General features: G+C 42.8%; 55 protein-coding genes, 6 pseudogenes and 1 riboswitch (1 of these 62 running past the window's edge). Of the genes and pseudogenes, 36 read left to right on the top strand and 25 right to left on the bottom strand.

Annotation, left to right across the window (positions count from 1 at the left end):
* Positions 1-794 carry the 3' portion of a WecB/TagA/CpsF family glycosyltransferase gene (locus ACM0OZ_RS25800; RefSeq protein WP_414585673.1) on the top strand. The gene continues 52 nt to the left of window position 1, outside the view, so only the last 794 of its 846 coding nucleotides appear in the window; its start codon lies off the left edge, out of view; the stop codon is at positions 792-794.
* Positions 795-854: 60 nt separating this feature from the next.
* On the top strand, positions 855-1,757 hold the full coding sequence (locus ACM0OZ_RS25795; protein ID WP_414585672.1) for a polysaccharide deacetylase family protein: 903 nt from the start codon (positions 855-857) through the stop codon (positions 1,755-1,757).
* A gap of 152 nt (positions 1,758-1,909) precedes the next feature.
* Here ACM0OZ_RS25795 and ACM0OZ_RS25790 read toward each other — a convergent pair whose 3' ends face one another.
* Positions 1,910-2,131, bottom strand: a complete 222-nt coding sequence (locus ACM0OZ_RS25790; protein ID WP_414585671.1) for a hypothetical protein — start codon at positions 2,129-2,131, stop codon at positions 1,910-1,912.
* 211 nt (positions 2,132-2,342) lie between these two features.
* Positions 2,343-3,620: a glycosyltransferase family 4 protein gene (locus tag ACM0OZ_RS25785; protein WP_414585670.1), complete on the bottom strand. Its 1,278-nt coding sequence runs from the start codon at positions 3,618-3,620 to the stop codon at positions 2,343-2,345.
* Positions 3,621-3,636: 16 nt separating this feature from the next.
* Here ACM0OZ_RS25785 and ACM0OZ_RS25780 point away from each other — a divergent pair, with 16 nt between their 5' ends.
* The 4 genes from ACM0OZ_RS25780 to ACM0OZ_RS25765 all read left to right on the top strand — a co-directional run bounded on the left by ACM0OZ_RS25780 (position 3,637) and on the right by ACM0OZ_RS25765 (position 5,782).
* Positions 3,637-3,813, top strand: coding sequence for a hypothetical protein (locus tag ACM0OZ_RS25780; RefSeq protein ID WP_332997462.1), 177 nt, complete (start codon positions 3,637-3,639; stop codon positions 3,811-3,813).
* Positions 3,780-4,027: riboswitch (cyclic di-AMP (ydaO/yuaA leader) on the bottom strand. (Overlaps the previous gene by 34 nt.)
* 919 nt (positions 4,028-4,946) lie before the next feature.
* Complete coding sequence (locus ACM0OZ_RS25775; RefSeq protein WP_096562395.1) at positions 4,947-5,216, top strand: GlsB/YeaQ/YmgE family stress response membrane protein; 270 nt, start codon at positions 4,947-4,949, stop codon at positions 5,214-5,216.
* A 91-nt stretch (positions 5,217-5,307) separates the two neighbouring features.
* Complete coding sequence (locus ACM0OZ_RS25770) at positions 5,308-5,586, top strand: RNA-guided endonuclease TnpB family protein (protein ID WP_414585694.1); 279 nt, start codon at positions 5,308-5,310, stop codon at positions 5,584-5,586.
* 19 nt (positions 5,587-5,605) lie between these two features.
* Positions 5,606-5,782, top strand: a complete 177-nt coding sequence (locus ACM0OZ_RS25765; RefSeq protein ID WP_414585669.1) for a zinc ribbon domain-containing protein — start codon at positions 5,606-5,608, stop codon at positions 5,780-5,782.
* A gap of 32 nt (positions 5,783-5,814) precedes the next feature.
* Here ACM0OZ_RS25765 and ACM0OZ_RS25760 read toward each other — a convergent pair whose 3' ends face one another.
* Together ACM0OZ_RS25760 and ACM0OZ_RS25755 are read right to left on the bottom strand one after the other, a co-directional pair.
* Positions 5,815-6,921 (bottom strand): TIM-barrel domain-containing protein, encoded by a 1,107-nt coding sequence (locus ACM0OZ_RS25760; protein WP_414585668.1) that lies wholly within the window; start codon positions 6,919-6,921, stop codon positions 5,815-5,817.
* Between the two features lie 107 nt (positions 6,922-7,028).
* Positions 7,029-8,315: pseudogene (locus ACM0OZ_RS25755) on the bottom strand (TIM-barrel domain-containing protein); the annotation flags it as partial.
* A 389-nt stretch (positions 8,316-8,704) separates the two neighbouring features.
* On the opposite strand from ACM0OZ_RS25755, the gene ACM0OZ_RS25750 reads away from it, so the two are divergent.
* Complete coding sequence (locus ACM0OZ_RS25750) at positions 8,705-8,923, top strand: hypothetical protein (RefSeq protein WP_414585667.1); 219 nt, start codon at positions 8,705-8,707, stop codon at positions 8,921-8,923.
* A 354-nt stretch (positions 8,924-9,277) separates the two neighbouring features.
* On the opposite strand, the gene ACM0OZ_RS25745 is transcribed toward ACM0OZ_RS25750, so the two are convergent.
* On the bottom strand, positions 9,278-9,532 hold the full coding sequence (locus ACM0OZ_RS25745) for an RNA recognition motif domain-containing protein (RefSeq protein WP_414585693.1): 255 nt from the start codon (positions 9,530-9,532) through the stop codon (positions 9,278-9,280).
* 532 nt (positions 9,533-10,064) lie between these two features.
* Here ACM0OZ_RS25745 and ACM0OZ_RS25740 point away from each other — a divergent pair.
* From ACM0OZ_RS25740 to ACM0OZ_RS25720, 5 genes and pseudogenes are all read left to right on the top strand, one after another.
* Positions 10,065-10,349, top strand: coding sequence for a pentapeptide repeat-containing protein (locus ACM0OZ_RS25740; protein WP_414585666.1), 285 nt, complete (start codon positions 10,065-10,067; stop codon positions 10,347-10,349).
* Positions 10,350-10,703: 354 nt separating this feature from the next.
* Positions 10,704-11,423: pseudogene (locus ACM0OZ_RS25735) on the top strand (IS1 family transposase).
* Positions 11,424-11,469: 46 nt separating this feature from the next.
* Positions 11,470-11,955: an allophycocyanin gene (locus ACM0OZ_RS25730; protein WP_073635691.1), complete on the top strand. Its 486-nt coding sequence runs from the start codon at positions 11,470-11,472 to the stop codon at positions 11,953-11,955.
* Positions 11,956-12,109: 154 nt separating this feature from the next.
* Complete coding sequence (locus ACM0OZ_RS25725; protein WP_414585665.1) at positions 12,110-12,382, top strand: hypothetical protein; 273 nt, start codon at positions 12,110-12,112, stop codon at positions 12,380-12,382.
* 545 nt (positions 12,383-12,927) lie between these two features.
* Entirely contained in the window at positions 12,928-13,191 is a 264-nt protein-coding gene (locus ACM0OZ_RS25720; RefSeq protein ID WP_414585664.1) for a hypothetical protein, read from the top strand.
* Positions 13,192-13,594: 403 nt separating this feature from the next.
* Here ACM0OZ_RS25720 and ACM0OZ_RS25715 read toward each other — a convergent pair whose 3' ends face one another.
* Entirely contained in the window at positions 13,595-15,907 is a 2,313-nt protein-coding gene (locus ACM0OZ_RS25715; protein WP_414585663.1) for an NACHT domain-containing protein, read from the bottom strand.
* 499 nt (positions 15,908-16,406) lie between these two features.
* Between ACM0OZ_RS25715 and ACM0OZ_RS25710 the strand changes: the two genes are divergently transcribed.
* From ACM0OZ_RS25710 to cruF, 3 genes are all read left to right on the top strand, one after another.
* Positions 16,407-17,288, top strand: a complete 882-nt coding sequence (locus ACM0OZ_RS25710) for an acyl-CoA desaturase (RefSeq protein ID WP_414585662.1) — start codon at positions 16,407-16,409, stop codon at positions 17,286-17,288.
* A 414-nt stretch (positions 17,289-17,702) separates the two neighbouring features.
* Positions 17,703-17,885 carry a plasmid mobilization protein gene (locus ACM0OZ_RS25705; protein ID WP_414585661.1) on the top strand — a complete coding sequence of 61 codons (183 nt, stop codon included), beginning with the start codon at positions 17,703-17,705 and terminating at the stop codon, positions 17,883-17,885.
* A gap of 181 nt (positions 17,886-18,066) precedes the next feature.
* Entirely contained in the window at positions 18,067-18,969 is a 903-nt protein-coding gene (gene cruF, locus ACM0OZ_RS25700; RefSeq protein ID WP_414585660.1) for a gamma-carotene 1'-hydroxylase CruF, read from the top strand.
* Positions 18,970-19,021: 52 nt separating this feature from the next.
* Here the strand turns inward: cruF and ACM0OZ_RS25695 are convergent, their stop codons facing one another.
* On the bottom strand, positions 19,022-19,783 hold the full coding sequence (locus ACM0OZ_RS25695; RefSeq protein ID WP_041032743.1) for a M48 family metallopeptidase: 762 nt from the start codon (positions 19,781-19,783) through the stop codon (positions 19,022-19,024).
* A 376-nt stretch (positions 19,784-20,159) separates the two neighbouring features.
* Between ACM0OZ_RS25695 and ACM0OZ_RS25690 the strand changes: the two genes are divergently transcribed.
* The 12 genes and pseudogenes from ACM0OZ_RS25690 (at position 20,160) to ACM0OZ_RS25635 (ending at position 33,207) form a co-directional block, all read left to right on the top strand.
* On the top strand, positions 20,160-20,885 hold the full coding sequence (locus ACM0OZ_RS25690; protein ID WP_414585659.1) for a TetR/AcrR family transcriptional regulator: 726 nt from the start codon (positions 20,160-20,162) through the stop codon (positions 20,883-20,885).
* 86 nt (positions 20,886-20,971) lie between these two features.
* Positions 20,972-22,288, top strand: a complete 1,317-nt coding sequence (locus ACM0OZ_RS25685; protein WP_414585658.1) for an HlyD family secretion protein — start codon at positions 20,972-20,974, stop codon at positions 22,286-22,288.
* 267 nt (positions 22,289-22,555) lie between these two features.
* Positions 22,556-24,532 (top strand): ATP-binding cassette domain-containing protein, encoded by a 1,977-nt coding sequence (locus tag ACM0OZ_RS25680; protein WP_414585657.1) that lies wholly within the window; start codon positions 22,556-22,558, stop codon positions 24,530-24,532.
* Between the two features lie 71 nt (positions 24,533-24,603).
* On the top strand, positions 24,604-25,716 hold the full coding sequence (locus tag ACM0OZ_RS25675) for an ABC transporter permease (protein ID WP_414585656.1): 1,113 nt from the start codon (positions 24,604-24,606) through the stop codon (positions 25,714-25,716).
* A 131-nt stretch (positions 25,717-25,847) separates the two neighbouring features.
* Positions 25,848-26,996 (top strand): ABC transporter permease, encoded by a 1,149-nt coding sequence (locus ACM0OZ_RS25670; protein WP_414585654.1) that lies wholly within the window; start codon positions 25,848-25,850, stop codon positions 26,994-26,996.
* 173 nt (positions 26,997-27,169) lie between these two features.
* Positions 27,170-28,171 carry an NADPH-dependent aldehyde reductase Ahr gene (gene ahr / locus ACM0OZ_RS25665; protein ID WP_414585653.1) on the top strand — a complete coding sequence of 334 codons (1,002 nt, stop codon included), beginning with the start codon at positions 27,170-27,172 and terminating at the stop codon, positions 28,169-28,171.
* Between the two features lie 326 nt (positions 28,172-28,497).
* Complete coding sequence (locus ACM0OZ_RS25660) at positions 28,498-29,004, top strand: DUF1622 domain-containing protein (protein ID WP_414585652.1); 507 nt, start codon at positions 28,498-28,500, stop codon at positions 29,002-29,004.
* A complete protein-coding gene (locus tag ACM0OZ_RS25655) occupies positions 29,001-29,348 on the top strand; it encodes a hypothetical protein (protein ID WP_414585651.1) in 348 nt (115 codons plus the stop codon). Before ACM0OZ_RS25660 ends, ACM0OZ_RS25655 begins: the two co-directional genes overlap by 4 nt.
* Positions 29,349-29,535: 187 nt before the next feature.
* The gene (locus tag ACM0OZ_RS25650) at positions 29,536-29,670 is read left to right on the top strand and encodes a PDZ domain-containing protein (RefSeq protein WP_414585692.1); all 135 of its coding nucleotides are present in this window, start codon (positions 29,536-29,538) and stop codon (positions 29,668-29,670) included.
* A gap of 263 nt (positions 29,671-29,933) precedes the next feature.
* Positions 29,934-30,506, top strand: a complete 573-nt coding sequence (locus tag ACM0OZ_RS25645) for a DUF3611 family protein (protein WP_414585650.1) — start codon at positions 29,934-29,936, stop codon at positions 30,504-30,506.
* 405 nt (positions 30,507-30,911) lie between these two features.
* Positions 30,912-32,075: pseudogene (locus ACM0OZ_RS25640) on the top strand (RNA-guided endonuclease InsQ/TnpB family protein).
* 625 nt (positions 32,076-32,700) lie between these two features.
* Entirely contained in the window at positions 32,701-33,207 is a 507-nt protein-coding gene (locus tag ACM0OZ_RS25635; protein WP_414585649.1) for a hypothetical protein, read from the top strand.
* Positions 33,208-33,626: 419 nt separating this feature from the next.
* Here ACM0OZ_RS25635 and ACM0OZ_RS25630 read toward each other — a convergent pair whose 3' ends face one another.
* The 8 genes from ACM0OZ_RS25630 to ACM0OZ_RS25595 form a co-directional block, all read right to left on the bottom strand.
* Entirely contained in the window at positions 33,627-34,715 is a 1,089-nt protein-coding gene (locus ACM0OZ_RS25630) for a glycosyltransferase family 4 protein (RefSeq protein WP_414585648.1), read from the bottom strand.
* 1,157 nt (positions 34,716-35,872) lie between these two features.
* On the bottom strand, positions 35,873-35,953 hold the full coding sequence (locus ACM0OZ_RS25625; RefSeq protein ID WP_414585691.1) for a hypothetical protein: 81 nt from the start codon (positions 35,951-35,953) through the stop codon (positions 35,873-35,875).
* A 540-nt stretch (positions 35,954-36,493) separates the two neighbouring features.
* Entirely contained in the window at positions 36,494-36,958 is a 465-nt protein-coding gene (locus ACM0OZ_RS25620; protein WP_414585647.1) for a YbhB/YbcL family Raf kinase inhibitor-like protein, read from the bottom strand.
* Positions 36,959-37,150: 192 nt separating this feature from the next.
* Positions 37,151-38,266 carry a Gfo/Idh/MocA family protein gene (locus ACM0OZ_RS25615; RefSeq protein ID WP_414585646.1) on the bottom strand — a complete coding sequence of 372 codons (1,116 nt, stop codon included), beginning with the start codon at positions 38,264-38,266 and terminating at the stop codon, positions 37,151-37,153.
* A gap of 636 nt (positions 38,267-38,902) precedes the next feature.
* Positions 38,903-39,556 carry a prolyl oligopeptidase family serine peptidase gene (locus ACM0OZ_RS25610; RefSeq protein WP_414585645.1) on the bottom strand — a complete coding sequence of 218 codons (654 nt, stop codon included), beginning with the start codon at positions 39,554-39,556 and terminating at the stop codon, positions 38,903-38,905.
* A gap of 7 nt (positions 39,557-39,563) precedes the next feature.
* Positions 39,564-40,049, bottom strand: a complete 486-nt coding sequence (locus ACM0OZ_RS25605; protein ID WP_414585644.1) for a hypothetical protein — start codon at positions 40,047-40,049, stop codon at positions 39,564-39,566.
* 400 nt (positions 40,050-40,449) lie between these two features.
* Complete coding sequence (locus ACM0OZ_RS25600) at positions 40,450-40,782, bottom strand: hypothetical protein (protein WP_414585643.1); 333 nt, start codon at positions 40,780-40,782, stop codon at positions 40,450-40,452.
* Between the two features lie 480 nt (positions 40,783-41,262).
* Complete coding sequence (locus ACM0OZ_RS25595) at positions 41,263-41,424, bottom strand: hypothetical protein (protein WP_414585641.1); 162 nt, start codon at positions 41,422-41,424, stop codon at positions 41,263-41,265.
* Positions 41,425-41,601: 177 nt separating this feature from the next.
* On the opposite strand from ACM0OZ_RS25595, the gene ACM0OZ_RS25590 reads away from it, so the two are divergent.
* Both ACM0OZ_RS25590 and ACM0OZ_RS25585 read left to right on the top strand, forming a co-directional pair.
* Positions 41,602-42,414, top strand: coding sequence for an ABC transporter permease (locus tag ACM0OZ_RS25590; protein ID WP_414585640.1), 813 nt, complete (start codon positions 41,602-41,604; stop codon positions 42,412-42,414).
* Positions 42,415-42,694: 280 nt separating this feature from the next.
* Positions 42,695-42,910 carry a hypothetical protein gene (locus ACM0OZ_RS25585; protein WP_414585639.1) on the top strand — a complete coding sequence of 72 codons (216 nt, stop codon included), beginning with the start codon at positions 42,695-42,697 and terminating at the stop codon, positions 42,908-42,910.
* Positions 42,911-43,253: 343 nt separating this feature from the next.
* Here the strand turns inward: ACM0OZ_RS25585 and ACM0OZ_RS25580 are convergent, their stop codons facing one another.
* Positions 43,254-43,778: a GNAT family N-acetyltransferase gene (locus ACM0OZ_RS25580; RefSeq protein WP_414585638.1), complete on the bottom strand. Its 525-nt coding sequence runs from the start codon at positions 43,776-43,778 to the stop codon at positions 43,254-43,256.
* A 454-nt stretch (positions 43,779-44,232) separates the two neighbouring features.
* Here ACM0OZ_RS25580 and ACM0OZ_RS25575 point away from each other — a divergent pair, with 454 nt between their 5' ends.
* From ACM0OZ_RS25575 to ACM0OZ_RS25560, 4 genes and pseudogenes are all read left to right on the top strand, one after another.
* Positions 44,233-44,391: a hypothetical protein gene (locus tag ACM0OZ_RS25575; RefSeq protein WP_198940852.1), complete on the top strand. Its 159-nt coding sequence runs from the start codon at positions 44,233-44,235 to the stop codon at positions 44,389-44,391.
* A 234-nt stretch (positions 44,392-44,625) separates the two neighbouring features.
* Positions 44,626-45,074, top strand: a pseudogene (locus ACM0OZ_RS25570) (tellurite resistance TerB family protein).
* Between the two features lie 363 nt (positions 45,075-45,437).
* On the top strand, positions 45,438-46,793 hold the full coding sequence (locus tag ACM0OZ_RS25565) for a UDP-N-acetylmuramoyl-tripeptide--D-alanyl-D-alanine ligase (RefSeq protein ID WP_414585637.1): 1,356 nt from the start codon (positions 45,438-45,440) through the stop codon (positions 46,791-46,793).
* Between the two features lie 989 nt (positions 46,794-47,782).
* A complete protein-coding gene (locus ACM0OZ_RS25560) occupies positions 47,783-48,352 on the top strand; it encodes a GNAT family N-acetyltransferase (protein WP_414585636.1) in 570 nt (189 codons plus the stop codon).
* Positions 48,353-48,590: 238 nt separating this feature from the next.
* Here the strand turns inward: ACM0OZ_RS25560 and ACM0OZ_RS25555 are convergent, their stop codons facing one another.
* The 4 genes and pseudogenes from ACM0OZ_RS25555 to ACM0OZ_RS25540 form a co-directional block, all read right to left on the bottom strand.
* Entirely contained in the window at positions 48,591-48,713 is a 123-nt protein-coding gene (locus ACM0OZ_RS25555; protein ID WP_414585635.1) for a hypothetical protein, read from the bottom strand.
* A gap of 31 nt (positions 48,714-48,744) precedes the next feature.
* Positions 48,745-48,897: pseudogene (locus tag ACM0OZ_RS25550) on the bottom strand (pyridine nucleotide-disulfide oxidoreductase); the annotation flags it as partial.
* Between the two features lie 42 nt (positions 48,898-48,939).
* Entirely contained in the window at positions 48,940-49,374 is a 435-nt protein-coding gene (locus ACM0OZ_RS25545) for a hypothetical protein (protein WP_198940851.1), read from the bottom strand.
* Positions 49,375-49,844: 470 nt separating this feature from the next.
* On the bottom strand, positions 49,845-50,177 hold the full coding sequence (locus tag ACM0OZ_RS25540; protein WP_414585634.1) for a hypothetical protein: 333 nt from the start codon (positions 50,175-50,177) through the stop codon (positions 49,845-49,847).
* Between the two features lie 349 nt (positions 50,178-50,526).
* Between ACM0OZ_RS25540 and ACM0OZ_RS25535 the strand changes: the two genes are divergently transcribed.
* Positions 50,527-51,468, top strand: coding sequence for a putative 2-dehydropantoate 2-reductase (locus ACM0OZ_RS25535; protein WP_414585633.1), 942 nt, complete (start codon positions 50,527-50,529; stop codon positions 51,466-51,468).
* 43 nt (positions 51,469-51,511) lie between these two features.
* Here ACM0OZ_RS25535 and ACM0OZ_RS25530 read toward each other — a convergent pair whose 3' ends face one another.
* Together ACM0OZ_RS25530 and ACM0OZ_RS25525 are read right to left on the bottom strand one after the other, a co-directional pair.
* On the bottom strand, positions 51,512-51,745 hold the full coding sequence (locus ACM0OZ_RS25530) for a hypothetical protein (RefSeq protein ID WP_414585632.1): 234 nt from the start codon (positions 51,743-51,745) through the stop codon (positions 51,512-51,514).
* Positions 51,746-51,803: 58 nt separating this feature from the next.
* A complete protein-coding gene (locus tag ACM0OZ_RS25525; protein ID WP_414585631.1) occupies positions 51,804-52,055 on the bottom strand; it encodes a hypothetical protein in 252 nt (83 codons plus the stop codon).
* Between the two features lie 185 nt (positions 52,056-52,240).
* Between ACM0OZ_RS25525 and ACM0OZ_RS25520 the strand changes: the two genes are divergently transcribed.
* Both ACM0OZ_RS25520 and ACM0OZ_RS25515 read left to right on the top strand, forming a co-directional pair.
* Positions 52,241-54,538, top strand: coding sequence for a tetratricopeptide repeat protein (locus tag ACM0OZ_RS25520; RefSeq protein WP_414585630.1), 2,298 nt, complete (start codon positions 52,241-52,243; stop codon positions 54,536-54,538).
* Between the two features lie 50 nt (positions 54,539-54,588).
* On the top strand, positions 54,589-55,131 hold the full coding sequence (locus ACM0OZ_RS25515) for a Uma2 family endonuclease (RefSeq protein ID WP_414585629.1): 543 nt from the start codon (positions 54,589-54,591) through the stop codon (positions 55,129-55,131).
* Positions 55,132-55,424: 293 nt separating this feature from the next.
* Here the strand turns inward: ACM0OZ_RS25515 and ACM0OZ_RS25510 are convergent, their stop codons facing one another.
* The 3 genes and pseudogenes from ACM0OZ_RS25510 to ACM0OZ_RS25500 all read right to left on the bottom strand — a co-directional run.
* Positions 55,425-55,829, bottom strand: coding sequence for a hypothetical protein (locus ACM0OZ_RS25510; RefSeq protein WP_414585627.1), 405 nt, complete (start codon positions 55,827-55,829; stop codon positions 55,425-55,427).
* Between the two features lie 320 nt (positions 55,830-56,149).
* Positions 56,150-56,434, bottom strand: a pseudogene (locus ACM0OZ_RS25505) (FAD-binding oxidoreductase); the annotation flags it as partial.
* A gap of 80 nt (positions 56,435-56,514) precedes the next feature.
* The coding region (locus ACM0OZ_RS25500; RefSeq protein ID WP_414585626.1) for a hypothetical protein at positions 56,515-56,852 on the bottom strand (338 nt) is incomplete at its 5' end.

Here is a 56,852-nt window from a genome sequence, read left to right as displayed (position 1 = left end):
GCTACATTTTAGGAAGCAAGGTCAACATTATTACGTGTAAAGATGTTACACAAAAAGTGCTCGACTGGTCTGAACGGCGGGAGTCACGTTATATTTGCTTAGCCAACGCGCACATGATTATGGAGGCTTACGACTCGGAAAGCTTTTGGAAGGTTTTAAATTCAGCAGATTTAACGACTCCAGATGGTATGTCGATAGTTTGGAGCTTTCGTATTTTAGGAATAACAAGTCAAAAGCAGATTTGTGGTCGGGATTTAACTCTATCCATTTGTGAGGAAGCAGCCAAGAGAAAAATATCGGTAGGTTTTTACGGGAGTTCTCAGGAAGTTTTAGAAGCGTTGGTAATAAATTTGAAACAGCGATATCCCGCTCTTAACATAGGCTATATTTACTCACCGCCTTTCCGCCCCCTTTGTTCAGAGGAAGAAACAGCGATAATGCGAGATATCAAGACCTCAGGAATTCAAATTCTTTTTGTGGGTTTGGGCTGTCCTAAACAAGAGTACTGGATGGCGAAGCACAAACAGCATTTTCCAGGAGTCATGATAGGGATAGGTGCAGCCTTTGACTTTCTTTCTGGATTTAAACCTTGCCCTCCACACTGGATGCAAAACATGGGATTAGAATGGCTCTTTCGGCTTTGTTTAGAACCTCGACGACTCTGGTATAGAAATTTATGGCATAGTCCTAGGTTAGTCATCTTGTTTGTCTTACAAGTTTTCCAATTACTTTCTCTGTTTAACTGCATCTTTCCTACAACATGGCTAAGTAGCTCCGATTTCAAGGAATTTTAAGTAGGTATTGAAGATCGAAAGTTGTTTTTGCTAACAATGTTTCTTGTCTCTGGAGTTGATATGAAATCCTTATCAGAGGAATCGCAACAAACCGTTCGTATGCGGCACATTTTCACTGTAGATGTCGAAGATTGGTACCATGGTATAGCTGATGAACAAATAAGGGCATCTGCTGAGCGCCGTCTACATTACGGGCTTGACATATTATTGGAACTCCTTGCAGAGTACAATGCAAAAGGAACCTTTTTTTGGCTAGGTCCTGCAGCAGCAGAACATCCAAATCTTGTTCGGCAAGTTGCTGAAGCAGGTCATGAGCTTGGCTGTCACGGCTGGTTCCATGAGCTGATATATACCATGTCCCCTCAAAGATTTCGTGACGAGACTAAGCGTGCAAGGGATGTGATTGCTGATTTGACGGGTAAACCAGTGACTGCATACCGTGCGCCTTACTTTTCGATAACAAGTAAATCTCTATGGGCACTTGAAATTCTTGCAGATTTGGGATTTCGATATGATAGTAGTATCTTTCCAATACGAAATTGGCGCTACGGAATTCCAGACTTCTATCCGCAACCACAGCAAATAAATACTTCATCTGGCTCAATTTATGAGATGCCAGTTTCGGTGCGGCGAATGTTTAATCAAAACATCCCTGTATCTGGTGGTGCTTATTTCCGTCTGTACCCCTACAGGTTGACATATTCTAATTTTCGTGCATTAGAGCGACAAGGTGATCATGTAGTCTTCTACATTCACCCGTGGGAACTAGACCTAAATCATCCACCAGTACCGCTTAATTGGAAGGAGCGCATAACTCATTACGTGAATCGGCTCTCAACCGAATCAAAGCTACGGCAATTGCTTCAGGATTTTTCTTTTGCATCACTGGGTGATGTTTTAGAAGATGAAGTTCTGGTTAAAGATGGGTTGTCAATGAACAACGCACAAACAACAATGTCTTAAACAGGGTCTTAAACTGGCGATCGCTCTAATTAGGGGTGGGTTAAAAATGTCCACCCCTTGGTAAGCATGATTATAATGTGCAACGCCATAGCAGAGGAATAGCCCAGTAGGCTTCCCCCACTATGTTCACAATACTGTTGTCTCTCAAGCTATCAAGCTTGCAGTACTACCCCGCTTTCTGTTGGTTCTGCTAGCACCCATTCAGAATACACATCCTCAATAAATTTACTCTGATTATCAATTAAGTGACTGTTGCTGGCTCGTACTTTTAGGGTCGTTAGATAGACTCCCTGCAGTATTTGATGACCATAACCGATCACTTGACCTATCTGTCCAGTGATTTGATGCCGTACGTAATCTCCGATATTCAGCATATTCATAACTCCCTGATGTGAGAGATTCATTGGCTTGTTTTTTGTTGTTTGTGCGCGTTTCTGTCACTCGGCATAGCCATTAGACAGAATTGCTCTTTTTACTAGTGCTGCATTTTCAGTGCTAAGTCCGGAGCATTTTCCAATCAGCACTTGGTATGGGTGCAAGGTTGTTCTTGCCCCTAGACACACAACACTGTTAAAGTTGTAGAAATTAAGCTGCAACTTGAGCTTTGCTCTCTATTGAGGGCATGGTTTGAGCCAGTAGATGTGTGTAGATCTGAGTCAACCGCGATGCCACACTATGCCAACTGAAGGCGATTTCTACACGTTGGCGACCAGCTTCACCTAATTGATCTCGCCAAGTTGGGTTGATCAGAATCCGGTCAATAGCATCGGCAAAAGCGGCTTCATCTTTAGGGGGAACAAGTAACCCAGTCACTTCAGGTACAACTGTAAACTGCAACCCTCCAACATCACTAGCTACGACTGGAGTCCGACTAGCCATTGCTTCAATCGCAACTAAACCAAAAGGTTCGTAGTGACTCGGTACAACACACACATCTGCGGCTGCATAGTACAAGGGGAGAACAGAATCATCAAGGCGACCTGGAAAGGTTGTGCAATTTTCTAATCCAAGTTCAGCCACGATCCCAGCGATGCGATCGCGCTCAATTCCATCGCTGTGATCTGGACGATAGCCACCTCCAATAACGAGTTGTAGGTTAGGTGAAGAGCGCAAACTAGACTTTGCAATAGCTCGCACGAGTGTCTCAATTCCCTTGCGCCGATCAAAACGACCGACGTAGAGAACCATCTTGGCATCAGGTGCAATTCCTAATTCCTGCCGTGCTGCAGACCTTTGAATTGACCCAAACTTATCGATATCAGTCCCACAAGGAATGACTTCTATTTGCCCTTGGGTGGAAACGAGTCTTCGCATATGTTCCTGTTCTTGAGGACTTGTTGCAACGACTCGATCCACAGTTTCCAGACAGGCTTTTTCAACGGCTAGTCGCTTGCTACCAATTGCTGGGATATCAGAAATAGCACTGTACTTGACTACTCCCAAAGAGTGGTAAGTATGCAACTGAATCAACGGTTGCTGCTTTTTCAGTTCCATACCCACCCAAGAGGACAACCAGTAGTTGGTATGAATCAGAGGGTACTGATATCCTTCCTGCTGCTGGAATGCTTTGAACTCTGCGATGAATTCAGGCATATGGTCAAATAAGTCATATCGCCCTATGAACGCAGCAGGTCCAGCCTTCAAGCGGATAGTGCGACATAATGGTCCATGTTGCACAATGGCAGCTTGCTCACGACTACTTCGGCGAGTGAACATATCCACCTGCCAACCTTGCTCAGCAAGCGCACAACCTACTTGACGCACATAGACATTTTGTCCCCCAGCCTCTTCCTGTCCAATTTCTGCCGCCGGGTCTCCATCAACAGAAATCAGAGCGATGCGATGTTTTTTGGTCGGTAACATAGTTGAACTTCACCATATGGCAATATTCCTGCCTCAGCTACCAAAAGAGAAGGTACTAGAACCCTTTTCTCAAGATCGAGGGCAGGTACAACGAAGCGCACAGATACCAGCCAAGGACACTGACGAGAACAAGGCATTACTCGTAAGAATGCTGCTCGTTCAGTCTCCTCCCAATGCCGACGAAGTTAGCTGACGGGCTAGGACTGAGAGATGTCCTTCTGTGGGAGAGAAAAGAAGAAAAAAAAAGACAGAAGAAAAAACTAGAGTAATTTTGTCTTTTTTCATTCTTTCATTTTTCATTCTTTCCTCTTTTGTGAGATTAGCCCCAAACTTGGTTCCTCCGCTCCACAATTACCCCGACATAACTAAATGTTTGGGGCAATCCGTGGATTAGGCAGACTGATGTAGATTTGTTAAGAATTTAACCTGTAAGGTGATTTAAGTCAACCTTTTTTACGGGTGACTCCTACTAGCTACAAGCACAAATGCGCTCCTATATGTTCCATTGCAAGTTATGCAAACACTGAACAACATTATTTGGCTATGCTCCCCTGCTGAAAAATTAGGGTTATATTGCGTTTCTACCATAAACGTTATCATGATTATACGTTTTTGAGAGAAAAAAATGTACTATTAAACATAAATTTATCAAAACATATATTTTTTTAGCAATTAAAATATATAGAAATATCAATTTGTAGCAAGGCATTCCTTTTTAGCAATTAAAATATATAGAAATATCAATTTGTAGCAAGGCATTCCTTTTTAGCAATTAAAATATATAGAAATATCAATTTGTAGCAATACATTTCGTTGAAATAGTATTGAGATAAAATAAATAACATGGCATGGGATTCAAATAACATGAGATAAGAGAATAGTTAGATAGAAATCTGCTGAGATGATAATTGATTAAGATTTTTTTAGCATTGAGGTGAAATTTTTAAAGTTAATTTAGGTTAAACAACTCATTTTTTTACGTGAGATATAGTAAAACTAAATAATCTGTAATTTTCTCTGATTTCTCTTTAGTCTATGTCCTTTGTAATTTGTTAAAAAAGGATCTGAGTTTATTTGCCAAAAAAAGAAAAAGATTGTGAGAGTAACGAAAGAGGAGTCATGTCGTTTCTTGACTGAGTGCATTGTCTTTTTGTCTTTTGAGGCAGCTATCCTTTATTGTCTAATCTAACTTGAGCAAGAGCGCCCTTCTTTCTCTAGACAGTGATGTTAAGCCGACGGATGCGAGTAGATTAGAAGCAAGATAAAAGTTGTTTTAAGTACTTTAAACGCTTTGCATCGTTCAATACCGCTGCGGGGAGTAAAACAATGAGCATTCTAGCTTGGGTCGTGTTGGGTTTACTTGCAGGTGCTATTGCAAAGGCGATCTATCCTGGCTACCAAGGAGGCGGCATTCTTGGCACAATGTTCCTGGGAATTGTTGGTGCTATCCTTGGAGGAACTTTAGTTAACCTTTTAGAAACCGGAAGCTTCACGTTAACTGCAGCAAGTTTTAGTATTCCCGGTTTGTTCGTTGCTGTATTGGGTGCAATGATTGCTATTTTCTTGTACTATAAGCTAGCTCGAAGAGTGTACTAAGCTGTTACGCAAATAAGCTTGCATGATCTGGGGGGATCGGACTGCCCACCCCAGAATAGTTTGAGAAAATTTAAAGCAAGCAAATGCCAATCTGAAAATAGCTCGACTACACAACCAAATCGCGAATATTCGTACTGACTACTTACATAAGTTGACAACCTACTTAGCCAAAAACCACGGCTTTGTAGTGATTGAAGACTTAAATGTTAGTGGGATGTTGTCAAACCAGAAATTGGCAAAGGCTATTAGCGATGGTGGTTTTTATGAGTTGAAACGACAACTGGAATACAAATGTCAACTTTACGGTTCAAAACTGATTATAGCTGACCGCTGGTTTCCAAGTTCTAAAACAAGGCAATTGTTGCGATGACAAAAAAGAATCTTTATCCTTGAAGGAACGTATTTTTGAATGCTCAAAATGCGGTTGGATTGGAGATAGAGATTTGAATGCTGCTTTAAATTTAGAGAAAATAGGGAGAGCTACTCCCGAGTTTACGCCTGGGGACTGTTGGAGCCGACTCCCTTGGTGGAAGCAGGAAGTAAAGCCTCTCAAACCGAATAGATAGATTTGAGTAGGTTTTATGTAGCGGATTCATGATCAAGGTAGAATGCCAGCAAACTCTGACTGAATGCGAAGCTTATGAAAGCGATGGCGCAGAGCGATCGCCCCTTCGGGGCGGGCGCACTCGATAATTTGCTCCTGACAAGCAACTTCTGCATCATCCATCCAGGCTTGCTGTAACTTCATACCATGCAGATGCAGTTTCACACCTGTGTATGGGAAAGGATATTCTCCCTGTTCTTCCCAAGTTATTTCTAGATTATTTTGGGATCGCACTATGCGAAACTTATCGAGTCGCGATTCTCCATACCCATCATTCGCATCAGAGTAGAGAATTGCCTCGCTGCTTCCCTCTACAGGTGGATAAATATGGAGAATGAGTTGCTTACCTTGCTCCATTGGAATCATACTCCCTGCTCTCACCAGCAAGGGAATTCTTTCTAAGGGTGCTTCTAAACTCACTTGCTGCTCACCTTCAATAACAGCATCATCCCAGAAATTATACCAACGTCCTTTCGGTAAAGTGACTTGGCGCGATCGCCCTCCTTCCTCGACAATTGGACAAACTAGTAACGCATCACCTAATAAGAAAGCATCCTCTACACCCCAAAGCGCAGGTTCATCAATCGTACCCCAAAACACTGGGCGCACCGGAGGATAACCCTTTTGTGTCGCTTCCCAAGATAAGGTGTAGAAGTAGGGAAGCATTTGGTAGCGCAGTTCTAAGAATTGCCGAATGATACTTAAGTAAGGTTCGCCATAAGTCCAAGGTGTCCGGTGTTCTACGTTATTAGAAGAGTGAGTGCGGTAGAACGTGAAAAAGGTTGCCATTTGGAACCAGCGCAGGTAAAGTTCACCACCAGGATTACCCTGGAAACCACCGATGTCAGGACCGCTGTAGGGAATGCCGGAAAGCCCTAAACCCACAACTGTTGCCATTGTGGTTCGCAACGCAGCCCAGGTACACTCAACATCGCCCGTCCAAGTCCAAGCATAACGCTGAAGTCCTGCCCATCCTGCACGGGAGACAATAAAGGGGCGTCTGTCGGTTGAGTACTGACATAGGCTTTCATACGCCGCTTCCGCTTGCAGTAACCCGTAAACATTATGCGCCTCGCGATGGTCACCGCCTCTGCCTTCCATATAATGTTGTGTGACTTTGGGAAGCGAGCGATTGCGCGGAGCGCACTGCCCCTTGGGCAATCGCCTGAAGTAATAAAAGCCGCAGGCTCATTCATATCATGCCAAAAACCCGCCACACCCACATCGAGCAGGTATTGATATTGCCGACTCCACCACCTACGAACCTTGGGGTTGGTAAAATCTGGGAAAACTGACCAACCAGGCCAAACAGGCGCAACAACGAGTTTACCATTGGGAAGTTTGCAAAACCCATCGAGTATCTGACCTTCCAGAAATAAGTTACTGTTGCGGCTGTACTTAATTCCTGGGTTAAGAATGGCAATAAATTGTACTCCAAGTTCCCTGAGTTCTTGCGTAAAACTTGCCAATTTGGGAAAGCGGTCTGGGTCGATAGTGAAAGCTCGGTTTCCAACTTGACAGTCAATATCTAAGTGAATAGCACTTAAAGGTAGGTTGTGAGACTGAAACCCCTTTGCTTCTTCTCGGACTTTTTCTTCTGTACGATATCCCCATTTAGATTGGTGGTACCCTAATGCCCACCGGGGAGGTAGGCAAGCTCGCCCAGTTAACTCAGTGTAGCGTTCCAACAATTGCGCGGGTGAACCATAACTGAAGTAATAACGCAGCGATCCCCCTTGAAAGTCGGCTACAGCAGTTTCAGCAAAGGTAAAATCAGCTTCAAAAGAATTTTCGTAGAAAATTAGGTAACTTCCACAAGAGTGTAGACCCAAATACACCGGAATGCAGATATACATTGGGTCTGATCCCGGACTATATTTGCCAGCAGCATCATAGTTCCACATCCGATAAGTTTTAGGTTGTTGCTTCTCGTCTTTAGCTGCACGCAAATTGAGAGAAGAAGCCCGTTCTCCTAATCCATAGATGTGTTCTTCTTGACGCAGTCGCGCTTGATGAAGCCACCCGTCGCTTTTACGTTGAGGTGGCATTTCTTCCCGTAGAATTTGTCCTAAAGAATCACTGAATTTTAGGCTACCATCTTCTTTTATAACGACTTTTAATTTGTGGCTGGATACAGAGAAACCTTCGCCTGTCTCTTCCAATTGAGTTTCTACTTCTTGCCAATCTTTACGGGCGATAGCATAAGGAATTGGAGGTATTCCAGGTTTCCAGTTAACTCTAACTAAATCTTCAGTTAAAAAGTAAACTTCCAATTCTGCAAGTTCAAAATAGAAATTAGCACCTCTAGCAGCAGGTTCAGCGCGGATGAGTTTTCCTGGTTTGTCAAAACCTTTTTCAGTTGGAGGCTTGGAAAACTCACGTTCTAGTCTGTCTCGCTTGCGAGTGTACAAGATGGCATGGGGCAAGTACTTCAAGTAAAATAGTGAACCCCAAAAATACTTTAGTTTTAATTGAATTTGCTTAAATCTATTCATAGAACTTTTGACCCTTTCTAGGTTCAAGTCAAAATCTTTGACTTAGTTAATCAATTCAAAAAGGGACGAATCGAGTCTTATAATTATTGGCAAATTCTTCTCTAATTGAGCATCAATCTTGGGGAGGATTTATTTTATCTAATTTTTTTATAAGTACGACTTCAATAAATATAATTATTTAATCAACTACAAAATATAAAATATTATCAACAAGAACACAAAGTCTATTTCTACTGTAGTTTAAGTTCTCATTCGTTAGAAAAAGCGGTAATTAAAAATAGTTCCGCTCAAGTGTCTCGACCTAGAGGAAGAAGAGACTTTCGACTTGAGCTATTACTTTGAAATGTGATAGAGCATTTGCTGCGTCAATCATAAACAACAAAAAGGTAATGGAAGCATACCGCATCGACGTTCACCATCACATCTTACCAAAGGAATACGTTCAGGCGCTTGACTCTAAGATAGATATGAAGAGAAAACTAGTTGATAAAGGAGCCAGTGCTGCAAGAAGCTTAGCCCGAACTTACAGCAACTGGCGTGCTGGCTCAGTTTTTTCCAGTCGTTTCACTTCAAAACTTCTGGTGCGAGTTTTTGAACTTCATTTGTAGCTTCAAATAGCTGTGATGAAATTTTTTCGCTAGCTGATAAGTACAGATATCATTTCCTGTTATGGGGTATAAACTGGCATATCTTGGTAACAATGGCTACAACGCCAGTAAATACCTCCTAAACGCATATGACGGAGTAAAGTGTATGAGCAGCAAGGGCAACTATGCTTACTCCACACAGCTTGCCAAGTATATGTAGTTGTATTTGCTTGGCTGTTATCAGTTGTAGGATGAGTCACTGATTGACTCGATCTCTTTAATAAAACTTGCATTTTTTTATCTGATTTGTATTGATGTCCGACTCATATTTCACTAGAGACGGCGGCGCTAATTTGTCGTTGAATCCACATATATTTATGAAATGCTGTACTTAGTCCTCGCTCTATTAACTTTGAGGCTACGACCCATCCACTCAATGCCTCTCAGCGCCCGAATTGCCGCTGCTTCTTCGGCATCAGTTTTCATTTCTATAATGGCAAATCCTTTCTTCTCGCCAGTTTTCTGGTTCACGGCTACTTGGATTTGGTTCACATATCCATGTTGCGAAAATATCTGTATGAGGTCATTTTCTTCAACCTCATAAGAGAGATTGCTAACATAAATTGACAGAAAAAATCTCCGCGATCAAGGGGTAGATAAAATTAGATTCGGAGAGGTGTTTGTTGATAAACTTCAGTTACGTAGCCGAAAAGAATTTCTGATAATTTAATTATAACTTAATCCAAAATAACGTGTTGTGTAAGCATCTATAATTTAATTTCTATAACCCTTGCTAATTTATATTTTTCAGAAAAAATTAAAATTAAGTAGGTGAACAAAAATAACATCAGTAAGTGAAGCAAGATTTTGTTGAAAAACTATCTTCCCTTTAGCATAGGTGCCTTCTACTTATTTCTTAGATAATGTGAGTGGAACTAATACCTTAAATTAGGATATGACGAAATTATCCTATATCCTCCTATCCAGTAAGCTTTTCAGACAAAAACCTTATTCCCTGGTTATACAGGCGCATATTGGAGTAGTCAAATTGTACTTTACCTATTTGTGATTTCTTATTTGTCATTTGGGAAAACTGGAGAATTGTCAAGTATAATTAAAATATATAAACAGCGACAACGCTACTCGTTGCGAGGCAGCCAATATGGATGCCAATGAAGTTTTGAGGCGATGTGCAGCCGGGGAAAGAAATTTTAGGAAGGCAGACTTGAGAGGAAGAAGCTTAATTCAAGCAAATTTGAGGCAAGTAGATTTTACTGGGGCAAATTTCACCAACTCAGACTTGAGTAACTCAGATCTAGGCAATGCCAATCTAAATTGGGTCAGCCTGAGAGGAGCAAATTTAAGCGGGGCTAATCTGAGAGGGGCAAAAATGCCTGATGGGAAAATGCACAACGACTACTTAAATTCTGCTAATTACTTTGGTTAAAAACTGAGTTGAATCCGTAGCCCAATCGATAAGCGGATTCAATTCAATTGCGCTTACAAGTGCCAAAGAATTACCCTTCTGCTGAAGCTTAGCTGCTGAGTGACTCATTTTTTGACCAAGCATTATGTTGACAACAACGTCTACAACGTTTAAAAGATTACGTTTTAGTGTTGTGAATACTTTATGTTGCGTTGTCAGTGGATATTTCGTCAACATCTCTTGTGAACGGTATCCACCTTTCATCATTCGTATGAACAATGATGCCACTATCTTTAGTGAGTCGCGACAGTTTTAGATCAACTTGATTTCATTTTTTGGCGTTGCATAATTGAAGTATGAATTCGAGCGATCGCTATGCAATGCCCAAGGTGTGGATCAACTCATATTCGCTCATATTGGCAAAAAAGCAAGTAAACAAAATTACATTTGTGTTCAGTGTAGTCGTCAGTTTATAGATTCTTACGATTTGCAAGGTTATTCTGAAGAAATAAAACGTGAGTGTGCGCGAAATGTATGTGAACGGTCTAGGTTTTCGAGCGATAGAAAGACTAAAAAATGTACATCATACAACCGTAATAACTTGGGTAAAGAAAACGGCTGAGATTTTACCCAATTCACCCGAAAGTGATGAAATTCCTGAAATTACACAAATAGATGAGCTAGAAACTTTTGTTGGTAAAAAAAAACAAGATTTGGCTGTGGACGGCAGTAAAGAAGCATTATCCAGGAATTTTAGCTTGGGTTTTGGGAGATAGAAGCTCTGAAACATTTAAATTATTGTGGGTGATTATTAGATGTTGGAATTCATATTTTTATGTAACAGATGGTTATCCAGTTTATCCTTGTTTTATTAGCAATGAAGACCACATTGTTAGCAAAACATATATGACAAGAGTAGAAGGTGAAAATAGCCGTTTAAGGCATTATCTTGCTCGTCTACACCGTAAAACTTTCTGCTACTCGAAATCAGAACAAATGCTGAAATATTCAATTCGATTAGTAATATATTATCTCAAGTACGGTTCCGTGGCGCTGCGGGCGCTGTGCGCCCGCAAGCTTGAGGCGATCGCCTGATTCATACTTCCATTCAGCAACGCCCATTTTTTTAAGGAGTCTGTTAATGAGTCTTATCATAAAGTCGATTGTAAACGCGGACGCTGAGGCTCGTTATCTCAGCCCAGGCGAACTCGACCAGATTAAAAGCTTTACCACAAGTGGTGAGCGTCGTCTGCGCCTTCTTCAGGTTTTAACACAAAACCGGGAGCGCATTGTTAAGCAATCTGGAAACCAGCTGTTTCAAAAGCGCCCAGACATTGTCTCTCCTGGTGGCAACGCTTACGGTCAGGAAATGACTGCGACTTGCCTGCGGGACATGGATTACTACCTGCGCTTGATCACCTACAGTGTTGTGGCTGGTGAAATCACGCCGATTCAAGAAATTGGGGTCATTGGTGTTCGCGAAATGTACAGGTCCCTTGGCACTCCGATTGAGGCTGTTGCTGAAAGCATCCGTGCGATGAAAAATGTGACCAACTCGATGATGTCTGCAGAAGACGCAAGCGTTGTTGGAGGTTACTTTGACTACCTAATCGCTGCTATGCAGTAGGGCAATGATAGGCTTTTTAGCTGCTCGTTAGCCAACTAAAAGGACAAATTTACATCAGCTTCTATACCAACATCTAAAGCTCCCTGTCCCAATTCCAAATTAAGTTATTTGGGACAGCATTTCGCAAATAACGCTATGAGGATTTCAGGCGACAATGAACAAACCAATCCTTGAAAAAATTGGCACTAAATGTGAGTTTGAGACTAATACACCGTGGTACGTGGCGGTGCATCCCCACCCTCTTCTCAAAGAAAAATACTCGTACGTGATAGCGAAGTGCTGCGAAGAGCAGGTCGCCATCCATTACGTATTAGAGCGCAACCCAGTCCCAATTGCCGACTTTGAGTCGTGCCTGTTCGGCTGCTACGGCACACCGCACCAAGCGCTGAATGCCGGAGTTGAGAAGGTTGAAAGTGAGTCACTTTAAAGAAATAGGGGTAATGGGAATATCGTTGCCATCAGAGGCAAGATCCAGTCTCAATATCAGCGATGCTGCTAATTCCACAACACTACCTCATACTTTTAAATTTATTTTAAATACATGATAAAAATATTGCTAACTAAAACACAGAGCAGTTAGACCAGAACAATTACCAGCTTAGCGATCGCCATGCGCGGGCAGTGCGCTCCGCTGGCTGCAAAAGTGGATGAACCCGGCAATAAAGGTAATGTATGCTAGCTTAATGAAATAGTACAGCCTTTTGTGGTTATAAAAATCATTTTTTATAGGATTATCATCAGTATTGCCCAATTTTGTTCTAATTTGATTTAAAACTTATGTACATCGGAATACTATCAATTTATTCACTAAAAATTACTACTCTATTATTCCCTTCGAGACATTTACCAATAGATGGATTTTTTATTTTAAAATGGGTTGTCTTCCTTGTTATCTATTAATTAATATTTAAGTTTAGTTTTTTTCTCTTGTGATTGTTAAAATGTAGGTAAGCTCATGTAAGAGGCAAAGTTATGGTTACAAGCAAATTTGATGATACATTAGCTGCCATCGAGTTAAATGTAGCAAGAAAATTAAACTGGGATTATAACGAATTCAAAGACTGTTTTAGTTTTACAGTAAATAAGGAAGCTATTGAGATAGCACCCAAGAAAGATAAACTCAAAGAATCTGAGTTGCAAACTTTAAAGCAAGCTTTGTTAGATTATGGTTTTCAGTACAAAAAAACCGTAAATGATTTTATCTTGGTTTTTGAGCAAGATGTTGAATTAAAATAGAGCAAAATCACAGATTGTTAGAAACACCGCGTTAGCAAGTATTACACGGAAAAAAACCGTAATCAAACATTCCAGACTAAGTTAAATTAAGGAGAGTTATTTTCAGCTAACTCAGATATTGCACCTATCCGGATAAACCAGGAATTAGTGAATTGAGACTATAAAAGAGTGACAGTAAAAGAAGAGCCAGCATTTAGTAGGATAAAGTTTTAAAAATAGGAAAACGACTTGAATTTTGAAAGCCACTTGAGACTACAAGCTTTATCTGGCAAGGCTTTTATCTTAAAAAAAAATCATTAATCAAAATAGACATCTCCGCAAATTAATCTGAAACCCTTGCACTACCTCTTTAGAAATGAAATTTCTAAAGAGGTCTAATGATCGGCTTTGACCAATGACGGTTCTATTGCCATTCTCTGTCCTCAAGTTCCTTAGTCGGCAACAATAAGGTGGTTTCAATTTCCTGCCTAATCGCAGCCGTCACCTCACAATTGCTATTTAGGCAATCGAGCAGTAGCTGATTGGCATCGTAGTAGCGTTGCAGCACTTGCTGTTGCTCAGCGCTAAACTGCCAGTCGTGGTTAATATTACGATAATTAATGATCGTCGTCTTTAACTGTTCAACCCAGGCTGAAGAGTGTGCCACCCACCAGACCTGAAACCGTTCTCGGTTTTGATTCGGATTTGGGAATTGATCCCTGAGTTGTTGCAGGGATTTATAAAGTCCAGCATCCAGAATAATGCCCAGAATGTTACTGAGGGCATCTCCACAGGCATGAGCCTGGGCAAAGTCCTGACTTTGGTCGATCGCACACGAGCGCAGCAGGTTATCCAACGCCGCATCCAGAAACATCCCCTGGTCGAGAGTGCAGGCTAGAGTAAAGTGAGAAGCCATGTGAGGAGTCCGGGCAAGGGCAACGTAAAATGCTCGCACCGTCGCTAGCTTTGGTTGCAATGGCGTATCCTTTGATTTTTGGCTTGCCCACGTCAAAAACTCTTGTAGATAAGGGTCTTGGGCAACCAGTGCATCAATGTGTTGCTTCATCAACTGCACCAGCCCGTCTGCACTCCGGAGCATAGCCGCCGTCAACAAAAAGATTTCGCGCCAGTGAGGGTCACTAATGTGACTGACCAGTCCACCCAGAGCTTGCTCCAATGCTTGTAGGTTGTGACTGGCAACAATTTTTCTTGCCGTGAAGTATTCTTGAAACGCTACATAAGAGAAGGAGAAAACTCCCCGCGTCCGTTCTGTCAGTAGCCCATGTTGCGCCTCGATCGCCTTCAGCGCCGCTTCGCTTTCTAGTTGCAGTTCCTCTGGTTCCATTGGAGCATCGGTCAGATTGCGAATATACTCACCAATGTATTGCTCAATGACGCGTTGCTCAAAGAAGTAGTGACCCTGCTCAAACGTCGCCGCTGCAACCTGACTCAACAACCTGAGCTTTTGTGGCAATAAAAACCCTCGGTAAACGTCATCGCGTTCAATGCCTCTGGCTTCATCCCATTTGCCCAAGAGAAGATCTAGCCCTTGCTTATAAAATTCAGTCCGCTTCGTTGGAAATTTTTCCTGACCATGAAACACCCAACAAGCAAGATGCAGAAACAGGGGTGTGACGACGAGTTGGCGAAATTGCCAGTTTTCGGGTAAATCCAGCTTCTCAATAAACTGAACAGATTGCGCCAGCCCATTCTGAGTGTTCGTCTTGGTGAATGCCACAAACCATTTTTGAGCGAAGGCTCGGATTTGTTCTTGGGTAAACGGGGCAATTTCAACATCGGTAAAGCCTCGCAGCCTGAGCTTTTGATCTGCCGTTCGACAACTCGCCACAAACCGATTTTTGTGGTATTTGTCCGAAAAGGAGCGAATTTCTTTTAAGACAGCATTGCTCTCTTGATTAAGAACTTCATCCATCCCATCAAGCAACAGCAACACTCTGCCTGCACCAAGCAAAGTTTCAATCGCTGACTCTTCTGAAATTCCAGACGTGAGAAAACAGGAGCGGATGTAGTTTAATAGGCTGAACTCGTTTGTTCCTCTAGACTCTTCAGCAAAATTCTTCAGTGTGATGAAGATAGGAACTTGGTTCGCCGCAAACGCGCCTCGGTTACACTGGATGGCGAGATGTTGCAAAAAGGTGGTTTTACCTACCCCCGCTTTGCCCAACACCCTGAGCTTGGAATAGGTTTCGACTGCCCGCATCCCCGGTATTTGTTTCTGGTCAACCTCACCTAAGCCAAAGCGGTCAAATTCTTCTGGAGCAAGGTTTTGCAGGTCAGCGATTTCTAACCACTGAAAGCTTGCGATTTCCTCCAAAATATTGACATCAATATATATGTCATCGATGCTAACGGGACGGCTGATATCCAATAGCTGCAAGATGCCGCACTGGTCTTCAATTTTGTCGCTAAGTTGCGATCGCACCTGTTGCACCAAGGCATCAATACCCAAAACAGGCGTCTGGGTGCCTTCTCCGGGTTCAGAGAATTCTGCCGGGGGATTGGCAGCAATCTCCCGCCAATTCAATTGCAACACAGAACAAATTTCTAAAAAGATATGACGCTCAACCGGACGCCCACTGAAAAACCGCCAAATGGGTTGGCGAGTCTTTAAGTTGACTTCAAGAGCCAGATTTTCCTGAGTCCACCCCTTGCGCGCAAACGCTCTTTTCGCCTGTTGAATCCCAGTGAGTGATGCCTGGAGCGATCGCTTGACCATGGGATAGAAACCTTGATCCTAAAATTAAAAACATAAACTTTTTTTAATATCTAAGATATTATACTTTTTTGTATGGTAATAATTTTATGCTCTGTTGAAATCATACAAAAGTCAGAGATATACTCTAATTTCATCAAAATGAAACTAACTCAAACGTTCTTCACACTGAATCTTCTAGGTCAAGTTGTGGAATTCATCCCATAAACACCCTATGAATGTTGAGTTTTGCCCTTCTAGGTATGAGTTAACAACTCTAAATGACAAGTGGTACTGAGATGTTATCGATTTTTTTAACTTTTGTAACAATTTCAAACGTTATAAACTCATCTTATACATCTCAAACCTTTGCCAATACCAAATCTCAAGCACCCATCTGCCATGCTGTAAAAGTACACATTAAGAACTTCTCCATGAAGACCGACATCTTCGCAGCGGTAGTTCCCGAAGGTTTTTTTCTAATAATTTTTGCTATTTCCAAACCTGACTCAACGGCTCACATATGTTATCAAGACAAGAACATAAAATAGATATTTTAGGTAATATTCCCTTTATATCCGTTCATATCGGTTGCCTGTTTATTTTTTGGGTGGGCTTTAGTTGGGCTGCTCTCATTACGTGCTTTATACTCTGGTTTGTGCGGATGTTTGGAGTGACAGCAGGATACCACCGTTATTTTTCACATCGTGCTTATAAAACAACGCGTTGGTTTCAGTTTATTCTTGCTGTTCTAGGCAATTCCTCAGCTCAGTTAGGTCCATTATGGTGGGCAGCGCATCATCGTCATCACCACCGCAATACAGATACGGAACAAGATATTCATTCCCCCGTTGTTCATGGTTTCTGGTGGTCGCATATTGGCTGGGTGATGTGTCCTGAATATTCCAAAACGAATGAACAGAACGTTCGAGATTTTGCACAATATCCGGAGTTGCAGTACTTAAACCGTTTTCATATGATTGCTCCTACTGTGCTAGGACTCACTTTGATAGCAATCGGAATACTATGTCAGCTGTATACCCCTGAGCTACAAACCACTGGTTTACAGATGTTTGTGTGGGGATTTTGTTTAAGTACTTTACTGCTTTATCACACGACTTTTACAATTAATTCTCTCGCCCATATCTTTGGTTCTCGTCGTTTTGATACAACAGATACTAGTCGCAATAATTGGTTTTTAGCTCTCATTACTCTAGGCGAAGGTTGGCATAATAATCATCATTACTATCCTGCTTCAGAACGGCAAGGTTTTTACTGGTGGGAAATAGATATTACCCATTACATTCTTAAGCTACTTTCATGGCTAGGAATCGTTTGGGATTTAAGAACTCCTCCCAGAAAAATCTATGAGAAGTCTCATTGTCTATCTACAAAGTGCTCGTGACGTTCTCCCCATCCTGTCTTACGACTGAGGATGGGGCTTCTCCAGGTCGCCCCAAAGAAATTTCCTGCTTCATTGGTCGCATCTAGATAAACACACTCGCGTATGATTATCCCCGAGAACGATACCTCCACAGGCAGTTTAGAGATTCCTGACGCCCCACGGAATCTTTGTACAAGGAACCAAAGTTCTGTACAACCCTACATACTGGTTTTACGCATTGATGGTTTCATGCACGAAGCAATTCTTCTCAATGCAACCCCATACCAATTGTCATGGTTCTGTACCGTCCCCAACGTATGCCCTTCGGGCACGCACTCGCGTTCGCACTGTTCACCTAGCACAGCTAGTCCGTTTGTGTCGAGTTGGTCAGTGGGAGCGCTGATACCATAATTGTAGCACAAATAGGCTACGATTATGGCAAGAGACAAGATATTTCGAGTTCGACTAACCCAGCAAGAATGGGACAAATTGGAGAACGCTGCTCAAAGAAAAGGAATTTCGTCAGCCGAATTGATAAGAGACTACATCAAGCGACTATCGACCCCAGAGATTGGCAATTCTTCAACCATCCCACTCCCTCTCAATCCCAAGGATTGAATCAGTCGGGGATGTCTTCATCATTGCTCCACCCGTCGCCCACCTTATGAGTACATTGAAGGTGGGGACTTCCGCGATACCGTTAAGAGCGGAGCAAGCCCGACCTGCAGTTGCCCCAGTTACCTTAAAGGTAAACATGGGGCGCTAAATCCACAGCATGACTATATCCAAGGAGTTTTCGATGAAGCCGTTAATTACTGTTGAGCGCCTCTGTCTGGCAAGTCACATTTTGTCGCTGGTGTTTGGATTGGCAGGATTGCTGCTTGTATTGCCCAATCCTGCCTTTATTGGGACCTTACCGCCCTTTGGTCAAACACTTTTTGGCTGGAGCATGATCGGAGGCGGCGCTGTCTACATTCTTTTAGGAACAGCTACCGTTGCGATTTATGCTTACCGAATGCTGGGTTGGCAAAACTGGCTGGGGTTTATGCTACCTGCCGTGGTTTTGTCACTGTGCAGTGAACTGCTAGGAACCAGCACAGGCTTTCCGTTTGGTCATTATCAGTATTTGAGCGGTTTAGGGTACAAAATTGCGGGATTGGTGCCATTCACCATTCCATTGTCTTGGTTTTATATGGGAATGTCTACCTATCTGCTGGCGCGAGTTGCGCTGGAAGCTAAGGGGGTTAATGGTTGGGTTAAGCAGCTGGGGGCGATCGCTCTGGGTGCCCTCCTCCTCACTGCCTGGGACTTTGTGTTAGATCCCGCCATGAGCCAGACCCCTTACCCTTTCTGGGAATTTCAAGATCTGGGACAGTTCTTTGGCATGCCCTACCGTAACCTGAGCGGGTGGTTAGGAACTGGGGCACTTTTCATGTCTGTGGCAGCCCTTTTCTGGCGTACCCCTTCAACGCAACTGATCCGTAATCAACTGCGGGTTCCGCTCTTCATCTACCTGGTTAACTTTGCCTTCGGAGCCATCATCACGATTAGTCAACTCGGCAGCCGATTCTGGATTCCTACAGCAATCAGTGTGCTGCTGGGTGTGGTTCCCGCTGTTGTCCTATGGTGGGCTGCCAAGTCAACTGCGGTAGTCCCCCCATCTTCCAGCTCACCCACCGTTGCTGCCCTATCAAAAGTTTGAGCTTCTTTGTTAGGAACCCAGGTTTATAGAGAAACTGGTTTCCTTGCTACCTTTACCGACCTGCGGCAATTTTTCTTTGTAAAACAGAAATCCGCTCTCGCGCTCCTGGGTGGCTACTTAAAAACGACGGTGAAGAAGACTGCTTTACCAATTTGCTTAAAAATGCAGGCATAGCATTAGGGTTATAACCTGCCCGTTGCATATACCGCAGTCCTTTGTCATCAGCGTTGTATTCAGCATCCCGGCTATTAGGTAGGTCTACAGCTAGTTTATAAGCTGCGGCAGCCACAGTACTTCTGTCTAAACCAGCCACAGAGGCTGCACCTTGAGCGAGTTGCGCTTGTCTAAGCTTCTTGATAACGTCGTCGTTGCAAATGTGACCTATTTCGTGACCCATAACCGCCGCTAATTGGTCTTCATTATCTACCGCATTAAGCAACCCTGTATGCACGTAAACGTAGCCGCCTGTGGTTGCGAAGGCATTAATGTTTCGGTCTTGAACTACATAAAATTTAAAAGGAGTTTGAGAACAGTCACTCGCTTGAGCTAACCGTTGACCCACGCGGGTAACATTATCATTGGTGCCGAGTCTATAATTACTGCGTACCTGTTGGTGAATCTGGCTACCCAGTTCGACTTTTTGCTGTGTTGACAAATTAGACAGTTGCAACAGCTGAACGCCATTAAAAAGTAACTCAGCCCAGGGAACCGCACCCACTGGTGTAGGAGTCACTAATCCCACACCTACAGCAGTACCTAAGCCAGCAAGAAAGAAGGCAAGACTTTTACGCAATTTAGAAAAGCGAGATTTCATAGTTAAAAGTAAAAAAATATACAGTGAAAAACTTTTATGGTGTTTTTTTAAAAGCAACAACTTTAATATCGCGCCTTATTAAATCTGTTTGAGCGAGATTTTGCTCAATCTACCTGTGATGTTTAGCTAAAATATAGACCAACATTTCCACCAAGAAAGCCACCACAAAGGAGGAATTTGAGTTGCAGACAGCACCGCTCTCAAAATCCTTCTCTAGAACGATGCTATATTTCTACACTTTTGGTATTACAAGCTCTTTTTCGGTAATACTTAGCGTCCTTAATACTATTATTATATGCTAAGGTTTTTTTCATTTGCATATACACCCATAATTAATCATGTTATATTTTTGATTGACCAATCAATCAAGGATGTTATGCCTCCACGCGACGAACAAGACTTTGAAGGGCGGCGACAGCAGATTATTGACGGTGCTTTGCAAGTATTTGCTAGCAAAGGCTTCGAGAAGGCGACCAACAAAGATATTGCAGCAGCAGCGGGGATTGGCTCACCTGGCTTGATATATCACTACTTTAAGGATAAAAGCGACTTGTTTGAGCAAGTGGTTGAGCAACGCCTTCCAGTGCTGCAATTGCTGATCCACAGTGAGGAGGACATAATGAGCAAACCACCGCAGGATGCCCTCACCATCTTTGGTAAAGCCTTTCTCAAAGTATCGGAAAACCCGACATCTATCGCGCTGATGAAGCTGCTGTTGGGTGAAGCGTTTCGGCAGCCTGCAGTTGCGGAGATAATTAACAAAATTGGACCGAGTCGTTCTATTTCTTTCTTAACTCGCTATCTGGCAAAGCAAATGTCACTTGGAGTCATGAAACCTATGAACCCAGCAGCAGCAGCTCGCTGTTTTGTGGGTCCATTTATTGCGTACATACTCACGCGTGAAGTATTCCAACAACCCGATGCTCAGCAAATTAGCTCTGATACGATGGTAGCAACTGCTGTCGAGGTTTTCCTGCAAGGCATGGTTTTAATCCCTGATAAGGATTCATACAGACGTTCTGCTACCAGCGCAGATACAATACCATATTCTCTGCCGCAAGGTGTGTTTGACTTGAATGAAAACGGCTACAACCAAGCTTGAAGCCAAATTTTTTTTTGGAGCAAAGTTGATTAATCAATCAATCAATTTAAAGTTTCTAGGAGTTCATCACTACCCACGGAGTTGTTATGACACAAACGCAGCCCAATCCTACCCATGACTCTAAACAGGCTCCCAGCATTGCTGACAACGACTTAAAGCAACCCTCCAAGCCCCAGCCGCCACCGCAGCCGCGACGACGCATTCCTAAACCAGTGCTGATTTTGGGGGCGATCGCCCTCCTAGGTGGGGTTGGATACGGAGTTTATCGTGTATTCTTTTATCAACCAGAGCCTGATGGTCTGTTTTTAAGTGGACGTATTGAAGGCTATGAAACCGATGTGTCTGCCAAAATCGGTGGTCGAATAGCCAACGTAGGCGTTAGGGAAGGAGATATGGTTAAGCCAGGTCAACTGTTAGTGCAAATAGACGACTCCGAATTACGCGCCCAACTACAAGGAGCTGCTGCCCGTGTACGTGCGGCACAGGAGAGGTTAGAACGCGCCCGCCAGCAGTTGCCCATACTCCAAGCACAGCTACAACAAGCTAATCTCACTACCCAGCAGGCGAATCAAGAAAGTAAAGGTCGAGTCGTGCAGGCAGAGAATGCTTTAGCAGCTGCGCGATCGCAGTTAGTAGAGGCTCAAGCAAACTTGAAGCTAGCACAGGCAAGACAACGGCGTACCAGTTCCTTGTATGCCGAAGGTGCTGTGTCAGCCCAGCGGCGGGATGAAGATAATGCTGCATTGGGTGTGGCACAAGCCCGCGTTGCTGCAGCCCAGCAGCAGGTTCAGTCAGCGCAAGGAACCCTAACCCAAGCCCAAGCCACTCTCAGCAATCCACCAATTCGCGCCGCAGCGGCATTACAAGTTGAAAAACAAATCGCCCAAGCCCGTACCGACATATCAGTCTCCCAGCAGGAAGTCCGCGACGCCCAAGCGACACAAGCGCAAACTCAAGCAAATTTAAATTACTTAGTTATTAAAAGCCCCTTAGCTGGTAATGTCATCACCCGTTCTGTAGAACCAGGCGAAGTCGTTGCAGCAGGTGCGCCACTGTTAACAATCATCAATCTTAACAATCTTTATCTACGTGGCTTCATCCCCGAAGGAGAAATCGGCAAAGTCAGAATTGGTCAGTCTAGTTTAGTGTACTTAGATAGTTATCCCAAGCAACCGCTACAGGCAACAGTCACTCGTATAGACCCCAAAGCCAGTTACACCCCAGAAAATACTTATTTTAAAAAAGATAGGGTAACACAAGTATTTGGAGTAGAACTCACCCTAAAAAATCCTCAAGGTTTAGCAAAACCGGGAATGCCCGCCGATGGTCGAATTCTTGTACCAGAAACGCAGCAAAAGCCTGCTTCTACTCAGCTTTCTCTGCCGTGGAAATCCAAACAATAATTCTCTCCTCTGCGTCCTGTGGGACAGGCAAGATGCCTGTCATATATAGCGCAATTCAATTGAATAAAGTAATTATCTGTGTCCATCTGTGGTTCATTCTTTCTTTGTGCACCTTACCCAATTGCAAACCGCTATAGCAATCCTAAATCATTCGTGAAATTCTCTTTTCTCTCTTTTCTTGGCGTCCTTGGCGACTTGGCGGTTCGTTCAAAAAATAATTTTCACAACTCAAATAGGATTGCTATATAGCTAGTCGTTCATAAAATTATGACAGCAACGCTCCAGACAAACACTCCACAAAAACGCACCAACTCTCCCGTCATCTCCATCCGGGACTTACAACACCGCTACGGCAAACAAACTGAAGCAGTAGCAGGTATCAACTTAGACATCTATCAAGGTGAGATTTTTGGGCTAATAGGACCTGATGGGGCAGGCAAAAGCACCACATTTCAAATTCTCTCAGGAGTCATGCCACAAACAAGCGGCATCGTCGAGGTACTCGATTCCAAACCTTGGGATGTGCGCCTGCAAATGGGCTACCTCACTCAGCGCTTTAGTCTTTACCTGGATATGAGCATATGGGAAAATTTGCGTTATGCCGCAGGCTTACGTGAGGTCACTGAAGCGGCTTTGAAAAGCCGTAGCGAACACTACTTAAAGTTACTAGACTTGGCACAGTTTAAAGAACGTCTAGCGGGACGCCTCTCCGGGGGAATGAAGCAAAAACTCGCTTTGTGCTGTGCGCTGATTCACCAGCCGAAAATTTTGTTATTGGATGAGCCAACAACGGGTGTAGATCCGGTATCGCGTCGCGAGTTTTGGGATATCTTAGCAGATTTGGCTGTGAGTGAAGGCATGACAACAGTAGTCGCTACCCCCTACCTAGATGAAGCAGAACGCTGTTCGCGGATTGCTTTGATGTATGAGGGCAAAATTCAGCAATGCGACACGCCTGCTAAAGTAAAAGCGAGCTTGGGCGTGCAACGGTTAGAAGTTTATATCCCTGTGGCGCAATTAGATAAAGCTGCAGACATTCTCAAGAATAACGTTGATTTACGAGATTTGGCGCAAGATGTGCAACGCTTTGGCGATCGCCTAGATGTACTTACAGCGCAGCCTAAAGAAACCAGTCACAGAATTGAGCGCGTCTTGCAGCAGCAACAGATTAAAGTTGAAAATCTTGCTACCGATACCCCAACTTTAGAGAATACCTTTGTTGCCCGGTTGCGGGAACTCAAAGGCGAAACTTCTACAGGCAATTATCCGCGAATTTTCCATCAAGAAAAATCTCAGGGAACAGCCATTGGGGCGGAAAATCTAAATAAAATTTTTGGTAATTTCCACGCAGTTAATAATATCAATTTAGACATTAAATACGGTGAAGTTTTTGGTCTTTTGGGGGCGAATGGTGCCGGAAAGACAACCGTCATCAAAATGCTTTGTGGCTTGCTGCCAGCAAGTTCTGGCAAAGTCAGTCTGGTAGGGGAAACGGGTCAATTACGCAGTGCCGAAGTACGTCAGAAAATCGGCTATATGTCACAAAAGTTTACCCTATACGATGACCTGACGATAGGACAGAACCTGGAGTTTTACTGCGGTGTTTATGGTATACCTCGCCGTCATCGACGAGCAAAGAAAAACTGGGTACTCCAGATGAGTGATTTACTAGGTCAAGAGGATAGGCTAACTGCGGACTTACCAGGAGGTTGGAAGCAGCGGGTGGCTTTTGGCGCAGCAGTGATGCACGAACCAAAAGTTGTGTTTCTTGACGAGCCAACTTCTGGTGTTGATCCGCTTGCAAGAAGAGAATTTTGGCGCTGGATCAACCAGTTTGCTGGTGAAGGCATGGCAATACTGGTAACTACCCATTATCTAGAAGAAGCCGAACAGTGTCACCGCTTGGGATTCATGGTAGCAGGGGAACTCGTAGCTCAAGGGACACCGCGTCAAGTCAAACAAGAGCAGCCAGGACAATTGGTGGAATGGGAGTGTGAGCAGGTGCAAAAGGCTTCGGATGTGCTCAAGCAGAAGTTGGAGCGCAGGCGGGTGTCGATTTTCGGTTCGCGTCTGCATACTATTCTAGATGAGCCGCGCATGCAGATTCCCCAAGTTGAAAATTGGCTCGTTAAAGCTGGGATAAAAGTGGAAAGCCATCGACAGATGGAGTTTTCGCTGGAAGACGTGTTCATTAGTGTGGTGGAACAAGCGCGACAGCGCGGTTTAGATGTGCCAAAGGATTAAGAAAGTCAAAAGTCAGGAGTCAAGAGTCAAAACATTTTAACTTTTTCATCACTCAGCAATGAGGACTTAGTATGAAACCGAAACGCATCTTTGCTCAGACTGTTAAAGAACTAACGCAACTGGGACGCGATCGCCTAACCCTAACACTAGCACTCTTCTTGCCGTTGATACTGCTACTGCTGTTTGGTTTTGCAGTATCCCTAGAAGTAAACAAAATTAACTTTGCCATTCAAGATTTAGACTTGACACCAACTAGCCGCGAGTATATTGCCACCTTTGAGCGCACCAATAAGTTCAATATAGTTGCTTTTGGACCAGAGGTTAATGTGCCGCGACTACTAGATAAAGGTTCAGTAGCAGCAGGTTTAATTATCCCTCCAGAGTTTTCACGCGACTTAAAACGGAGTGGACGTGCAGCCGAAGTGCAAATCTTGGTAGATGGTACCGATGCTAACACTGCCAATATTGTTAGAGGCTATGCCAAAGCAACGACCAATGCTTTTGTGGAAAATTTACGCGGTAGTAGTCATCTGCTTGTCAAGCTTCAATCTCGGCTGTGGTACAACCCCGGCTTAGAAACCTTAAAATACATTGGTCCTGGGGCTATTGCAATTACTGTCACCCTGTTTCCTCCACTTCTGGCTGGCTTGGCTACAGCAAAAGAGTATGAACAAGGGACTATCCTCCAGGTTTATGCATCTAGCTTAACAGGCACAGAATACTTACTAGGTAAAGCAGCAGCGTTTTGGCTGGTGGGTATGGCGGAGGTGTTGTTTGTCCATTTAGAAGCATGGCTGTTCTTCGGTTTGAGATTTGTTGGCGATCCCACACCCATAATTCTCAGTTCAATACTTTACATTGCTTGCGGTGTATTTTGGGGTATCTTTCTGGGCTGCAATACCAAAGTACAGAGTGCTGCAATCCAAGCAGTAGCCTTTACGGCATTTTTGCTGTCACTTCAATTATCCGGGTTCATCTACCCAATAGCTAATATTCCTATTGGCATCCGTTGGGTTTCCAACATTATTCCAGCTCGATACTACATTGAGTTAACTCGCGATGCCTATGTTCGCGGCGTAGGTTGGTTGGGAATCTGGTTTCAGGTCTTAGCTTTGACACTCCTTGCAAGCTTATTTTTCTTCTTGGCTTGGCGTAAATTGCAGAAGATGCAATTGGGAGCTTAAATCATTCAAAATTCAAAATAACAGCGCAACTCAATTGAATGAAGTAATTATTTATCTGTGTCCATCTGTGTTCATCTGTGGTTCATTATTTCTTTTTGTACCTTACCTAATTGCAAACCGCTATATTTAATATGTTTTCAAATTTAATAGACACCCTTTTAGGCAGCCGTTTTTGGGCGCTTTTCCAGAAAGAATTCGCTCAGATATTGCGTAACCGTCAGTTAGTGATTCAATTGCTGGTACCGCCCACTGTCTTTTTAATGTTGTTTGGTTTTGCTCTGAGTCCAGACTTCCAAAACCTTAAAGTTGGAATTACCGACTATAGCAAAAGTAGTGCCTCGCGTGAATTTGTGGAAATATTCAATCAGACTGATGCATTTGTGATTAGTCGGTACTATGCTAACGAAGAGGATATGGTTGCCGATTTGGCGAAAGGTTCCCTGACCGTCGGTATCTCTATTCCGCCAGAATTTGCTGATGACATTGCCAAAAGACGTACAGTCGAAGTGCAGGCGCTGTATGATGCTGTAGATGCAAACACAGCTAGTATTGCTTCTAGTTACATTAGCCAATTAGTCAGTGACTACAACTTGCGTCATAGAAACAAGGGTGGCAATGCTGTAGCCTTCCAGCGCAATCAGGTGCAGGTTCAGACTTCAGTATTCTACAATCCTGGGTTGGAAACTTCTTGGTTTATAGTCTCAGGGGTCTTTGGAATTTTGCTTACAGTCATCGGTTCTCAAGCCGCCGCATCATTGGTGGTACGGGAAAAAGAAGCGGGAACTATTGAGCAACTGATTATGACTCCAGCCTCGAACACAGAAGTCATTCTCGCTAAGGTGTGTCCGTTACTTGTTCTGCTTACCGTTGATGTTTTGATTGCTCTTAGCGTAGCAAAGCTAGCCTTTGGTGTGCCACTGCGGGGTAATTTACTTGTGTTCCTAATGATTGCCGTGCTTTACTTCTGGGTAGGTATCAGTATCGGCATCTTGATTGCTTCCTACTCAAAAAGCGAACAGCAGACACAGTTAACAGCATTCTTTGTCAACCCGCCCCTGACTCTTTTATGTGGAGCTACCACTCCCATTTCCTCGATGCCCACCTTCGTGCAATGGCTCACTTATCTCGACCCCTTACGTTACTTTATCGAAGTTTGTCGCGGGATTTTGCTTAAAGGAGTCGGTATCGAAACGCTTTGGCGTCAAGTATTAATTTTACTAGTTTTTGCTACAGTGCTGATGACCCTGAGTATTCGTCAGTTTCGACGGCAGTTAGGTTGAAACTTAAACATCCCCAATAGCATGAAGAGAGAAATTTAGGCAATATTTTTTAAAATTTGGATAGGAATTGCAAAGTTTTATATCTAACCTGATATAAAACGCTTCATACACAATGAGTAAACTTTACAATAACAACTTGGAAAAATTTAACATCATCACCTGAGGTCATTTCTATGGTTCGCGCCTACGCAGCTTTTCAACCCGGCGGAGAACTCAAACCCTTTGAATACGATCTAGGACCGCTTGGCAGTGAGAATGTGGAGATTGATGTTGAATACTGTGGGATTTGCCATAGCGACCTCAGTATGCTCAAGAACGATTGGGGAATGACTCAGTATCCTATTGTTCCAGGACATGAAGTGGTTGGCACGATCGCAGCCGTTGGTGATGCCGTGAAAAAACTTCAAGTGGGGCAACGAGTTGGACTGGGTTGGAATTCGCGATCGTGTATGACTTGCGAGTGGTGTATGTCCGGCAGCCATAATCTCTGCTTGACAGCCGAAGGTACTATCGTTGGTCGGCATGGAGGCTTTGCCGACAAGGTACGCGCCCATGAGGCTTGGGTTATGCCTTTACCTTCTGACATTGACCCTGTGAGTGCTGGACCATTATTTTGCGGTGGTATCACAGTTTTTAATCCGATAGTGCAGTTTGATGTCAAACCAACTGACCGTGTTGGTGTGATTGGTATCGGTGGATTAGGTCATATGGCATTGAAGTTTCTTCATGCTTGGGGCTGTGATCTGACTGCATTCTCCACTAGCCCTGATAAGGAAGCGGAAGCAAGAGAACTTGGTGCGAATCACTTCATCAATTCCCGCGACCCAAATGCACTTAAATCTGTGGAAAATTCCTTCGATTTAATTCTCTCAACTGTCAACGTTGATTTAGATTGGAGTACTTACATTTCCTTGCTACGTCCAAAAGGACGACTACACTTTGTTGGGGTGGTTCCTAACCCCGTTTCCAGCCTTGTTTTCCCATTAATAGCGGCTCAAAAGTCAATTTCTGGTAGCCCCCTTGGAAGCCCTGCCACGATTGTCCAAATGCTCGATTTTGTTGCTCGCCACAAAATTGAGCCAGTCATCGAAACCTTTAAGTTCGATCAGGTGAACGAGGCATTAGAACGGCTACAAAGTGGGAAAGCACGGTATCGGCTGGTGCTGAAACATTAGCTTGCAAGAGCCTCGATACGGTAGACACCAAAAGCCGCTCTTGTACACGCAAGCGTCAAGAGTGGTATTTATAGCGATTTTCGATTGAACACAATACATTTGTAGGGGCGTTCGCGCAGCGAACGCCCCTATCATTTGGTGTATTACATGTAAGTAAAAACCGCTGTAACTTGCAACACAGGAATCGCGGACTGGGGATAAATTGACCTTCACCTAATTAAATACGCACTCAAGTTACATTTTGTCAAGCATAAATTCTTCCCTCATTTGAAGGAAGAAGCAATTGCGGCAAAGCCTTACACTGAGTCAAGCAAAACCAAGCTGGCATGAAACGAGAAACGAGACATGATTCTCTAATTAACATTCTGTTACCCCTTGGATTAATCTTTGGTCTGGTTCTACTGTTGAGTCTCAATGTGGGACAAACTGACCAACAAGCAGCAGTGTTGGAAAGCCCTTTGGAGTCATGGCTAAAGGTGATTGTTGGTTACTTAGCAGCTGGGGCAGAAATTGCCGCTGCAGTGGTGATTGGTGGTGCGGTTTTTCGTGGAATTATTACTTATGTCCGGCAATTGTTTTCCCGCAGGACACATCATTATGATTCCACCGAATTGATCCGTCTAAAATTGGGGCGGGTATTGGCGTTGGGATTAGAATTTACAGTTGCCAGTGACATCCTGCGTACGGCAGTTGCGCCTACTCGTCAGGATATTCTAAACCTGGGAGCAATTGTTCTTTTGCGAACTCTACTGAATTATTTCTTAGAGCGCGAAATCAGGGAGGGAGAGCAAAGGCGTTTACCAGAACAGGAACGTACTGAGATAGAGATATGAATCAAAACTTTTCCAGCTTAAAACCCTTAGAGGGCGTAAATCGATCGCTCCGAACTAGGCTGGATCTCAAGGGTGAACTCGCATTGGCAACAGCGCCAACGGTGTTAATACTAACTGTGCTGGCTCTCGTCGAAGTGCTGAGTCGGCAGCACTTGCTGTTTGCATTACTCACTTCAAGTGCGTTTCTCATTTACCTTGACCCGCAGCACGGCACAAACACGGTGCGAACGTTGGTTCTCTCCCAAATGATGGCAGCCACCATCGGTTTAATAATGTACTCAATCCTTTACCCACACCCTGGATACTCTCTATTACCGTCGTCAAGTGAGCAGCATACTACCTAGAATAAAAAATCTCTGCTCGCTACATCTTTTTAGAGAAGTGAGCGACATACTACCTAGAATAAAAAATCTCTACTCGCTACATCTTTCTAGAGACTGACTTGACTTAGGTTAATATTTGATAGTTTATTATTCATCCATATATATATGTGTGCGACTGATTGAGCTAACACCGGAAATTTAACAGGAAATCAACCAAAGTAATCTTGGTTTTAAAGTCAATCAAGAGCGAGGAGTCTTAATTGTAGCTGTGGATCCCAATTCTGCAGCAGCCCATGGTGGTTTATGTCCTGGCGATATTATTACCGCAGTCAAAGGAGTTTAAATTCAAAACGCCGAGCAAGTCCAAGATCAAGTAGAAGCAATACCTTTAGGAAATACTCTTCAATTTTAAGTTAAATTTAAAGTTAACCGCAATGGTTTCACCCAAATTATCACAGTCAAACCAGAGCAATTACCAGCTGCTACCTCTAATTGAAAAGTAGACAATTATTAACTATTTAAGGCGCTATGCCAAGCCCAAAATGACTGAAGTAAGACTATTTTCAAAAATCAAAAGATAGTTTATCAGGCTTAAGGAGAACGAATATGTCAAATGACTTAAATTCATACCTACCTGTACCAACTAAGCAAAAATTTGCAGCCACCTTCGGCGTAGTAAGACCGATTAGCTTCTGGGTACAGTTAGCACTAGGCGGTGTTTCTAGCTTCGCTTTGTTCTTGGCAATATTTAGCCGTAGTTCCACTGTCCAAACAACGACGAATTCGGTCATGGGGTTTGGAGTCTTTTTTGGTATTATTGGAATTTTAGTGCTGTGTTTCAGGCTCTATTGGGTGAACCGCTACAGGCGTTTAGACAAACTTTTACAGTCCCCTAACCGTGAACTACATCCAACGAAAGAGGACGTAATTCAAGTATTACGCATTGGATTAATTGTCAGTTTGATAGGGCTATTGTTAGCTTTTTTAGCATCTGAAGTGACCGTTATTGCTGTACTATCAAAAGTTCTAGCTCTGCCTCAAGGAGTGGCAGTCTATAGACCTGAAAATGTCATTCGTTCCCTAGATCTTTTTGTAGTTTTGGCAAACGTCAATCTGATTGGCGCTCACCTTGTAGGAGGCGCTACTTCACTTGGGCTGCTTAACTGGTTAGATCAATAGTAAATAACGTGAGTTCGACGGAACTAAAAAATAGCAGGAGGTAGAGCAGTTGACACTCCCACGGCTGTTAAACTATTGCAAGCGGACGTTTAACGAAAAGCCGTGGGATTCTTGAATCAAAGGGGTTAGAAGCTGTCACTTAATTTCTGGACAAAGCTACCCACATCTTACTATTTCTCCACTTCCTCAATCAACTTATCTACACATTCCCTTAGTCGTTCTTGCCAGTCAGGGACGGCTTTAAGTTTCTCTCTTATTCCCGCAGCGAACATTGAAACACACAGGACGTTTATCAAATGGTTCCTCGTTTTGAGGCTTAAATCCTAACCTGTTTCCTTTTTTAAATGGCATAACACAATATTAACTATATATGTTACTATAGTAACATACACAAGAGAGAGGGCAATGTTGTTAGGTTTTAAAACAGAACTAAAACTCAATAAGCAGCAACGCATTCAACTGTTAAAGCATTGTGGAGTAGCACGTCATGCTTGGAATTAGGGGCTGGCTCTCACTAAGCAAATACTTGACCATAATAAGGTTAATCCTAAAGCCAAGATAAAGTTTCCTAGCGCTATTGACCTGCATAAATGGTTGGTAGCACTTGTAAAGAGCGAAAATGAATGGTATTACGAATGCTCTAAATCGTCTCCACAGGAAGCGTTAAGAGCATTGAGAAGTGCTTGGGATAGATGCTTCAAAAAGACTGCTGGCGCTCCACAGTTTAAGAAGAAAGGACGCAGAGATTCATTTACACTTGAAGGTACAGTCAAAATCTTAGGTAGCAACAAAATTCAAGTACCTGTAATCGGTGTTTTAAGAACCTACGAGCGACTACCGCAAGTGTTGACTAAATCTGTTACTGTTAGCCGTCAAGCTGATAAATGGTTTATCAGTTTTAGGTTTGATATAGAACAGCAGCAATCCAAACATACAGACGTTGTAGGTGTTGATTTGGGTGTTAAAAGCCTTTGCACCCTCAGCACTGGTGAAGTAATTCTAGGAGCTAAGTCCTACAAGAGGTATGAAGCCAAACTTAGCAGAATACAGTGGTTGAATCGCCATAAAGTTATCGGTTCAAACAATTGGAAAAAAGCGCAGTTGCAAGTTGCTAGACTGCACAGAAAGATTGCCAACATCCGAAAAGATACGCTGCATAAGTTAACTACACTGCTTGCTAAGAACCACGGTACAGTAGTGATTGAGGACTTAAATGTATCAGGGCTGATGGCTAATCACAAACTGGCTAAGGCAATTGCTGATATGGGATTTTATGAGTTTCGCAGACAATTGACCTATAAGTGTGAACTATATGGTTCAAAACTTGTTGTAGTTGACCGATGGTTCCCATCTAGTAAGACCTGTTCTAGCTGCGGAACCAAAAAAGAAATGCTTGGACTGGAGCAACGAGTGTTCAAGTGTGACCACTGCGGATTCAGTTTAGACCGCGATTTAAACGCAGCGATTAATTTGAGCAAAGCTGTCAGTTAGACAGTAATAGCCTGTGGACTGGTTGAAGCCGACTTCTCCAGAATGAAGCAGGAAATAAACGAAACCCAAAAAATCTAATTGGTACAAGTTATCTTTGGCGAGAATTGTCCAGTTATGGGTAGCTTTGGGTAGGTTTTATGTAACGGTTCTTGTGAACTTACCCTCCTGCGCGCATGCAAGACCCGTCTGCCCGACGGCTGCACACCCTCTGTTGAGGACGACTTGAGCGGCTGCAACATCTCTATTTGTTCCTCGCGCTTTCCATAGCTCAAAACGAGCGGATAACGAGCGATTATTCGAGTCGATTAAGTAGGTCTGCGTGATTACACAAACTTATGTAAACAAAAGTAACTTGACGTGAAACGCTTGTAGTAAGCGCTGTCTAGCCTGCGGCACGCCTGACGGCGAACGCGCTTAGCGCTTACTACAAACAAAAAATGTATATTTGTGCCGACCTACTTACTGCTCTAACCCCGCAAGGCAAATGGATAGACCAAAATATGAGTATATGAAAAATGGCATTTCTATTGGATATAAGCAAAGGCAGAGAACTGTTCTAGTTTTATCTCAATCTGAAGATTGACGTTTTCTACTGCTTGGATACTTAAGTTTATGGTTAGTAGGCTCACTTTATTTGATGGTCATGAAAGTGAGCAAAAGACTTTTTTGACTTAACAACGACTACATGACTCAGAATAATGCTATGAATTATCTTGTTGCAGTTCTACCAGACCGATTAAAGGCAGAAGAAGCTTACACTGCCCTAGAAAAAGAAGGCTTACCCACTCAGCAAATTGACATTTTAGGTACAGGGTACAAAAGTGCTGATGAGTTTGGGTTGATTGACCCAAATCAGCAAGCAAAGAAAGGTATGACTCGTTTGTCATCTTGGCTGATTCCCTTTGGTTTTGTTGCTGGTTACGCCTTCAACGTTTTGACGGGAATTGAAATATTTCCCATTGGCAATCTTGGCAATCACCTTATTGGTGGACTGTTGGGAGCCGCTTCTGGTGCTTTGGGTGCATACTTTGTCGGTGGTGGAGTTGGTTTAAGCGTGGGGAGTGGGGATGCTCTACCCTACCGGAACCGCCTTAACGCAGGGAAGTACCTAATTGTGATCAAAGGTACTGAAGAATTGACTCGTCAGGCAACTCGGATTCTGCGCCAATTTGAGCCAGAAAACTTGCAAGGCTATGCCGAGCAAACTTAAGATTTAGGCGGAGGACGGGGTAGGCGATCGCTCGTGGACGAGTATCACAACCTGGTGGATAAGTGTTTGAGACTCATAGACGAGTATCAGAACTTTGTTAATCAGTCTTTGAGACTCATAGACGAGTATCACAACCTCCTAGATAAGTCTTTATGACTCATAGACGAGTATCACAACCTCCTAGATAAGTCTTTATGACTCATAGACGAGTATCAGAACTTTGTTAATCAGTCTTTGAGACTTATAGACGAGTATCACAGAGGTTTAGAAAAGCTATAACAAAAGATATAGCAATCCTAAATCGTAAGCCCTGCGGGCTGCCTTCGGCTACGTGAACAACAAGATTCCCGACTTCTTCAAGAAGTCGGGAATCTAAGCATACCCGATTTTAACAAATCAAATAGACGATCCCGAATCCCCTAAATCGAGCTGTTACTTAAAAGAACTGGCTTGCGGAAATATCCGTTATTCCGAGCAAACCGTTCAGCCAGAATCTTTTGATAAACTGCTTCATAGCCATCAGTCATATTCTGAACACTGAAACGGTTCCAGACATTCTCCCGACAAGCAAAGCGATCTAGTTCAGCAACCTTGCTAATAGCACTCACACATTCTTCAACGCTGTTGCAGAGAAAACCTGTTTTACCATGGGTAATTATCTCTTGTGTAGAGCCGAGGTTCATCGCAATCACAGGGGTACCAGATGCCATTGATTCAACCATTACCAACCCAAACGGTTCTCGCCAGGTAATAGGGAATAGGGTTGCTACCGCACCGCCCATTAATGTATTTTTTTGCTGATGATTGGCTTCACCTAAATATTCAATTTGCTTGCCATCAATCAAAGGCTTGATTTCACTTTCATAGTATTCCACATCAACGACATCCACCTTACCTGCCATCTTCAAGCGCCAGCCTGCTTTTTTAGCAATTTCTATCGCCAAGTGCGTTCCTTTCTCTGGAGAAATCCGACCTAGAAACGCTAAATAGGGTGGCTCTTCAGGTTGGACATAAAATTTATAGCTGTTGACATCAATCCCGTTGTAGACTGTTGCTACACAGTTCAGCCCTAGCCTTTGTTCTCGCTGTGCATCGGAAATACTGACGTAAGGTTGGTTTTTTGCATGTTTAAATATCTTTTCGTTGTCAGGAGTAAAAATTCCATGCAACGTGTGAACAGTGGGTGTTTTTACCAGCTTGGCGTAGGTCAAGGCAGGAAACCCGATGTGGGAATGAATAATATCAAACTCTTCAGCTTGCTCATACACCCTTGCTAAGTTCAGCATATCGTACACGCTGTGTTCTTTCACAGTCCGATCAAGTCGTAGGGCACAGGGATGGACTGATTCAAGCTTTGCCAAACTGATGGAATCTCCTGATGCAAATAGCGTGACTTCGTGTCCGCGTCTTACTAATTCATCAGTTAAAAGTCCAACGACTAGCTCTATACCGCCATAAGCTGGAGGTGGTACTCTCTCCCAGAGTGGAGCAACTTGGGCAATTCGCATCAAAAACCTCCTAAAAAGTCTAAAAAGTTAAATTTTAAATTCAAACTGCGGACTTTCTCACTAATGAATGATTTCCAGCTACTCAACTATAGTGAGAGCTAACTTGGTAGACAAACCTGAGTAAGAATTTAATAAGCACTTTATTCTGTTCATTTAAAAATTGTCTTTCTATCTTAAGTAGGGAACTTAGTGTCTAAGAAAGAAAATAAACCTTCAATGTTAATAAAAATTATATTTGCATTTCTTCCATCGAAAGAATGATTGTCATTGATCCCAAATAATAGATATTGCCACATCTATTATTTCTACTTACTAAGGAATAGAACAATAGGAATATCAAAGAGGTTTTTTTTATTATTTACAACATTGTCAATAACCTTTTTGGATAATTTTAAAACTTGTATTATTAATACCAATCACGTCGTTTCTCCCTGCAAAACCCTGCTGATATCGCTAAAATAGTCTTATCCACAGAGCATATTGTGGCTGATCAGCCAAAACCAAAGGGTAGAAGTCCTGGGGAGGTTGGTAGTGTTTGATGAAACTTTGATAAAAAATCGGCAATAGTCATATAGACTTCGGTTGTCATACCATAAAGGCTAAGAGAACTGAGGAAAAGTTATTAATTATTGCCTAATTTCTATAGCGTATATTCGCTCTTTGCAATAAAAATCCGCTTTCAAACATCTGCATATGAACAAACCAATTTTGTGGCTGAGCGTTTTTCTTGTGCTTGTTGGTTACTGGGTTTTAGTTAATTTAGTAATGTCAAGCAGATGAAACTGTAGGTTGGTTTTTCCATCTAGGAAAACCCATTCTTGTTTGAGCAAGTTTGGTCAAACAAGGGTAGTGTGAACTGGAAGCATTCTTGCTTGTTCTCTCTTTTTTCTTAAATAAAAGTTTCTTGTGATTGATTCTTAAAACAATGAAAAGCCGTAATCTGAAAATTTTTCAGACTGCGGCTTAAATATTTATATCCCCATTTGAACTCTCAGTTATCTATTTTATATCAAAAATGTCACAATTATAGTAGGTGGAAAAAGTGGGATTTGTAGCCAGTTTTTATATTTTTACAAACTGAAAAAGTAGGAAAAGACGAAACCTAGATGTAACTATATATTTAGTAAGCTTTTTGAAAAAAGCGCCTTGTTTATTGATCAAAAAGGTGTAAGCTCATGTTTCGAGATGACAGCTAACCTAATCGGCAAACTGAAGGTAAGCATCGCAACAAAGTGCATCGACCAAATTCCCATTTTCAATGCGATCGCATTCTGGCACTGGCACCTTTGCAATCGCCTTTATGCGGGGCAAAGCCCCGGAGCGTAAGCGCAAAGCGTGCCGTGCCTCCTGTCTCCTATGTCCTGAGCCCTTCGGGCACGGCTTGAGGCCGAACGGACACGCACTCGCGTTCGGAGACGCTGCGCGAACGGAGGACGCACGGTACAGGCGGTAGCCGTGGCCGTACCCACTGGGCATACGCGCAGCGTGTCCGTAAGAACTTAGGGACTCACGCGAGTGCGTGTCCTCTGGACTCAGCTGACTTTTCACGTCATGTGGAAAAGTCCACAAAAAATCTAACTTTCTTTCCCCAAAATTCCTGCGTCTCTCTCCTTATAGGAGAGAGAAATAGAAGCGAGGTTTTCGGTGATACCGTGAAAAGTAAGCTGGACTCAGGGGGAGAAAAGCGCGATTGCGCTCCGCGCAGTGCCGTAAGCCCTTCGGGCACACTACGTGAACGGCGCAGCCGTGCGGCACCGCGAGGGCGATCGCCCCGCCAATTAACCAGTTTCTCTTGCGTAGCGTCCCATCACTTCTGCTTTATCCAGCACATGACCCTCGATCGCCTCTATCACCTGTTCTTTGCTTGCTCCTGGTGGTAAATCAAGCGGTTGGTCTAGCGCAAAGATTTTGAAAAAGTAGCGATGAGCACCGTTTTTGGGTGGACAGGGTCCGCCGAAACCTAACTCACCAAAACTGTTTTTTCCCTGTCTACCACCATTTGGAAGTGTCGGGTGGTTACTAAGTCCTTCTGGTAATTCACGGCTATCAGCAGGTAAATTGTAGACAACCCAATGGGTAAACGTTCCGTCGGGTGCATCGGGATCATCGACAATGAGGGCAAAGCTTTTTGTTCCTTGAGGAGGTGCTTCCCACAGTAGAGGAGGAGAGATATTATCACCATCGCAGGTGTATTTAAATGGGATGGTGCTACCAATAAAAAAAGCTGGGCTTCTAATGTCCATATTTTTTACCAAATTTTTCTGAAATTAGTTATGGCGGTTTTCATTTAGTTGAATACACGTCTGGGTGATTTGAATGTGGTAAAATATAAGACCGCGACAAAAAGTAAAAAGTATCAATCCTTATCAGGGATTGAAATAAGAGCGGAGCAAAAGACGCCCCACTCTTAACCGTTTCTTGGAATTTTGAATTATCTACGATTTACCTGAAGGGTCTGCTGCGTGAATTAATTCTGGCTGTTGACTCTCTGGACGTTGAATGATCTGGTCAGCCGTTGGTCTGTGCTGTCGCTTGAACTCACCGAGTTGCACGGGCTGACCTGTTTGTGCTGATTGGTTAATAGCACGAATGATGCGAATATCAGCTAACCCTTCCTCACCAGAGGGTTCCGGGTCAATACCTGTGAGCACACAGTCTGAGAAGTAGATAATTTCTGCAGCAAACTGGCTTCCAGCAGGAAAAGATTGTTCCTGCGTCTCATTGTTGATGGTAATTTGTTGCTTCAGTTCGCCCTGATAAGAGTATGCTGAATCCATCCGCAAGTCGCCTTTTGTGCCTGCAACCACCAAAGTGGAAACTGGCGCAGCGCCAAAGCTAGAAGTGAAGGTTGCCAGTCTCTCTCCAGGAAAACGCAGAATAGCGCTGGTCATTTCGTCGGCTTCGTCAAAGCGCTTCTCTGGTTTACTGGCGCTGAAGGCAACGACTTCAGTCGGTTCATCTTGAAATAGATAGCGGGTAGCATTGATGCAGTATATCCCCATATCGTAAACAGTACCGCCACCATTAGAGATTGGTTCTAACCGCACGTTCCCTTCAACAACCTTTTGAGAAAATACAGAGTTAAAGATACGCGGCTCACCAATTTTGCCTGAATTAACAATTTCTACCGCCTGCATATTTGCTTTGTCAAAGTGCAAACGGTAGGCGATCATCAGCTTGACATTGTTTTCAAGGCAAGCGCGAATCATCTGTTCGCACTCTTGTTCGGTGACTGCCATTGGCTTTTCGCAAAGCACATGAACACCTGCCTTTGCCGCCCGCACAGTATAATCGCAGTGGAGATGGTTAGGCAGCGCAATGTAAACTGCGTCTATTTCGCCACTTTTGAGGCAGTTATCATACTCTTCGTAGGCGTAAGTCTTGACTCCATACTGTTTGCCGAGTTCCTCACGCTTGATTGGATCTTCGGAAAATAAGGCAACCAGTTGCGAATTTTCCGTGTGGGCAAAAGCAGGAAGGACATCTTCTTGGGCTATCCAACCCAGTCCTATGACGGCGTAACGAATGCGCTTACTGTTTGTCACTGTCATTGGTTAACCTCCTGATAAACAATTTGTTTGCTCTAAGAGTGTAGGAGTTTGAATTTCCCTATACGATGAGTTAGATGAGGAAAATGCAGAACAAAGGCAGAAGAATAAAGAAAAAAATAAGTTTATTTTTTATTTTTATTCTGAATTCCTACTCTGTGGTATGCTTATTCTTTCTTGGTCAAAATCCTCCTAAGAGATGGTATGGAGAAAAAAAGAATTCTTTTCTTGGTAAATAAGCGCCAATAAATAAGCGCCAATGTTACGTTGGCGATATTGTGTGTTCTGCGTTCTTTTTAAAGTCCTCTCTGCCTTCAAGGCTAAAAACTTATGACTTTAGCTCCATCCTCCTAGTGACTGAGAGGTAGCAGATTTTCAAAGAAACCTTAATTCTATTTAAAATGCTGCGTTATAGCAGAAAATCACTCTCTTTTGAGAGATAATATTTACGACTTTAGATAGAAGAAAATTTTTTAAGATTTTCTAATATATAAAGTATATTACTTAACCTCATCAGATAAGTTAACACAGTTAGATAGTACTATGAGTGCAAGCTGAGCTAATATAGCTTAGTTTGCCTCAAAGTTTCATTCAAGAGATAGTTACAACACAAAAAAATCACCTAAGCGCTAAACAATATTAAGTTGTAATTGAACGTTGATGCTGCAAAAACCAGTCGTACAACATTGGATTGTTATAAGTCTGGGTCCATGAGTCGTGATCAGCTTCCGGATACACTGTAAACTTCACATTATTTGCGCCACAGTTTTTGAGTGCTTGGACCATTTTTTCAGATTCCCTTAGTGGCACAATGCGATCGCGTTTTCCATGAAATGCCCACACAGGCAGATTTTTTAAACGATAAGCTTCCTGAGGGTTCCCACCACCGCAAATGGGTGCTATTGCTGCAAACCTATCCGGCTGATCTGCTGCTAAGTGCCATGTGCCATATCCACCCATGCTTAAACCAGTTAGGTAAACCCGATCCAGTGAGACGTGGTACTGAGCAATAACGTCATCTAAAAGGGCACTCAACAGGTTCACTGACCAGCGTTCACCAGGCGGACACTGGGGAGACACAGCAATAAACGGGAAATCGGGCTGCTCCTCCACTATCCTAGCGATACCATTCCTTTTCACATCTTCTAGGTTAGAGCCTCGCTCACCAGCACCATGTAAAAACAAAATCATTGGTAAACGAAACTCTTGTGCTTCATAGCTTTTAGGCAAAAACAGCAAATAGTTATAGTTATTAGTATTCAGAATTTGCCGTTGTGGCGATGTTTGATGCATGGGCTGATTAGCGTATAGGAACAGCAATTGTGTAACTTGGTCGCTGTGAAGCTTCTCGTTGAGTTTTAACCAAGCGCAAGTCACAATCTACATATAAATGCTCTAAAGAAAAATTAGCCAAGTAGGTTTTTTCATATTTCTTTACAGTATTTCTGTCCAAATTTTCTAATTTGAGTGTCTCAGGTAAGTTTCCTTTTTGCAAGGCTGGCTTAACTTTCGTGTTGACGACATCAGTAAACCAATTCTCTGCCTCGTCAACACTTAGAGGAATTTCTCTGTTCCTAAAAGCTTGGAATATGCCAACATTTTGAATCCACCATTGATTATTACGGACTTCATATTTTTGCATCACCATAAAGTCGTAAGCAGGCAACCTTGACGAAACCTTTTTCCAGAAAGAAGATTCATGCCCTGGTGCATAACGAGCAATATTAGCATAATAACCATCGTCATGAAAAATTTGATAAGATTGCTCACGTATCCGCCCTGGCAAATTATCATGAAAAGGTATAGTAGACCAGATTGGTACCCAAACACCAAGGACAATCGGCAGTTGCTCTTCAACGATGGGAAAAGGGTTGCGTTGGCTTAACTCTTCAAAATAGGGACGCTATTCGTTTTTAGAAAAGATAACTTTAGTACTTAAAGGTTCTGTATCTCGACCTTTCACCATATTCAAAAGTTCATTTTTGATTTCTTGCGTAGTCCAAGAGTTAAAATGTTTTGTGATTATGTTTACCATAATAATTAGTTTTTAATTTATTTTTAATGACTTCATTTTTAATTAACAGTTCTTGATAAATCTGTTATGAGGCTCACTTCTGCAATAAGACAGATGAAACATCAAGAGCGAGTGAGCCTCATTTATGATGGCTAGCTGACGCCATTAGTTACTACCACCAAATCCTATTTCCATTTTCATCGACTCTTGCTTGGCGAATGACATCAGAAATTTCTTCTGCATCCTTGACATGGTGGAGTGCTTTCTTTTCACCATTCGGGTATTCCACAACAAAGTAGGTGGGTACTTTAATCCAGTCACCTGTGATATCAGGTTGGTCTACAGCAACCTGCTTAGCCTTTTCTTGAACTGTTTGGGGCTTCTGGGCAATTGCGTCTCCGGGATTCACAGTTAAGTTTCTTTCCTTAGCTGTAGGCTCTTCTTTCGCGTGCCAATCAACACTAACTGGCTGCCTAATTTGATTTTTTTCTAGTTGATTAGTCATGGTTCTATCCAAGATTTTTGCTTTGACAATTCCGGCTTTCCTGAAATTACTCTAGACAATCAAAATCTGGATTTGCTCTTTCGTCAGAAGGACTTTTGAATTCATCGATCTCTTACAAAAGTTTTGTACCTTCTGACTCGAAATCTGAAGGTATACTAGGAAAGTCAGTAGAACAAGGACTTTCTATTTGTTAGGGTGCTACTCATAGTGTTGCGTGTGTAGACGCAATTTATAAGGACTAGGTACTTTTGCCAAAAGTCTCTTCAATATTTTTTATATAAAAAGTTTTATATACAATCATAAATCTCTACATTTTTTATAATTATTTTACATAAATCTTCCTTCAGTAGGCTGAAAATACGCTTTGAGGAAGAGGTATTGATTTGACGAACTATCATTAATATAAATAGAACCAAAAAAATATTTTGAATCTGCTTAAGCAGTGTACAACACAGTCCTTTTTGTTATTAGATTGCACCGCTATGTTCCTTCAAGATTTAATGCTTTGTTTGCAGTTAACAGTTGATAACTGTAAATCCAAAAATTCTTCCGAGTGTCTCCTACATCTTCCCTGTGGTTGTCTTCATCCAGGAAAACAGCTTTGCTGTGAGAATTGTGAATATCTTGAGGCTTGTCTATCACAAAAACAAATGTTAGAGCGGAAGCAAGCCGCCCGTGTTGAAGCAGAAGCTCTCAGTAGGGTGTAGGGGGAGAGGTTATGCTCAAATGAGCAGCGCAGAAACCAGAGATAGAGGATTGACTATAAAATTAAAATGTGGTATAATAGCGCAGATAAAAAATAAGTAAAAATAACAAAACGTGAATACAAGTCCATTCCGGAAAAAACCGCGTGCCTTTACATGGCAGGCGGTTTTCTCACTACTGATATTTGTTTTCATGTATCTACCGATACTGGTTCTTGCCTTTTATAGTTTCAACTCTTCGCCCTACAGTGCAACTTGGCAAGGATTTACCCTGGAATGGTATCGTAAATTGTTCAGTGATGAGCGGATTTTATCAGCTCTACAAAATAGTTTGATAGTAGCTTTGTGTGCAGTCGGGATTTCAGCAGTGTTGGGAACTTTGATGGCGGTGGGGTTGGCACGTTATCAGTTTTTAGGTAAGAGCTTGTATCGTGGTATTTCTTACTTACCATTGATTATTCCCGATATTGCGATCGCCGTTGCTACCTTAGTTTTTCTAGCGGCGTTTGCCGTTCCCCTCAGCATCTGGACAATTGTTGCAGCTCATGTGGTGTTCTGTCTTGCCTACGTTGCTCTTGTTGTGTCTTCTCGACTCACTAACTTAGATCCCCACTTAGAAGAAGCAGCACTAGATTTAGGAGCAACACCAGTGCAAGCCTTCATCAAAGTCTTATTACCTGAGTTAATGCCTGGTATTGTCGCTGGTTGTTTGCTAGCTTTTGTCCTCAGCTTAGATGACTTTCTCATCGCCAGTTTCACTGCTGGTAGTGGTTCCAACACCCTACCAATGGAAATTTTTAGCCGCATTAGGACAGGAGTCAAACCAGATATCAATGCTCTGAGCGTTATTTTGATTTTAGTGTCTGCGATCGCTGCTCTTGTCGCTGAATTAATTCGTGCTTCAGGACAGAGAATAAATACTCATTAGTCACTAGTACTAGCCGTCACCTGTAGGGTGGGCATTATCTACCAACATTTTAGAATCTGTTCTCGAAGATAAGAAGAATGCCCACCTTACCCTGATTCATCTCTAATACCGAAGTAAATACGGTTACTCGCCAAAATTTTGTATTCTTGTTCAACATAACTAAGTGATAATTCATCCAAAAGACAGATGGAGTGATTAAGCAAAACTACATCCTGGAGAGAAGAAATTGCATTCCTACACTTCCTAGAATGATGCCAGTGTTAAATGCGGAGCTTACTTTATGACTTATCCAAAAGACCAGGAAACAGAAAACCGAGAAGCTGACGAACAAAACGCTGTTGCTTCCGGTGGCGTTCAAACCCCTGTTGATGAGGAAAAACGCCATACTGGCTCTGGTAATAACGAAACCAATGCTACGCCATCTTCAATACCAGAATCTGGTAACAGCGATCAGTTTACTGAAGGCGCTGGCAATCAGGGAACCGAAAAGCGTTAAGTTTCAATACAACTAAAACCAGTTGTCTTCCAAAAATGACAGGTGGAATGGTGTGATGCTAACCGCATCTTTTTCCACCTATTTTTTTCTTTTCACAAAGTAGCTTTTGATGCTTTATTGTGTTCAAACACTATTGAAAATCTTTTCTGTTAAGAAAAGGACAAAAGGGGCGAGCACAAGGAGCGCCAGCGGGGCGTGCTCGCCCCTTTTTTCAAATCCCATGCTCATACAGAGTTGCGTTCAATTTTTAATTTTTTATTCTCCGAAGGGGTCTACAGTTTTTTTGCATAATCTTTTATTTAAAAACATCAATAACGTATTTGTAAGAAGCTTGAAGCAAATTTTATTGTCTCAAAATTTTATACTCTAGTATATACAAAACTCTTCCACTCAAATTTGTCTTATCATACTCTCGAATAATTTGCCCACCAAGCTTTTCTGGGATTCTTCGGCTGGGGGAATTTGCTTTATCAACGTCATAGATAAGATATTCGTAATCTAAGTTCTCATCAGCCCATTTTTTCAGTGCAGTAATAGCCTCTAATCCATAGCCCTTACCTTGTGCAGATTTTTTTAGCCAAATACCAAGTTCTGGATGTTTACTGCGGAGCTCGTGAATTCCAGTACATCCCAAAAATTCTTGGGAGTCTTTTTTTAAGATAACTAGTACAAGATTATTTCCTGTTTTCATTTCGCCTAGAGAAGCGTTAATAAATTCTTCTGTTTCGGCAAGATTGTGAGGTGGGCGAGGATACATATAAGTCGTAATTTCTTTTGTGAACTCTCTAAAAATCTCTTCTTTGTATTTCTGTGATATGGGCAGCAACACAAGCCGATTTGTAAATATTTCTACTAGAGACAGTTCCATAGTCTGTAATTCTCACTCATTGTGTAACTGATACCATTTCTTTATGAAGTTGAGCTTAATTCAACTGAACTGTAGTCCCCCCGATGGCTTGCAGGGACGCTCTAAGGCGTGCGCTTTGCGCATACGGCGATAGCCGTGCGTGACCGTACCCACTGGGCCGGGGGGTAATTATTGAGCGCATTGTTACAGAGAATTGGTATGAGTTTACCAATTTCATCAATGACTCGCCCTGATTATTGAAAATTTTTTTTATTTATAATGCGATTTAGTATTTGATTTAACAAAAGCGGAGAAAATTTTATCTGAACTTCAACAAAAAAAATCTAAGTTTTGTCATGAAAGAGCTAAAGTTTTGTTAAGATGCAATTGCTGGTATTCTACAGACGGAAAACGCCAATCACGGTGTGAAGAATATAAATGAGTACTAGCACCATTGAGTTGAGTAGACAAAACAATGACCACTTACATTTTCTTTGATGACGCCCTCCGGATGCTTGTAAACGCCTTCTTGGCTTCGGTATTCCTACTGGTTGCCTTTTCTAGTTTAGGTTTGGCAGTTATCGAAAGTTTTGAAAAAGCAGGTATTGGCGTAGACGCGAAGCGCCTTCACTAAGCCAAGCGTTTGCGTAGACGCTTTATCCACAGGGGCTTTCCCTACGGTAATTCTGATCACCTCAAACCAAAAATTTACTTGTTGTCAAGAACCATCGAGTCCAAGTGTTCGCTTGCCAAAAATCTTGGGAACACTGAAGCGTAAAAGTCTCACAGCGTTGCACAATGACCTGAAATTGACCTAGGCACCAGTGCGTGTACCGCTACACAGAGGCAAGCGAAGGAGTCAACTACGATGAGTTTATTCGACAAGATGTTGGGTGCACAAAGCCAAGTCGAAGAAGCACTCAATAAGCGCAGAAGCTATTGCTGCAATGACTTTAACTGCAACAACCTCAGACGGAAATCTTTCTGTAAAAGCAGGCGCGTGGTATTTTCTCCGTGCTGTCTCGTATGAAGCTTTTCAGAAGCTATTCCAATGATGAGATGAACAGGATGTTTGACAAACTCTTGGGCAGTTTGAGGCGGTATGCTATAAATGGTTTGTCTCATTCAGCAAAAGAATCCTCACCCTACGACTTGGAGGAAGCAGCTTTTGCGGTAGCCACAGACCTGGTTTTAGCCAATGGTCTTTTGACTCAACAGGAGTAAGATTTTTTAAACGATTTGTATCAACTTTCGGGAATTTCTGCTGCCATTACCACACAAATTGTGCAAGCGATGTGGATCAAAAATCGGGGATAGCGCTTGCCAATTATCAAAAGCCCTTCGTATCAAAATGAGGTGTGGGATGTAGGGTGTACGGAAATTCTATATTGGATCTGGGGTAGCGGTCATTTTGCAATCAGCGGCTATCTTGACAATCAAAGGAAAGCAGGGGCGGTCAAAAAATCCTCCTCTGCTTCGTTCTTATGAGAAAATTTTATAAATTTTGAGGCTGTTTTTATTCTGATTTGACAAGTATATCTGAGTATAGTAGATTCATTAACTTTATATTCTCACCAAAAAAAATATAAAATTTAAGGAATTTTGTCCTTGTCGCACTTGCAGACGAGGTGTCTCCTTGAATCTAAGCAACAAATTTTGGAATCCAAAAACCCTAGTGTTATGCCTTGTTCTGCCACTCTAAGCCAATTGGTTGAAGTTCTATCTGCAACAGCAGCAAACTTATCTGAAGCTGATGAAGCACATTTGATCTGCGGTATACAGACAGATTCCCGTATCCTCAAGCCTGGTGAAGTGTTTGTGGCTTTACGCGGTGAAAAGTTTGATGGACATAATTTTGTCCCAATGGCGATAGAAAAAGGTGCAATGGCGGCGATCGCTGATTTTGAATACGGCAATTCTGAATTTCCTGTGTTGCAGGTAAAAGACACGCTAGAGGCATATCAAAAAATTGGCAGGTGGTGGCGTGATCAGTTTTCTATTCCAGTGATTGGAGTCACGGGTTCTGTAGGCAAAACCACAACTAAGGAACTGATTGCGGCTGTGTTGGCGACACAGGGACGAGTCCTCAAGACTTATGCAAATTACAATAACGAAATTGGAGTGCCGAAAACTCTCCTAGAACTTACAGCAGAACATGATTTCGCTGTCATTGAAATGGCGATGCGGGGAAAGGGACAAATTGCTGAACTCACGCAAATAGCCCGTCCAACGATTGGTGTGATTACCAACGTGGGGACGGCGCATATTGAGTTACTTGGTTCAGAAGAAGCTATTGCCTCCGCAAAATGCGAGTTATTGGCTCAAATGCCTGCTGATAGTGTAGCTATTCTTAATCATGACAACCCCTTGTTAATTGAAACGGCGGCGAAAGTCTGGCAAGGGAAAGTTTTGACGTTTGGTTTATCTGGCGGCGATATCCAAGGAAAGTTGATTGATAGCGAGACGTTGGAAGTGGCAGGAATGCAATTGCCTTTACCCTTGAGTGGACGACACAATGCAACTAACTATTTGGCAGCTTTAGCAGTGGCGCAAGTGTTGGGCATTGATTGGTCATGCCTGAAATCGGGTGTGATGGTGGATATGCCAAAAGGGCGATCGCAGCGTTTTACTTTACCTAATGATGTGGTAATCTTAGATGAAACTTATAATGCTGCACCAGAAGCAATGCAAGCAGCCTTACACTTGTTGGCAGATACGCCAGGAAAACGACGCATTGCGGTGTTGGGTGCGATGAAGGAATTGGGAGAGCGATCGCACTTTTTGCATCAGCAAGTTGGGGAAACAGTGCGAAGATTGAATTTGGATGCTTTGTTGGTTTTGGCGGATGGCGAAGATGCCAAAGCTATAGCCAAAAGTGCTGAAGGTATACCATCTGAGTGCTTTGCAACTCATGCAGACTTAGTTGCCTGTTTAAAAACTTTTGTGCAAGAGGGTGATAGGATTCTTTTCAAGGCAGCGCATTCAGTGGCACTAGATAAAGTAGTGAATCAGTTCCGTACGGAGTTTGTCAACTAAGTACCCCACCCCTCAGGGAGTACCAAAAAATAAATTATCCATTCTGTAGGGTGGGTTAGGCGCACGACACTTGAGGTTTTACATTCAGGACTTGCATTGCGCCGTAACCCACCAATGTTTGGCTCACTACAAATTGGAGATTTTTTTAATTGGAAGTCCCTTACCCCAAGACGTGCAAGCGCAGAGGGGGTTTGGCGAGTGACATCCTCCTACACTCCGCTATCGGGTGAGTGTAGGCTTCCCAACCTCGCGATTGAGATTTCCTGGTTGTTTCCACCTCTAGGGTGTTTCACCACTTACCTAGAGCAGCCTCATGACTTACTCCCCGGCAGATCGATTGCCCAGGCGGTTTCCGTTCCGCACAGCCCGTGCGTACTGACTACCAATCGATTGATACGAATTGGAGTACACCTATGTACTGTGAAGTTTTTACCCAACTACAGAATTGGGCACATCTCACCCAAAGTTTTTAGCTGGAACCCCCTAACTTAAATTGTCTAGGTTCAGACCAGTTTATGCCGTTTGCGCTGTTCACCACGTTGCGGGAGACGTGTTCGTTTGAGTCAAGGCAACCGTTGGTTAGACGGTTTATTAATTTTATCATTTCTGTTAGGAATAGCAGCAAACGTCGCCAACACAGAAAGTTAATTTTAGGGATATTGAATCCCATAAAATTAACCTGGGGGAGTCCATGTATCCCACGCCTCCCTTACGGGTAGGGCCTAAGTCTTATAGCTCCCCCAAGCCCCCTCAAAAGATAAATTGCACATGATATCAATATACCCACATCTTGCACCAGCTGCTTTATTGCAATTTTTGTAGTAAGGTGGGCACTGCCTAACTTTCCTCAAACCCTTATTTTTACGTTGTGAACAGTGCCCACCCTACAGTTATTGAGAATGGTGCAAGATTTCAGTATAGTTATGAGTTATAAGTTATAAGCTATGTGTTGTATTCCTAACTCATAACTTTTAACTCTTAATTTTGTAATGAGCATCAACCTACAGCTAGAAACGCAACGTCTTATTCTCAGGGATTTTACAAAATCAGATTGGCAAGGAGTGCATAGCTACGCCTCTGATCCAGAAGTGGTTCGCTATTTGCCTTTTGGTCCTAATAGCGAAGAAGATACCAAGATTTTTTTGCAAAGAGAGATTAAAATACAACGGCAACAACCCCGTCAGCATTTTGCTCTAGCACTGACTTTAAAAGATGATAAACAGTTAATTGGTGCTTGTCGTATTAGCGTGACAAATCCAGACAAGCAAGAAGGTTCGATTGGATACTGTTTAGCTAAGGAATTTTGGGGGCAAGGATACGCAACGGAAGCTGTAGGGAAGCTCTTACATTTTGGTTTTCAGCAACTTAATTTACATCGGATTTTTGCAACGTGTGACCCGAAAAATGTTCTCTCAATGCGAGTTTTGGTAAAAAGTGGGATGCGTCAGGAGGGGTATTTGCAAGAGTATGAATGGGTTAAGGGTGAGTGGCGAGATTCAGTGCTGTATGCCATGCTTGAGCGTGAATGGATACAGATGCAGATTCGTAATGTTGAGTAAAGCTGTTATCTGAATTTATCGAACCGCCCTACGCCGAAGGCGCATGCCCAAAGGGCTTTAGACGCCAAGAACGCCAAGGAAGAATATAGGGTGCGTTAACGCAGTAATGCACCGTATCTGAATTTATCGCGCAAAGACGCAAAGGCGCAAAGTTTTTCTTAGCGTCTTGGCACGCCAGTCGTCTCAACGGGACGGACAGTTTCTCCCGGAGGGAAACCCTCCTCAGAACTCTTCAAAGTTAACAAAAGCTTCTAAAGCTGGTGTCTACTCTTTGCGTCACTTCTCCCCGTTCTACCCGCAATAAGTTTTCCCTGGCGTTGGCGATGGTGACATAAGAATCAGGACTCTTGTTGCTCACCAAAATTAGTATTGCTCTTCGCTACATATAAACATTAGATCCACGCCGTTTCCTCTAGATATCTATGAACAAATGTCACAGCCATAGCACCTTCACCAACGGCTGAAGCAACTCGCTTTACGGAGCCATGCCTAACGTCGCCAGCAGCGAAGGAACCTGGAACACTTGTTTCGAGAAAGATGGGATCTAGGTAGCTGTCGCCAGCTTCCCCACAGCGGGTGCGTTTGGATCAGACCTGAACGTCGGGCGCAAGGAGCTGCAACACCTGCGCGTGTGTCATCACAACGTCAGGGTCGCGCTGGAGGGCATCATAGTACTGTTTTTCAAAGCCAGCGCCCGACTCGGACGGGTTGAGCAATGCGCGTGCTCGTTCTATGAGACTACTAGCATCGTTTGCCGTCATCGGATCGTCCGCGTCTAGTAGCTCGTCAATTTGGACCACGAGTTCGGAGACAGGGTGAAGCCAGGCAAACCACTCGTGTTGGATGACGAGTTGTAGAAGTTCTCCGCTCGAAGTGACTCGCCCGTGGAACCGCTCATAAGAGATGCGCTCGGAGTCCACCAGCGCCTTATGGAGACGGAGAAGCCCGTGGCGCAAGTCGTTCAGGTGCGCTCGTGTGAGATCCTCAGACGAGCTGGTGGGGAATATGGACTGATCTGTCATGGTAGTAAGCACCTTCAAAGTGTTTATTCGGCTTTCAAGTAGAGCTATTGCTGTAAAAAGCACTTTGTGCTAACTCTCAGGCGAAAGTTCGGTAGTTTGTCACGAGTCGGTTTAATACAGATTAATCTACGTCATGGCGCGATAAGCCGGGTACAGCTTGCGGCAGAGCCGCTCGCTAAGCTCAAAACTCTTATTCAGCCATGAACTTACGACAACTTTATTATTTAATGGAACTCGACAACTAATTTAGAAAGATCAGAAAGAATGGAGAGAATAATGCTTTCAGCCTCTGTCACGGCAACTTTATCCTTTAAAAAACGGCAAACAATTCCTTTAAGTCACAACTCTTGAGTTAAATCACCAAGGCGTTCGTGACTTTTGCGCTGGTTGGTAGAATGGTTTCTGGTTTGCCTGGTACCATAATCTATGACTCCACAAGCGCTCAATAAATTCTTGTGCTATGTTTCAGCCTATCCATTACTATGCTGAGGGGTTTGAGCGTAGCGTCTTTGAAACAGAACTGCCCCTACATTTGCCAGCAAACAGGTGAGTGCTAGCCACAGCAAGATATAGGTAGGAGCCATCACTACGCCAGCCAAAAACCAAGTATAGACGTGCAATATCATTATGAACGCAAATATGCTACCTATTGCGGATGCTTGCCATACATAATGTGACGGGCGACGGAGTGCGGCAAAAGTCATAGCCAAGATTGTGGCAAGCAAGTTGGCTGGCACTAGAAATGCACAAATACTTACACAGTTGGCGCGGGAGAACTCAGCTAAGCTGTTAAGGTCAAGCATCAATTCTTGGGGATAATGTCAACATTTTGTACAACCTTTAACATATTTCTAAAATAGTGAAACATACCTTAGTGTATACATTTAATATAATAACGACTAAATTAACATAAGTTTAGATAAGTAAAGTATTTTTATCGTTATTAGCAGAGTCAGTGCGGCTAAACCCAGAAAGGATAAGCTTTTCTGAGAAATAGTCATTAAATATTTTAATTTGAATCTTACTTGCAAAAGTTTAAAAAAATGTAAAGTTAAAAATTAAAATAACTCTATCAATAATGTGAATAAAAATCTTATCAGCTTCAATGTAGGATCATCACAGAAAATATAATAGATATAATAGATTTCCTTCATGTCCCTTCGCACATACGCCATCTTAGGAACAGGTGCATTAGGCGGGTTTTACGGTGCTAGACTGCAAAAGGCTGGGTTAAACGTCCACTTTTTGCTACGTAGCGACTACGAACACGTCAGCAAACACGGTTTAGTTGTTGAGTCTGTTGACGGCGACTTCACCTTAAGGCAAGTCAATGCCTACTGCGATGTAGAAAAGATGCCTCGATGTGATGTCGTAGTCGTTGCGCTGAAGACAACGCAAAACCATGTGCTGCCAAAGTTGTTACCCCCTATTGTTAAGGATGATGGGGTAGTACTGGTGTTGCAGAATGGACTGGGAGTGGAGGCGGAAGTCGCCCAAATTGTCGGTAATGATAAGGTTATTGGTGGGTTGTGCTTTCTGTGTTCAAATAAAGTAGGATCAGGACATATCTGCCACTTGGACTATGGACAAATTACCCTAGGCGAATATGCAGCTGACTATTATGCAGCTGGTATCACAGAACGGATGCGGCAAATTGGCGAGGATTTTGAAAGTGCTGGTATCCTGATTGAATTAACTGAAGACTTGCTGCTGGGGCGTTGGAAAAAATTGGTATGGAACATTCCATATAATGGGCTTTCTGTCATTCTCAACGCTACAACGGCGGAATTAATGGCAAATGTTCACACCTGCAAGTTAGTGGAACAGCTGATGTATGAAGTGCTGACAGGGGCGAAGAATTCAGGGCGCATTATCCCTGATAGCTTCATTCAAACAATGCTCGATTACACCGTGAAGATGAAGCCCTACCGTACTAGCATGAAAATTGACTATGACGAACGCCGCCCTTTAGAGGTAGAAGCGATTTTCGGCAACCCGTTACGAATGGCACAAGCTGTAGGTGTCGATTTACCGCAAATTTCTTGTTTATATCGGCAACTCAGGTTTTTGGATGACAAGCAAAAAGGGGGATGAGGGAGATGAGCTGAATTATCCTCACTTCCCTCATCCTCACTCTTTAACGTACTGACTCTGAAATGACAGCTACTGCTAGCAAACACAATAGAAGAATTCCCACTCGCAAAAACCAACTTCCTACTAAAGGTAGTAGCATGGCGGCGATGTGCAAGATACCAAAACTCATTGACATTACGTAGGCGATCGCAAAGGCGAATATGACAATTAAGAAATATTTGAGGCACTTGGAAGCCAACTTGAGAAGGCGACTATGATCATCGGTGGTGGTTTTCATGGTTCTGAGAATAGCTAGATATGTGCTGTTAACGTTTGAGACAGGTAAAACGCACTTGTTATTTCCAACTTTGGACATCAGCTTGAGTCTCAGGTTGAGAGTCGATGGTTTGACGGTGATTGCTCACGACTTTGATCGCTAGCAGTAAGCAGACAACCAGGGCTGCTATTACAAAGAAATTGCTAAAACCATTCCGGCGAAAAAAGTAGTCTTGTCCGCATTTGACGCACACCTGTCTGTTGGGATTGTAGGGATCGCTCCTGAACGGACAATGATCATGCTCGCACTCATTATTGCAAATAGGGGTCATGTTACAAGGCTCCTAAATGGGAAGTAAAAACGTCCACATTTTCAGAATGACTGAAGCAATTAGCCTTGAAAGCTCACTATACGGCTCAATTTTTTGGCTCAGTTGGCTCGGTTATCACGTTAGTTGCTCTCGTGTTCGATAGCAAATGTAACATAAGAAGAAATATGATGCGAAATTTTTGAAAAATGGCGGATTCTGTTAGGGCATCTACACCAGGGCTAGAAATCGTCGAGCAAGCCAGACTGAGAAGGGGCTGGAATAAATACGCTGATATTTGGTGCCAAGCTGCACACACTTCTAAAGCTACTTTGAAGCGGTTTTGGAGAAGGGAGCCAATTCATAAAGAGACTTTTATCAAGATTTGTGAAGCTGTAGGGCTGACAAACTGGAAAGATATTGTTGATCGCTACGTTAAGAGCACTGAGCTAGATCCTGATTTTGTTGGACGTTCCGAAGCGATCGCCCAACTTCACAATATGGTTAACCAAGCTGCAAAGATTATTGTCATCCAAGGTGAAGGCGGCGTTGGCAAAACAAGGCTAGCTCGCAAATATTTTGAAACTCAGGGTTTCAAATTTTTAGAACTGTCGATGGCAACGGAACCCCAGAACATCATTTCTGTAGAGAGCGTAGTTGAGGAATGGTTATGGCGAGACTTTGATGAACAACCAGGACGCACTCTGGGGATCAATTTGCAGAGACTGAAACGGAAGCTTCGAGATGAAATGAGAAGAACCCGTATATTAATCGACAACCTCGAAACTGCTTTAGATATAAACGGAACATTCATCCACCCTCATCGCCATTATGTAGAATTATTGAGAGTCTTGGCAGATCCAGCAATCAATTCAGTGACACTCATTACCAGCCGCGAACGCCTATGTGAAGTGAGTGTTGATGTGAACTTTTATATGCTCAAGGGCTTGGAGCAGTCGGCATGGAGACAGTTTTTTGCCAGTCGCAACATTAATCCTAATCCTGATTCTACAGCGCTACGTGAAATATGCAGAGCCTATGGGGGCAATGCCAAAGCAATGCGAATCATCAGCGGTGTCATTTGCGCAGATTTTGAATGTGATATAGATGCTTATTGGAATGTCACTCACGATGATTTGTTGATTGAACAAGAGTTAGAAAATTTAGTTGTCAGTCAGTTTAACCGTCTGCAAGAAATTGATCCTGAAGCATATCGGCTCCTCTGTCGTTTGGGATGCTACCGCTATCAAGATGTGCCTCGTGTACCTATTGACGGGCTTGTTTGTTTGCTGTGGGATGTGCCAGAGTCGCAACGGCGGCGGGTGGTTAATAGCCTGCGCGCTCGGTCTTTAGTAGAATGCCGTCAAGGAGAATACTGGCTGCATCCAGTCATTTTGACGGAGGCGATCGCCCGGTTGCGACTGAGTGGAGAATGGGAAACAGCGAACCGCAAAGCTGCTGATTTTTGGACAAATAGTGTAAATACAGTTCAAGGCACAAAAGATGCATTGACAGCCTTGGAAGCTTACTATCACTATGTAGTCATTGAAGACTTTGAACAAGCAGCAGATGTCATCATCAGACAGAGAAATAATAAATGGGGAACTCATGAATCTCTGGGGCGATCGTTTTATAAACGAGGTTTATTAAAACCAATGACTGCTGCAATAACTGAGATATTAAACAAAGTTAATCCAGGGTATCGCCTTGCCAAACTTTATCATACATTAGGTGCTATATGCTGGCTAAAAGGTGATATTCACCAAGCTGTTGATTATTGTAAGCAATCAAGAGAAATAGCGCTCACTTGCTTGCAATCAATCGGACAAGAAGATGATAATGAGACTGTTAAAAAACTTCAATTAATAGTCATAAATTCGTTTTTAACTATAGGTATTTGTCAAATTGGTTGTTGGGAACTCGAAGAAGCAGTAAATACTCTCACGCAAGTTGTTGAGCTTTGTGAGAAACTCGACTATGAGAAATATGCTCCATCTGCTTTGTTTTACCTAGCATTTTTAAATTCCTGTTTGGGACGAAAGGAAGAAGCAAGTGAGATTGCTAATTACCTCTACAATAGACTACCGGAAGAAGGGCTACCTTCATGGGTGACAGAGTATAGATTATTTTACTTATCCCTAACGTTTAAGAATTTAGGAGAAATAGAAAAATCATTTAAAATATACCAAAAAGATATTTTTTATGCTGAAAAAAGTCCTTATACTCAAGCTAAAACTAAAGCTTTAATTGGTTTAGCACAGTTGTATCGAGAACAGGAAAATTTTGAAGAAGCAGTGGCTTGTCATGAAAAAGCAATCAAAGTTTTAGGTGAAATAGGCGCTAAATGGGATTTAGCCGAAGCTTACTTTCAACTGGCATTAACTTATCAACGAATGAGGGAAGTTGTCAAAAGTAGGGAAAATTTTGAGAAGGCGATCGCCCTCTTCAACGAAATGCAAGCACCCAAACAAGTTGAGAAAGTACAAAAAGCAATGGAGTCTCTATAGAAATAATCAGTAATAATGTTAGTAAATGCTGTTAAGGAGAATAGATAATAATGGTATCTACAGTTATTTCAAATGTATCAAAATTTTCCTTAGAAGACTGGATGCAGAACCCCCCTGAACCTACAGAATGGGTGGATGGGGAATTATTGGAGAAAAACGGAGTGACACTCAAGCATGGTAGGATTCAAGCAAATGTAGGCTATTACTGGAGAAATTACAAAGACTCCAGCGGACACAAAGGACAAGTTTATACAGAAGTACCTTGTCGTACCAATAAGCAGGGACGTGTTCCTGATGTTGCTTATCTCACACCAGAACTTATCAATCAGTTTGGCGAACCTGCTGTGTTACCCCAAAGTTTTCCACTCATTGCTGAGATTGTTTCCCCAACAGATTTGGCTCAAGAGGTTATTGCGAAATCTCAAGAATATTTGCAGTTTGGAGGCGAGGAAGTTTGGCTGGTGTTTCCTGAAAATCGTTGGATTATTGTGATAACACCAAATCAGCGACTTGTGTTTATTTCTGGAGAGGTTGTCAACACTCAAACTGTGCTTAAAGGTTTTAGTGTAGCAGTTGATGAATTGTTGGCTTGATTAAATTTTTTGCATTAATTATCATCGTTTTATAAGTTCGTAGTAAGGACTTTAGTCCTAGACTCATAAACAGCGCTTAAGCGCTCACTATGAACTTATAGTGGTTTGCAACCCTTCTAAGGTACACCAAAGAAATAATCAACCACAGATGGACACAGATGGACACAGATAAATAATTACTTCAATTTCCAAAAGTCCCAAAATATATATTTGTAAACTACGACAGTAACCGCATTGGTCGCTAGCTTGAACACGAATTTTTTCTCTTAGTGTTTCTGATATCCAGCCTGAACTCATGCATCTAAAGGTTCCCGCAAGCCTCGTTGAACTGCTTCACGTAATGCTTGAGCTTTAAGTAATAGCTTTTCTTGATAGACTTGCATTAGAGCCAAGAGTTCAGAATGCTCAGTATTGGCAAGTGTTCCAGCTTGTTGATTGTATAGCAATTCGCTTAACCTTTGGTCTTGTTCTGGTTGCATCTGTAATTCCGTGAGGGCGATAACTTCTTCATCAGGTAAAGAAGAGAAAGAGAGAGTTTCTTTGCTGTCAATTGGTGTAGACTGGGGACTGACGGGAGACAGGGAAAGTGCTATTGCTTGTGTCAAAATATCAACTACAGCGCGGTTAGTGAGTTGGGCAAAATGTTCGGCTTTTTTGTAGACTTCATCTGGTAAGTTCAAGATAATTTGAGTAGTCATAGGATTTCAGGCTCTTCTGCTATGCTAGTGGTACTTTCTTCCACATTATCTTCCACATTACTAGTTCTCTGCCGCTTGGAAAATCTCTTGTGCATCTGTCTCCCTCAATACTAATCCCCACAAGGTAGCGCAGTTTCCACAAAACGCCGGACATAACCGGGTTGCAAGCGACGCAATTCTTCGTGCTAACGTTGAATGTTAAGTTGGGGAAGTTGCGATCACGCCCCGGCGGGCACTCCGTGCCATCGCACGTCTCCACCTTGACCAAAAAAACTTTCCTCTTGCTGTTGCAGTACTTCTACTTTGGTTCTAAATATCATTAGAAAAGTTCCTAAACCGACTTGTCCAATCACTTTGGCAACTAATCCTGGATGTGTTAAGCCAGTTTTTATCAAAGTTTGCGTCAGTGCGGGAAACTGCACCACATCTTGCAAAAATGGTTTGAGTACAGGTTCACCGAGTTGTTGCATTTGTTGAAACACCGCAGACAACAGTTGGTTAATTTGATTTGGATCAATTTCTTGATTTAGATCAACACTCATTGCTTTTTGGAATAGCCAAGTCACAGCTAAACTCGGTTGATATGGTTGCAGTAGTGCTAGAGACCAGAACCGTTATCAAAACCACAATGTAGAGACGCGCCATCCCTTGGTTCTACAGAGAACGCGAATCCCACCAAAAATCCTTAACAGCAACCGTATTGACCTATACCCAATTCTCCAAAATGTGCAGGAGAGCGCCCAAAGTTGAGTTTAACTAAAAACTTGTCATAGCGACATGGGTGCAATACCCCAATACGTTTGGTGATAAAAAATTTGCTCTTGAAGGCAAGCAGGGGGCACAAAAAGAGAGGGGCGTAAGGTGCAGGGGCGAAAGCGATGGCTGGGCATTTTATTACTTGTAAGTACCTCACCCTCTTTTTTTTGGCAAAGTTTTTGTTAAAAAACAATTTTTTATCTTTGATTTTATTAACTGTCTTAACTGTCTTAACTGTCTTAACTGTCTTAACTGTCTTAACTGTCT

Origin of the sequence: Scytonema sp. PCC 10023, assembly GCF_963920835.1 — a bacterium.
In the GTDB taxonomy this organism is placed as follows: Bacteria; Cyanobacteriota; Cyanobacteriia; order Cyanobacteriales; family Nostocaceae; genus Kalymmatonema.
This window is presented reverse-complemented; position numbering and strand designations above follow the sequence as displayed.

Excerpts from the sequence above, each read along its gene's own strand:
- ACM0OZ_RS25510 (WP_414585627.1), bottom strand. The coding sequence starts at position 55,829 with ATGACTACTCAAATTATCTTGAACTTACCAGATGAAGTCTACAAAAAA.
- ACM0OZ_RS25720 (WP_414585664.1), top strand. The coding sequence starts at position 12,928 with ATGGTTACAAGCAAATTTGATGATACATTAGCTGCCATCGAGTTAAAT.
- ACM0OZ_RS25690 (WP_414585659.1), top strand. The coding sequence starts at position 20,160 with ATGCCTCCACGCGACGAACAAGACTTTGAAGGGCGGCGACAGCAGATT.
- cruF (WP_414585660.1), top strand. The coding sequence starts at position 18,067 with ATGAAGCCGTTAATTACTGTTGAGCGCCTCTGTCTGGCAAGTCACATT.
- ACM0OZ_RS25760 (WP_414585668.1), bottom strand. The coding sequence starts at position 6,921 with ATGGAAGGCAGAGGCGGTGACCATCGCGAGGCGCATAATGTTTACGGG.
- ACM0OZ_RS25670 (WP_414585654.1), top strand. The coding sequence starts at position 25,848 with ATGTTTTCAAATTTAATAGACACCCTTTTAGGCAGCCGTTTTTGGGCG.
- ACM0OZ_RS25775 (WP_096562395.1), top strand. The coding sequence starts at position 4,947 with ATGAGCATTCTAGCTTGGGTCGTGTTGGGTTTACTTGCAGGTGCTATT.
- ACM0OZ_RS25715 (WP_414585663.1), bottom strand. The coding sequence starts at position 15,907 with ATGGTCAAGCGATCGCTCCAGGCATCACTCACTGGGATTCAACAGGCG.
- ACM0OZ_RS25530 (WP_414585632.1), bottom strand. The coding sequence starts at position 51,745 with ATGAAAACCACCACCGATGATCATAGTCGCCTTCTCAAGTTGGCTTCC.
- ACM0OZ_RS25655 (WP_414585651.1), top strand. The coding sequence starts at position 29,001 with ATGAATCAAAACTTTTCCAGCTTAAAACCCTTAGAGGGCGTAAATCGA.
- ACM0OZ_RS25645 (WP_414585650.1), top strand. The coding sequence starts at position 29,934 with ATGTCAAATGACTTAAATTCATACCTACCTGTACCAACTAAGCAAAAA.
- ACM0OZ_RS25705 (WP_414585661.1), top strand. The coding sequence starts at position 17,703 with ATGGCAAGAGACAAGATATTTCGAGTTCGACTAACCCAGCAAGAATGG.
- ACM0OZ_RS25685 (WP_414585658.1), top strand. The coding sequence starts at position 20,972 with ATGACACAAACGCAGCCCAATCCTACCCATGACTCTAAACAGGCTCCC.
- ACM0OZ_RS25520 (WP_414585630.1), top strand. The coding sequence starts at position 52,241 with ATGGCGGATTCTGTTAGGGCATCTACACCAGGGCTAGAAATCGTCGAG.
- ACM0OZ_RS25585 (WP_414585639.1), top strand. The coding sequence starts at position 42,695 with ATGACTTATCCAAAAGACCAGGAAACAGAAAACCGAGAAGCTGACGAA.
- ACM0OZ_RS25660 (WP_414585652.1), top strand. The coding sequence starts at position 28,498 with ATGAAACGAGAAACGAGACATGATTCTCTAATTAACATTCTGTTACCC.
- ACM0OZ_RS25785 (WP_414585670.1), bottom strand. The coding sequence starts at position 3,620 with ATGTTACCGACCAAAAAACATCGCATCGCTCTGATTTCTGTTGATGGA.
- ACM0OZ_RS25515 (WP_414585629.1), top strand. The coding sequence starts at position 54,589 with ATGGTATCTACAGTTATTTCAAATGTATCAAAATTTTCCTTAGAAGAC.
- ACM0OZ_RS25545 (WP_198940851.1), bottom strand. The coding sequence starts at position 49,374 with ATGACAGATCAGTCCATATTCCCCACCAGCTCGTCTGAGGATCTCACA.
- ACM0OZ_RS25740 (WP_414585666.1), top strand. The coding sequence starts at position 10,065 with ATGGATGCCAATGAAGTTTTGAGGCGATGTGCAGCCGGGGAAAGAAAT.
- ACM0OZ_RS25620 (WP_414585647.1), bottom strand. The coding sequence starts at position 36,958 with ATGGACATTAGAAGCCCAGCTTTTTTTATTGGTAGCACCATCCCATTT.
- ACM0OZ_RS25625 (WP_414585691.1), bottom strand. The coding sequence starts at position 35,953 with ATGCACTTTGTTGCGATGCTTACCTTCAGTTTGCCGATTAGGTTAGCT.
- ACM0OZ_RS25675 (WP_414585656.1), top strand. The coding sequence starts at position 24,604 with ATGAAACCGAAACGCATCTTTGCTCAGACTGTTAAAGAACTAACGCAA.
- ACM0OZ_RS25710 (WP_414585662.1), top strand. The coding sequence starts at position 16,407 with ATGTTATCAAGACAAGAACATAAAATAGATATTTTAGGTAATATTCCC.
- ACM0OZ_RS25535 (WP_414585633.1), top strand. The coding sequence starts at position 50,527 with ATGTCCCTTCGCACATACGCCATCTTAGGAACAGGTGCATTAGGCGGG.
- ACM0OZ_RS25600 (WP_414585643.1), bottom strand. The coding sequence starts at position 40,782 with ATGACTAATCAACTAGAAAAAAATCAAATTAGGCAGCCAGTTAGTGTT.
- ACM0OZ_RS25750 (WP_414585667.1), top strand. The coding sequence starts at position 8,705 with ATGGAAGCATACCGCATCGACGTTCACCATCACATCTTACCAAAGGAA.
- ACM0OZ_RS25615 (WP_414585646.1), bottom strand. The coding sequence starts at position 38,266 with ATGACAGTGACAAACAGTAAGCGCATTCGTTACGCCGTCATAGGACTG.
- ACM0OZ_RS25565 (WP_414585637.1), top strand. The coding sequence starts at position 45,438 with ATGCCTTGTTCTGCCACTCTAAGCCAATTGGTTGAAGTTCTATCTGCA.
- ACM0OZ_RS25695 (WP_041032743.1), bottom strand. The coding sequence starts at position 19,783 with ATGAAATCTCGCTTTTCTAAATTGCGTAAAAGTCTTGCCTTCTTTCTT.
- ACM0OZ_RS25630 (WP_414585648.1), bottom strand. The coding sequence starts at position 34,715 with ATGCGAATTGCCCAAGTTGCTCCACTCTGGGAGAGAGTACCACCTCCA.
- ACM0OZ_RS25780 (WP_332997462.1), top strand. The coding sequence starts at position 3,637 with ATGGCAATATTCCTGCCTCAGCTACCAAAAGAGAAGGTACTAGAACCC.
- ACM0OZ_RS25575 (WP_198940852.1), top strand. The coding sequence starts at position 44,233 with ATGACCACTTACATTTTCTTTGATGACGCCCTCCGGATGCTTGTAAAC.
- ACM0OZ_RS25795 (WP_414585672.1), top strand. The coding sequence starts at position 855 with ATGAAATCCTTATCAGAGGAATCGCAACAAACCGTTCGTATGCGGCAC.
- ACM0OZ_RS25680 (WP_414585657.1), top strand. The coding sequence starts at position 22,556 with ATGACAGCAACGCTCCAGACAAACACTCCACAAAAACGCACCAACTCT.
- ACM0OZ_RS25790 (WP_414585671.1), bottom strand. The coding sequence starts at position 2,131 with ATGCTGAATATCGGAGATTACGTACGGCATCAAATCACTGGACAGATA.
- ahr (WP_414585653.1), top strand. The coding sequence starts at position 27,170 with ATGGTTCGCGCCTACGCAGCTTTTCAACCCGGCGGAGAACTCAAACCC.
- ACM0OZ_RS25610 (WP_414585645.1), bottom strand. The coding sequence starts at position 39,556 with ATGCATCAAACATCGCCACAACGGCAAATTCTGAATACTAATAACTAT.
- ACM0OZ_RS25725 (WP_414585665.1), top strand. The coding sequence starts at position 12,110 with ATGAACAAACCAATCCTTGAAAAAATTGGCACTAAATGTGAGTTTGAG.
- ACM0OZ_RS25580 (WP_414585638.1), bottom strand. The coding sequence starts at position 43,778 with ATGGAACTGTCTCTAGTAGAAATATTTACAAATCGGCTTGTGTTGCTG.
- ACM0OZ_RS25525 (WP_414585631.1), bottom strand. The coding sequence starts at position 52,055 with ATGACCCCTATTTGCAATAATGAGTGCGAGCATGATCATTGTCCGTTC.
- ACM0OZ_RS25635 (WP_414585649.1), top strand. The coding sequence starts at position 32,701 with ATGAATTATCTTGTTGCAGTTCTACCAGACCGATTAAAGGCAGAAGAA.
- ACM0OZ_RS25730 (WP_073635691.1), top strand. The coding sequence starts at position 11,470 with ATGAGTCTTATCATAAAGTCGATTGTAAACGCGGACGCTGAGGCTCGT.
- ACM0OZ_RS25540 (WP_414585634.1), bottom strand. The coding sequence starts at position 50,177 with ATGCTTGACCTTAACAGCTTAGCTGAGTTCTCCCGCGCCAACTGTGTA.
- ACM0OZ_RS25560 (WP_414585636.1), top strand. The coding sequence starts at position 47,783 with ATGAGCATCAACCTACAGCTAGAAACGCAACGTCTTATTCTCAGGGAT.